Source organism: Arthrobacter sp. MDT2-34-1 (assembly GCF_059091365.1).
Window position 1 is genome coordinate 167,888 of record NZ_JBNHGO010000004.1, and the last position, 46,816, is coordinate 214,703.

The following is a 46,816-nucleotide window of genomic DNA, read 5'->3' on the forward strand; positions in this document are numbered from 1 at the left end:
TGAGCGGCGCCCGGACCGCCCCCGCGGCCCAGTCGTCCCAGGCCTGGATGTGCAGGTCGGTGCCGCAAATGCCCGTGGTGTGGACCTTGATCTTGACCTCGCCGGTGCCGGGTTCCGGTTCCGGACGGTCGACCAGCTCGAAGCCGGCCTGTGGGCCGGGCTTGTAGAGCGCCTTCACGCGGTGTCCTTTCGCTAAGCGGGGCCGGCGCGTCCGGCCGCCCGGGCTGTGGCCCGGATCACTAGGCCAACTCTACGTAACTGTCTTGGCGAAGTGGAGCACGTCACCGTATCCGTCGCGTCAGGGGCAGGGTAGCTTTGCTCGCAACCGGCGGCCGCAGGGCATCCTCAAGTCACCGAATGCGAACCGGGCAGGCCGACCCCATAGGAAACAGGAAACCGGCCGGGAACCGCGTGCCGTGAAAGCCGGTGGAAAGGCCGCGGAAGCGCAGGCTAGACTGTGACCCCGGCCACAGGTGCGTGGCTGCGATCCGGTAAAAGGGGTTCTCCAGTGCCGCACCCAGCCCAGCCAGCGTCCCGGCCCGTGCAGGACCAGGCCTACGCCGCGCACGAGCGGCTGGACCCGATTCAGCTGTCCGCCGGGACCGGGAGCATCAGGGGGCTGCGCGCAGTGGTCCGCGACTCCTGGCAACGGTCCTTGCGGCACGCGGCCGATCCGGATCGGGCGCTGGCTCCACTGGTCATGGCCGCCGACGCGCTGGACGAGTTCCGCCGGAACCATCCCTTGTCCGCCATCATGCCGGTCTTTGGCCGGCTGCTGGTGGAGCCCAGCCGCGACGCGGGGATGCTGGTGGCCGTGGGAGACCGGCACGGGCGGCTGCTATGGGTGGACGGAGAGGCCCGCCTGAAAGACCGCGCCGAAGGCATGATGTTCATGCCCGGCACCGACTGGTCGGAGGCGACCGTGGGCACCAGCGCGCCCGGCACGTCGCTCGCGTTGGGCCGTGGAGTCCAAATCGCCGGTGCCGAGCACTTCAGCCGGGCGGTCCATTCATGGAACTGCACCGCCGTCCCCATCAAAGATCCCGAAACCGGCGCCGTCCTCGGCGTCGTGGATCTGACCGGCGGGGAGGAAGCGGCCGCGCCCCACACGCTGTCCTTGGTCCGGGCGGCGGTAGCGGCGGCCGAGGCAGAGCTGCGCATTCTCCGCCTCCAGGCAGCCGCCCGGCACGACCCGGGGACGCGGAGCCGGTCAGCACCTGCCGGCCCGATCACGAGGCGTCGGGGGACGCCGGCCCGTCCGGAGGGCGAATCCGGAACCCGCCCGAAGGCCGGTCTGCGCATCATGGGACGCGATCAGGGACTGTTGGAACTGGCCGGCCAGCGGATCGAGTTGTCGCAGCGGCACACGGAGATCCTCACCCTGCTGGCCCTGCATCCCGCCGGCCTGACGGCCGGGGAACTGGCGGACCAGCTCAACCCGCGGGCCCAGGGCGCTACTTTGCGCGCCGAGATGGTGCGGTTGCGCAAGCTGCTGGCCGGCATCAGCCCTGCCGCCGTGCCCACATCCCGGCCCTACTGCCTCCCCCAGGAAGTGGCCGTCGACGCGCAGCAGGTCCTCCGGTGCCTGGCCCGCGGGGCACACCGGCAGGCGCTTGGCCTGTACCGCGGGCAGGTCGTTCCGCGGTCGGAGGCGCCGGGCGTCGTCAGTTTCCGCCGGCACGTCAGCGCCACCCTGCGCGAGGCAGTGCTGAGCAGTGCATCGCCGGATGAAGTCCTGCGGTACCTGCAGCTTCCCGAGGCAAAGTACGACGGCGAGGCCTGGCGCGCGGCGCTGCGCCTCCTGCCGCCGCGCTCACCCAAGCGGGCCGCGGTCGTCGCGGTGCTGGAACAGTTGGAAGCCGGGGACTGACGGGACTTTCGGAACGCTGCCGGTGGTGCAGGCGGAGCCGGTGGTCCGGCGGCCCCTTCTGAACCGTGCCGCGGCCGGAGCCGCAGCATGGGCAACCCCTGCAACCTGATTGCAACGTTGCCCTCCGTAGGCTCTGGGGACACAGACAGTGCCGTCTGCCGGACCGTGGGGGTCCGGACACCGAAGCCAGAGGAGTCGACCATGACTGTTTACGCCCAGCCCGGAACCGAGGGATCACCCGTCAGCTTCAAGCAGCGCTACGAGAACTGGATCGGCGGCGAATGGGTCGCCCCGGTGAAGAACCAATACTTCGAGAACCCCTCCCCCGTGACCGGCAAGACGTTCTGCGAAGTGGCACGCGGGACCGCCGAGGACATCGAACTGGCCTTGGACGCCGCCCACAAGGCGGCACCGTCGTGGGGCAAGACCTCGGTAGCGGACCGGGCCGCAGTGCTGAACCGGATCGCGGACCGGATCGAGGAGAACCTGGAACTGCTGGCCGTGGCCGAGACCTGGGACAACGGCAAGGCCGTGCGCGAGACCCTGGCCGCCGACATCCCGCTGGCCGCCGACCACTTCCGCTACTTCGCCTCGGCCATCCGGGCCCAGGAGGGCCGGCTGTCCCAACTGGACGACGACACCACCGCCTACCATTACCACGAGCCACTGGGTGTGGTCGGGCAGATCATCCCCTGGAACTTCCCCATCCTGATGGCCACGTGGAAGCTGGCTCCCGCGCTTGCGGCGGGCAACGCCGTCGTTCTTAAGCCTGCGGAGCAGACACCGGCGTCCATCCTGGTGCTGATGGAACTGATCGCGGACATCCTGCCGGCTGGCGTGGTCAACGTGGTCAACGGTTTCGGCGTGGAAGCCGGCAAGCCGCTGGCGTCCAGTCCGCGGATCCGCAAGATCGCGTTCACCGGCGAGACCACTACCGGCCGGCTGATCAGCCAGTACGCGTCGCAGAACCTGATTCCCGTCACGCTGGAGCTGGGCGGGAAGAGCCCGAACATCTTCTTCTCCGACGTCGCCGCCGAGAACGACGCGTTCTACGACAAGGCGCTGGAGGGCTTCACCCTGTTCGCGTTCAACCAGGGCGAAGTCTGCACCTGCCCGTCGCGGGCGCTGGTGCAGGAGTCGATCTACGACTCGTTCATGGCCGATGCCCTGGCCCGGACCGAGTCGATCATCCAGGGCAACCCGCTCGACACGGACACCCAGGTCGGCGCCCAGGCCTCCAACGACCAACTGGAGAAGATCCTGTCCTACATGGACATCGGCCAGCAGGAGGGCGCGAAAGTCCTGACCGGCGGCGGCCGGAACCTCCTGGACGGGGACCTCGCCGACGGCTACTACGTGAAACCCACCATCTTCGAGGGCGACAACAGCATGCGGATCTTCCAGGAAGAGATCTTCGGGCCGGTCGTCTCGGTTACCCGGTTCGGGAACTATCAGGAAGCCCTGCAGATTGCGAACGACACGCTCTACGGGCTGGGAGCCGGCGTATGGAGCCGCAACGGGAACGTGGCCTACCGGGCAGGGCGCGAAATCCAGGCGGGCCGGGTGTGGGTGAACAACTACCACGCCTACCCGGCGGGGGCGGCGTTCGGCGGCTACAAGTCCTCGGGCATCGGCCGCGAGAACCACGCGATGATGCTGGACCACTACCAGCAGACCAAGAACCTGCTGGTCAGCTACAACGAGAACAAGCTCGGCTTCTTCTAAAGACAGGTCACGTCATGGCGTCTGCTTCACCGCAGGGGCAGGGTGCACCCACCCCGCCCGCGAAACACGAGGCGGCGCTCGAGGCCGCGGTGGCGCTGCCCGGGGAGGATTTTTCCCGGGTGGCGCTCACTGGACCGGCGGTCGGGCTGCTGCAAAAACTATGGGAGTCCCACGGGCCGCTGATGTTCCATCAGTCCGGCGGCTGCTGCGACGGTTCCTCCCCCATGTGCTATCCGGCCGGCGAATTCCTCACCGGCGATGCGGACGTGCTGCTGGGCACGTTCGACCTTCCCGGCCGCGGGGGCCTGGACTTCTGGATGTCGCGGGAGCAGTTCGCGTACTGGAAACACACGCATCTGACCGTGGACGTGGTGGACGGGCGCGGCAGCGGGTTCTCGGTGGAGGCGCCGGAGGGCAAACGCTTCCTGATCCGCTCCCGGCTGTTCGACGGCGCAGCACAGCCGGGCTGAGGGGGCGGTCCGGGCCGGGCTGCCGATCTCACTGGGCGACGCTCCGGTTTGGGCCCCTGCTCCGCTTAGCAGGCGGAGCAGGGGCCCGAACCGGAGCAGGAGCGGGGACCAAACCCGGGGGCGCGAACCGGAGCAGGAGCGGAAACCTTGACTGCCCGCGCGGCTAGCGTTCGAAGAGGCAGAACGGGTGCCCGGCCGGATCGAAGTACACCCGGACGTCGTCCTGCGGTTGGTATCCGGCACGTTCAGCCCCTACCGACTCGGCATGAGAGCAGGCGGCGGCCAGGTTCTCGACGAGGATGTCCAAATGCATCAGCATTTGCTGTTCGCCGGGTTCTTCGGGCCAGACCGGCCGGCGGTAGTCCTCCTCCAGCTGGAAGGACAGCCCCGGCCCACCGCCCGGATGGGCCAGCGTCACCCAGTCTGGCTCGTTGGTGCGGATGTCCCAGCCCAGCAGCCGACCGTAAAACTGAGCCAAGGCCAACGGATCCGGCGCTCCCAGCACCGTTGCATGCAGCTGCAGTCCTGTGGGGCCGGGCATCGCCGCTCCTCCCGTGGACGCACTTCCTGGGCAGTAGTCCGGCCATGCTACTGCGGCGGCGGCGCGGCGGCTAGCTCCCGGACAGGACTTCGGCCAGCGCCCGCTCCGCCACGCCGCGCAACAACCGGTTGTCATCCGAGGAGGTCAGCAGCACCGTCGCGATGTTCAACGCCCAGCCGCGGGCGCGCTGCCAGGTGTCCGGGGAAACGTCGGTGCGCGCTTCGACGGCCGCAATAAACTCCCGGCGCCCCGGGGCGTCAAACACCAGCCAGGCGGCGGCCAGGTCGGTGGCCGGATCGCCCGCGGTGATGTCGCCGAAGTCGATGACGGCCGCCAACCGGTTTCCGTCCACCACCAGGTTCCCCGGGTGGAGGTCGCCGTGCAGCCACAGTGCCGGTCCCTCCCACGCGGGCACGGCGGACAGCTGGCGCCACAGCGCCATGACACGTTCTGCCTCCGGAATGGCCCCGGAAGCCAGGCGCTGCGCCATGGCTGCGTTGCGGGAGGACAGCGGCACGCCGCGCACCGGATTCACCGGGGCGTTGGACGGGGCGGGCACGTGCAGCGCGGCCACGAACGCCGCCAGCCCCGGGGCCAGCGATCGCCGTTCCTCCGGCCGGAGGCGCCAGGCAGCCCGGCCCTCCAGCCACGGCACTACCGACCAGGACCAGGGATAGTACGACGTCGGGCTGCCGCGGCGCGTCGGGGCCGGCACGGCGAGGGGCAGCTCCCGGGCCAGGGACGGGAGCCACTGCTGTTCATGCAGCACCAGATCCCCTGCCGCGGTCCGGCGCGGCAGCCGGACGGCCAAATCGGCTCCGAGTTTGAACGTCACGTTGTCCCACCCGTTGGCCACCCGCACCAGCGGCAGCCGGGCGAGGTCCGGGAACTGGTCCGAGAGCAACCGCTGCACCAGGTCGTTACTGATGTCGATTTCGGCAGCGGGCATCGAAGCCATCTGTTTCCGTACTCCCTTTAATCGGCGGGCGTGGCCCCGCCGGCGGCGAAGGCTGTCGCACCGGGTCCGTAAGGCCAGCGGAACCGGCCCGATGTCGGCCGGGTCCGCTAGGCCAGCGGAACCGGCCCGATGTCGGCGCCGGCGGACGCGCGCGTACCCGGGCGGGCCGGGCGGGCCGGGCGGGCCGGGCGCCGCGGAACCGGGCCGATATCGGCCCCGGCACGGCGCGACCCATCACCGCTCATCGTCCGCTCCACCGGCTAACCCTGAACGCCGAGACGCTCAAAGATCAGCTCGCGGACCCGGCCGGCGTCGGCCTGCCCGCGGGTGGCCTTCATGACCCCTCCCACGATGGCGCCGGCGGCCTGGACCTTGCCGCCCCGGATCTTCTCGGCCACCTCGGGCTGGGCTGCCAGCGCAGCATCGATGGCTTCCAGCAGGGCGGAATCGTCCGACACCACGGCCAGGCCGCGCTTCTCCACGACCTCCTCGGGCGTGCCCTCCCCGGCGAGCACGCCGTCGAGCACTTGGCGGGCCAGCTTGTCGTTGATCTTGCCGGCCTGCACCAGGCGGTCCAGCTCGACCACGGTCAGCGGGCTTACGCCCAGTTCCGAAGGTTCGAGTTCGGCTTCCTTGGCCCGGCGGGAGATTTCGCCCATCCACCACTTGCGGGCCACGGCAGCGGAGGCTCCGGCGGCTATGGTTTCCTCGATCGACTCCATCACGCCGGCGTTGACCACGTCGCGGAATTCGGCGTCGGAATAGCCCCATTCGGCCTTCAGCCGCTTGTGCCGTTCGGCCGGCGGTTCGGGCAGCCGCGAACGCAGTTCTTCGATCCACTCTTCGGTGGTGACCACGGGGACCAGGTCCGGTTCCGGGAAGTAGCGGTAGTCATCGGCGTCGGACTTGGGCCGGCCCGCGGTCGTGGAGCGGGTGTCCTCGTGCCAGTGGCGGGTTTCCTGGACCACCTTCCGGCCGGCGTCCAGGACCGCGGCGTGGCGCTGGATTTCGAAGCGGACGGCACGTTCCACCGCACGCAGCGAGTTCACGTTCTTGGTCTCGGAGCGGGTGCCGAACTGCTCCGAGCCCTTGGGCATCAGGGACACGTTCGCGTCGCAGCGGACGTTGCCGCGTTCCATCCGCGCGTCGGAGACGCCCAGGTTCTTGACGATCTCGCGGACGGCGGCCACGTAGGCGCGGGCCAGTTCCGGAGCACGGGAGCCGGCTCCGACGATCGGCTTGGTGACGATCTCCACCAGCGGAACGCCGGCTCGGTTGTAGTCCACCAGCGAGTACTCGGCGCCTTGGATCCGGCCGGTGGCGCCGCCCATGTGCGTGAGCTTGCCCGCGTCCTCCTCCATGTGCGCACGTTCAATCTCCACCCGGAACACTTCGCCGTCTTCCAGTTCGATGTCCAGGTAGCCGTCGTAGCAGATCGGGTCTTCGTACTGGGAAGTCTGGAAATTCTTCGGGGTGTCCGGGTAGAAGTAATTCTTCCGGGCGAAGAAGCAGGATTCGGCGATCTTGCAGTTGAGCGCGAGCCCAATCAGGATCGAGTACTCCACCGCCGACTTGTTCACCACCGGCAGGACGCCGGGCAGGCCCAGGTCCACCGGCGACACGTTCGTATTCGGCACATCGCCGAACGCGTTCGGAGCGGCGGAGAACATTTTGGTCTTCGTGTTCAGCTCAACGTGGACCTCAAACCCGAGGACCGGGTCGTACTTCGCCATCGCCTCTTCGAAGGAGACCAACTCTTCTGTTGCAGCCATTTACTTCACACCTCCGAGGACAGGAGCCTGAGCCAGCAGCGGGCCGCCCCACTGGGCTTCCAGCAGGTTTTCAAGACCGGCGCCGGCGCGGTACAAGCGGGCATCTTCACGGGCGGGGGCCAGGAACTGGATCCCCACCGGCAGCCCGTCGGTCAGGCCGCCCGGCACCGATATGCCAGGCACTCCGGCGAGGTTGGCCGGAATGGTGGCCACGTCGTTGAGGTACATGGCCATTGGGTCGTCCAGCTTCTCGCCCAGCTTGAACGCGGCCGTCGGCGCCGTGGGAGAGACCAGCACGTCGACGGTCTCAAACGCCGCGGCAAAGTCGCGCTGGACCAGCGTGCGGACCTTCTGCGCCGAACCGTAGTAGGCGTCGTAGTAGCCCGCAGACAGGGCGTAGGTGCCCAGGATGATGCGGCGCTTGACCTCGTCGCCGAAGCCGGCGGCACGGGTGGCACCCATCACGCGTTCGATCGTCATCGGGCCCTCGGCCGGCAGCACGCGATGTCCGTAGCGGACGCCGTCGAACTTGGCCAGGTTGGAGGAAACCTCCGAGGGCATGATCAGGTAGTAGGCGCCCAGCGCGTACTTGAAGTTCGGGCAGGAGACCTCCAGCACCTCGGCGCCGGCCCCGCGCAGCAGTTCCAGAGCCTCGTCGAAGCGGGCCTGCACGCCGGCCGCGTAGCCTTCGCCCTGCAGTTCCTTGATCACGCCGATGCGCATGCCCCGCACGTCGGCGTTCCGGGCGGCCTCGACCAGCGCGCCCACCGGGTCGGTCAGCGAGGTGGAGTCGGCCGGGTCGTGTCCGCCGATGACCTCATGCAGCAGCGCGGCGTCCAGGACCGTGCGCGTCACCGGACCGATCTGGTCCAACGAAGACGCCATCGCAATGGCGCCGTAGCGGGAAACTCCGCCATAGGTCGGCTTGACGCCCACCGAACCGGTCACTGCGGCCGGCTGGCGGATGGAACCGCCGGTGTCGGTGCCCAGCGCCAGCGGTGCTTCGAAGGCGGACACGGCTGCCGCAGAGCCGCCGCCGGAGCCGCCGGGGATCCGGTCCAGGTCCCAAGGGTTGCGGGTGGGACCGTAGGCGGAGTGCTCGCTGGAGGAACCCATGGCGAATTCGTCCAGGTTGGTCTTGCCCAGCATCGGCATGCGCGCCGCCCGGATCTTCTTGACCACGGTGGCGTCGTATGGGCTCATCCAGCCCTCAAGGATCTTCGAGCCGGCCGTGGTGGGCTGGCCCACGGTGACGATCAGGTCCTTGATCGCTATCGGGACGCCCGCCAGGGCGTGCAGTTCTTCGCCGGCGGCGCGGGCTTTGTCCACGTCCGCCGCCACCGCGAGCGCCTCGTCGGTGTTCACGTGCAGGAACGCGTTGAGGTCGCCGTCGACCTCGGCGATGCGGTCCAGGTGCGCCTGGGTGACCTCCACCGAGGACACCTCAGAAGCGGTCAGCATCTCGGCCAGCTTGGCCGCGCTGTGGGTAATCAGTTCGCTCATGGGTGTGTCTTACTCCTCGTCCAGGATCGCCGGAACTTTGAACCGGCCGTCGGCCTGGTCCGGTGCGTTCGCCAGGGCAAGTTCCTGGCTCAGCGTCTCCCCCACCACGTCCTCGCGGAACACATTGTTCAGCGGGATCGGGTGCGAGGTCGCCGGAACGTCGGGGCTGGCAACTTCCTGGACGGACTTGATCGAATCGACAATGACGTCGAGTTCGCCGGCCATCTTGTCCAGTTCTTCGGCGGTCATCTCAATGTGGGCCAGCCGCGCCAAATGCGCCACCGCCGCACGATTGATCTCAGACATGAGTCTCCTACGCGGATGGAATGCTTTTCCTTTTCAGTCTACCGGCGCAGAAGGGTCGGGATTCGCCAGGGAATGCCGAGGGACCATCCCACGGCGACAGCCTCCGGCTTCCCGGCGTCCGGTCTTGGGCTTGTGATCCGCAGGCACAGCGAGGGGACCACGGCCTTGAGCGTTTCGGCTCACTTCCCGTGCCGCTTGATCGTTGACCGCTTGGCGCCGGGCACCTAGAATATGGCACCCGCGACGCCAGGCCGGGCCGCCAGGCTTCCGGCCGGCTGCCGAAGTCCTTCGCGGCGAGGAGGTCCCCATGCGTCCGGCTCGGCTGGCTGCCATCGCCCTCACCGCCCTGCTGCTGCCCTGCTGCAGCAGTCCGGGGCAAGGCTCTCCCGCCCCGGCGCCGCACGCCTCGGCGGGCCCTACTTCCTTGACCTCTCGCGCGCCGGCCGCACCGCCGGTTGCGTCCCCACCTGCCTCCGACCCGGCCGCCGCCGCGCCCCGGACAGCCGGCAACTCCGGGGAAAGCGTGAAATTCGCGGCGGCCGGGGACTTCGGCTTCGACGAAGGTGCCGCGCAGGTGCTGGAAACAATGTCGGAAAGCGGCTCCCGGTTCGGCCTGGCACTCGGCGACCTGTCCTACGGCCTTCCCGGCACGGAATCGGGGTGGTGCAGTTTCGTCACCAACCACCTGGGGCCGGATATTCCCCTGCAGCTGGTCGCCGGAAACCACGAAAGCGACGGCCGGAACGGTTCGATCGACGAATTCGCCCGCTGCCTGCCTCCCCGCCTACCCGGTATCCACGGCGCCTATGGGCGCCAATGGTTCGTGGACGTCCCCCAGCGGGACCCCCTGCTGCGGCTGATACTGATTTCGCCGGGCCTGGAGTTTCCGGAATCCGGCCGCTGGGACTACCTACCCGGCACCGACCATTACCGGTGGACGGCCGCCGCCATAGACTCGGCCCGCGCAGCGCACATCCCGTGGGTTGTGGTCGGTTCCCACAAGCCCTGCCACTCGGCGGGCGCCTACGAGTGCGATCCCGGTTCCGCCGTGACGGATCTGCTGCTGGACAAAAAAGTGGACCTGGTGCTGCACGGCCACGAACACCTCTACCAGCGGACACACCAACTCGCCCTGGGGCCGGACTGCCCGTCGCTGCTGCCCGCGCACAGCGATAATGCCTGCATCTCCGACACCGACGCGGACTTCGAGTCCGGTGCCGGCACGGTCTTCGCGACGGTCGGCACCGGCGGGCAACCGCTGCGCGACATCAACGGCTCCGACGCCGAGGCGCCCTACTTCGCCGCCTACTCCGGCGCAAACGCCGAGCCCGCGCACGGGTTCGTGGAGATCGAGGTGACCGAGGACTCCCTGCTGGCCACGTTTATGGGCGCCGGGGGCGCAAAATTCACCGATTCGTTCACGTTCAGGAAACCCTGAGCACGCGCTGCCTGCAGCGTAAGTTCCTGCGGCTGCTAGAGGCGTTTGACGAAGACCAGCAGCCGGATGTCGGTCCCGGGTACCGGCCAGTCGCGCTCCGGCGCCCGGTCGAATCCCAGCGACTCATACAGCCGGTGCGCCGCGGTCCAGTCGCTGCCGGTGGTCAGGCTCACGGCGTTGATGCCCGGCAGCGTGCGCGCGTACTCCACGATGGCGTCCACGAGGGCCCGGCCAACGCCCGAGCGCTGCAGCCCCGGATCCACGGCCAGCATCCGAAACTCCAGTTCGCCCTCCCGGGCGATGTCCGCATACTCTCCGCCGGCCTGGGTCAGCGTGACCGCCCCGGCCACCTTTCCGCCCCGCTCGGCCACCCAGATCTCGGCATGCCGAGCCCGGTGCGCCACGTCGGAAACGTGCACCAGATACGGGTGGTCGGCCGCCGGGAAGTGTCCCGCGGCCAGGTACGCCTCGCGCGTCAGGCGCTCCACGTCGTCGAAATCGGTAGCGGTGGCAGGGCGGATGGTGATCTGCATGTGCTTGGGCGGTGTCCTTGCGGGTAGTAAACGTACGACGGCGGGGCTTGCCTGACCAGTTTCCCGCACCACGGGCGGTGCGCGCCAATACGGTTCAGGCCGGGCCGCCGGCCGGCCGTCCCGCCGACGGCCCAGCCGCCGGACGGGGCACGGGCGGAAGCAATTCCGGATTGACCCGCCGCTGCAGGGCGGCGACCGCCTCGGCCGGCAGCGCCAACAGACCGTCGAGCTCCTTGCGGGCGCGCGCGTAGGCCAGCTGCCGCTCGGCGGGCGTTGCCGCCCTATCCACCGCGATGGTCAGCAGCCGGCGCGCGGTGTTCAGCCGCAGCCGTTCGGGGCCGCTGAAGTGCTGGTCCTGAATGCGGCGGGCCTCGCGTTCGGCGATGTCGAAGGCGACCTCGTAGGCCCGCACGGCCTCGCGGTATTCGCGCAGCCGCTCGTCGGTGGCAACTTCCGCAGCGGTGACCGGCCGGAGCCCGTCGGCGGTGCGCTTGGCGCGCAGGAACGCCACCGTGAGCGGCTCGCGGACATCGGACATCATGGGAAAATCGATCAGCTTGGCCACGTCCAGCTCATAGTCCAGCCAGCGCGCGTTCACCGCATCATGGTCGGCCATTACCGCCGCGGTGTCGCGGAGCCGCTGCTGCTCGGCGGCTGCGGCGGCACGCAGCCGGTCGGCCTCGCGCCGCGCGCCCTCCGAGCGTGCGCTTTCGTGGCGCCGGCCGCCGCGGTTCCAGCCCTGGCCGCGCCGGGTGCGCCTGGCACGCTGTCCAATACCGGAGACCACGGCGAAACCGACCCAGATGAACCACCAGGGGAAACCGTCGGCAAAGAATTCGTTCATGGCTCACCTCGCACATCCATCGTCCCATGGCGGGTGATGCCAGTCACGATAGTTTCACGAGGCCGCGGGAGAATGGTTGGGCCCGCGTAGTGCTGCCAGTATCCATCTTCCCGCTGAGAGCGGCCTATAACGTCGAGAACGCTGTATATCGTCGAAACCGGCCGATAATGCCGCACGCCGGGACGATAAAGGCCGCTCTCGCGACGCCCGTGCAACTACCCGCTGGGCGCCCCGGCGTCGGCTCGGTTAATCCGCGTCGGGGCTGGGGGCCCCGGCGTCGGCTCGGTTATGCCGCGTCGGCACACGTTCCGCCCCTCGCGCGGCTACGGCTGCCCGGGGCTGTTGGCGCGGCGGTGGCCGACCCGGTAGTCGCTGCCGTCCGGCTCGCGGTCGAGGAAGCCGTCATCGACCAGGGCACGGCGGAGCATCGGCACATCGGAGGTGTACGCGGCCAGCCGGGCGTTCAGTTCCTTTTCGGCGATGACCTCGCCTCCGGCGATGACGCGGTCGCGGATGTAGCCCAGCAGTTCCAGCCGGTCCGAGGCGCGGGACGGCAGCACCACCAGCCCGCCGGTGAGGAACCTTTCCGGCCCGGCCGGACCGGGTTTCCGGGCCGCGGCCAGCGCGGCCTTGAAGACGCCCGGCTCGACGGCGAGGGCACCGCCGTCGTCCGTCACCAGGCCGGAGGCAACCAGCTTCTGCCGTTCCTTGGGGGTCATCTCCGGCTGTTGGCCCAGCACCAGGGCGGCATAGAGCCCGCGCAGCCGCTCGCTGGCCAGGGCGGAGAGCAACTGCTGCCAGCTGGCGGCGGGCCCTGGCCGCTCCCCCGTCATGCCGTGCCGGTTTCCAGCAGCCGGCGGAAACCGTCCTCATCCAGCACTGTCAGGCCCAGGGACTCGGCCTTGTCCAGCTTGGTCCCCGCGTTCTCGCCGGCCACCACATAGCTGGTGTTCTTCGAGACGGAGCCCGAGGCCTTACCGCCGCGGATGATGATCGCTTCCTTGGCCTCGTCACGGCTGAAGTTCGGCAGCGTACCCGTCACCACCACGGTCAGCCCTTCCAGCGTGCGGGGCATGCTCTCGTCCACCTCGTCGGCCATCCGCACGCCGGCTGCCGCCCAGGCATCGACAATCCCGGCATGCCAGTCCTCGGCGAACCACTCTTTCAGCGCCGCCGCGATGGTGGGACCGACGCCGTCGACGTGGGCCAACTGGTCTTCGCTGGCGGCCCGGATGGCGTCCATAGAGCCGAAGGCCGTGGCCAGGGCCCGGGAAGCGGTGGGACCCACGTGCCGGATGGACAAAGCCACCAGGACGCGCCAGAGCGGCTGGGTCTTGGCCTTCTCCAGCTCCTCGAAGAGCTTCCTGGTGTTGGCCGTGGGAACCGAGGGCTTCTTGGCGGTGCCCTTGGTGTAGAAGTAGGGCACCAGCTCGGTCTCGCCGGTGGGCACCCCCTTATCCTTTTTCTCGCGCCGGATCCGCACGTCGGCCAGGTCCTCAGGCCTGAGGCTGAAAATCCCGGCCTCGTTGGTGAGCGGAGGCTGTTCGGGTTCGGCCGGCCGGGTCAGCGCGAACGCCGCCTCGTAGCCGAGCGCTTCGATGTCGAAGGCGCCGCGGCCGGCCAGATGGGCCACCCGCTCGGTCAGCTGCGCCGGGCAGGACTTGGCATTCGGGCAGCGCAGGTCGACGTCGCCCTCCTTGCCGGGAGCCAGCGGGGTGCCGCAGGAGGGGCAGTCGGTGGGCATCACGAACTCGCGCACCGGCGGATCCTGCGCATCCCGCAGCGCCAGCACCGGGCCCACGATCTCCGGGATGACGTCGCCGGCCTTACGCAGCACCACCACGTCGCCGATCTTCACGCCCTTGGCCTTGACCACGTCCTGGTTGTGCAGCGTGGCCATCTCCACGGTGGAACCGGCCACCTTCACCGGCTCCATCACCCCGTACGGCGTCACCCGGCCGGTGCGGCCCACGTTCACCCGGATGTCCAGGAGCTTGGTGTGGACCTCTTCCGGCGGATACTTATAGGCCACGGACCAGCGTGGCACCCGCGAGGTGTGGCCCAGCGCGCGCTGCAGGCCGAAGTCGTCCACTTTGATTACGATGCCGTCGATTTCGTGCAGCAGGTCGTGGCGGTGCTCGCCGTAGTGCTCGATGAACTCCAGGATCTCTTCGTAGCTGTCCACGACCTTGAAGTAGGGGCTGGTGGGCAGCCCCCATTCCTGCAGCAGGGCGTAGGTCTCCGATTGGCTCTCGGCGTCGAGCCCTTCACGGGCGCCGATCCCGTGGACGAACATATGCAGCGGCCGCTCGGCCGTCACCTTCGGGTCCTTCTGCCGCAGCGAGCCGGCCGCCGAGTTCCGCGGGTTCGCGAACGGCGCCTTGCCGGCCTCCACCATCCGCTCGTTCAGGGCCAGGAAGTCCTTGGTGGGGATGAAGATTTCGCCGCGGATCTCCACCTCGGCCGGGATGTTGCTGCCGGAGAGCCGGCGCGGGATGTCCGCGATGGTCAGGGCGTTGTGGGTGATGTCCTCGCCGGTCGTGCCGTCCCCGCGGGTTGCGGCGCGGATGAGTTCACCGTTGCGGTAGAGCAGGTTGACGGCCAGGCCGTCGATCTTCACCTCACTGAGCCAGCGCAGCTTCCTGCCGTTGCCCAGGTTGGCCACCGACGCCGTGGCGCGGTCCACCCAGGCCTTCAGTTCGTCCAGCGAAAAGACGTCCTCCAGCGAGTACATCCGCTGCAGGTGTTCCACCGGGGCGAAGGCGGCCGAGACCTCGCCGCCGACTTCCTGCGTGGGCGAGTCGTTGGCCACCAACTCCGGGTGCAGGGCCTCGATTTCCTCCAGCCGCCGGTACAGCGCGTCGAACTCGGCGTCGGAGACCAGCGGGGCGTCCTCGTTGTAGTACGCGTAGCGGTACTTGCGGACGTCCTCGGTCAACTGCTCGTATTCTTCCCGGATCTCGTCGCTCGGGATTTCGCTGGCAGGTGTTTCGACTGTGCTCACCTGACTATCTTGCCCGAGAAGCGCGGTTCAGGCGACGACGGCGGTGCCCGCGTGCCCCCGGCGGACCGGCGGCCACTCAGTCTTCGGCGTCCGGCCGTTCGTCGAGCAGCGGCAGGTCGGCCGCGGTGACCAGATGGGAGGTGACGGCGTGTTCGACCAGCCGCGCGCGCCGGTTGGTGGCGAGCTTTCCGCCGCCGCCGCGCAGTCCGGCGACGCCCACCCGGTCCAGTTTGTCGCAGACGTTGTCCAGCTTGCGGTTGAACTTGGTCAGGGGCCAGCCCAGCCTGGCCGCCGCCTGCGAGGACGACGGAATCGAGCTGAGCCCGGTCCCGTCACGCCTGAGCATCGGCTCGGCCAGGGCCAGGATCAGGGCCTTTTGCGATGCGGTGAACACCACCGGGCCGATGGTGGTCTCGCCCACCGCATCCGTGTCCCGGTGTTCCTGGCGGAAGGACGGTGTCTTAACGTGGACCGACAGCTCATAGGTTGTGGGGCCGGCCGTGAAAACGATGTTCGTCTGGCTGAAGACCATCGGGATCCGCGCTCCCGGCGCCAGCCATGCCTGCATGCCCCCGGTGGAGTCGGCGATGGTCGCGGAGATGAGGGAACCGACGTTGGCCAGCCACCAGATGCCGTCATAGTGGGCGATCTGGAGGAACTTGCGGTGCAGGTAGGGGTTGTCGTCGATCTCCAGGTCGCCTTCGCGCCCAATGGTGAACACGTCGTCGTTCGTGGCTTCGTACCATTCGCCGCAGAACTCAATGCTCACATCCGCCACCGCTAGCCCCCTTGTCTGCGCCGGCCAGGGGTCGGCGCGTGATTCATCGTTCCAAACCTACCCGCAAAAGCCACGCAGTCCGGGCAACTACTGATCCGCGCAACCGCGGACCGGATCCGAGGCCCGGCCGTTGGCCCGCACCACCACCACTTCGATGCAGGTGCGGTCGTTCTGCGCCAGCGGCACGGTCGCCTCGGGCTCGCCGGTGCGCTCGGGCTCGCCCCGGCCCAACGCGGTAACGGGCGTCCAGATGAACAGGTCGCCGTCCCGCGGGTCCGGGTTGGTCCAGCTGAAGACCGCCTCGCCGCCCTCGACCCGGCCGGCCAGGTCCTCGGGCGGCACCACGTTGCCGGACAGGCCCTCCAGGGCATTCGCCGGCGGCCGGCTGACGGGGGCCTCGGCCACCGCAGCCTCCGGTGCGGGCCGGTTGAGCACGACGGCGGCGCCGGCGAGCACCGCCGCCACTGCGACCGCCCCCGCCACCCAGGCCCAGGGGCGGCGCCGCGCAGCGCCGTCTGGTTCCGTCGCTGCATCCCGTTCGGAGTCCCGCAGCACGGTGGAGCCGTCCGGGGCCGGCTCAGGGGGCCGTCCCTCGGCGCCGGGCAGCCACGGCCCGGGAGCGCTGCCTGCTGCCGGCGCGTCCACGGGCAGCCGCCCGGTGCGTTCGGGAAAGGCGAAACCGGGCGCCGTCGGCACAGTGCCGGCGGCCGGGTCGATGGAGACAATCCCGCGGACGCGCGTCGCCTCGCCGTCGTCACCGCCGTCCGCTTCAGCCGGCCGTGCTTCCTCCAGCACCTCGAACGGCGTCACCGAGAGGTTCAATTCCGCCTGGACCCGCTGCAGGGACAGCGCGAAGGCATAGGCGGAGGTGAACCGCGACCCCGGCGACTTGGCCATCGCCGTCGCCAGGGCCAGTTGCAATGATGCGGGCACGTCGGCACGGCGCAGCGGCGGCAGCGGCGCATGGGCAATCCGGTCCATCAGGTCCCGCTGGGAGTTGTTTCCGCCGGGCTGGATGAACGGGGACCGGCCGGCCAGCAGCGTGTAGATCGTGGCGCCCAGGGACCAGATGTCGCTGCGGGTGCCGTTGCCGGCATTGCCCCGGAAGGCTTCCGGCGGCGACCACGGTATGGACATGCCGGTGTCGCCATCTCCGCCGTCGGTGCTCGAGGAAATGCCGAAGTCGGTCAGGGCCGGCCGGTTGTAATCGGTGACCAGGATGTTGGCGGGTTTGATGTCGCGGTGCGCGATACCCGCCCGGTGCGCGGTTTCCACGGCCGAGGCCACCTGGATGCCGAGGGCCAGCACTTCGTCCACCCCCAGCGGACCGTTGCGGTACCGGACGTCCAGGCTGGGACGTGAACAATACTCCATCGCCAGGTAGGAATGTCCGTCGGCGGTGAGATTGGCCTCGTAGATCGTGACGATGAACGGATGCGTGGACAGTTGCGCCATGAGGTTTGCTTCGGATTCGAAGCGGCGTCGGGCGTCCTCGGTCTTCAGCCCGGACAGCAGTACCTTGACCGCAACCCGGCGCCTGGGCCGATCCTGTTCGTACAAATAGACGTCGGAGAAACCGCCGGAGCCGAGCAGCCTGACGTAGCGGTACCCGTCGATGGCGGGGGGCGGTGCGGGCGGGCGCTTAACGCTCACGGCAGGTCCTCAAAGCGCAGGGAGATGCCGTCGCCCAGGTCCGCGATGTCGCCGTCCAGCAGCATGACCGCCTCGCCGTGGCCCAGACGCCGGGGCGCCTGCTGGCCCCGCAGGAGCAAGGTCCCGTTGGTCGACTTCAAGTCGGCAAGGATGACGTGCCACCCTTCCAACCGGACTTCCACGTGCGAGCGCGAAATGTCCCCGCTGGCGCTGTGCACCGGCACCAGCCGAGGCATCACCCTGCCCTGCACCCGGTTCGCGGAAGGCTGCCGTCCGACGATCACGGGCCTGTCCAGTTCCACCACTTCGCCGGTGGACAACCGCAGATGCCCCAGCGCCGGCCGCTGCACCTCCCGGGCCTCTCCGTCCAACGGCCCGCCGCACCCGGAACACGCCGAACTGGTCGGCGGATTGGCGTGGCCGAGGCCGCACACCCGGGCCAGCACCATGGGGGCGGTGCTCGGCGCCGGCGACGGCGCCGCCTCGGGTGCGGGTGCGGCCGGAACCTCGGGCAGGTCGCTGCGCATCAGCGTCTGCCCGTCGTGGTCGCCGCCGTCAGGGTCGCCGCCGTCGCGTTCTCCGCCGTCGTGGTCGCCGCCGTCGAATCCGGCCGGTGGGCTAGCGACGGCGGCAGGGCCGCGGTTGGCAGCCGCGGCCGGTTCGGCATCCCCCGCCGCTCCCGCGGCCGATGCCGAGGCGGCCGCGCGTGCGGACACAGAGGGCGTCAGCCAGGGAACGGCATCGATCAGGTCCAGCGGCTGGCCGGGCCGCCCGGTCGGGCCAGCCGCCGCGGGGCGTGGTGCGGCGGCGGCCCCGGCCGGGCCATCGCCGGCGGCGGCTGGGGGCGGCGGCGGGTGCAGGTTGGCACGTTGCGCGGCGGCGTGGACTACTGTCTGGTCCAGGCCATCGTCTGCCGCCGCGGGGTTCGGTTCCGAAGTGGCGCCGGCGGCCCGTCCTGCTTGGGCGCGCGGATCGTCTGCGGGCGCCCATTCGTCGGCGGCCGCGGCGCCCTCGGACTCGTCGTCGGGCACGTAGAGGCTGGTCAAATCCAGGCTTTCGGCCCAGCCGGCGCCGGCGGACATCGGTGCTGCCGGTTCGGGCTGCCCGGCCGGAACCGCGGCGGGTGCAGGAGCCGGTTCCGGCTGCCCGGCCGGAACCGGGGCGGGTGCAGGAGCCGGTGCGGGTACGGGTGCAGGGGCCGCCGATGCGGGTGCCGGTGCAGGTGCCGCAGGTGCGGGTGCCGGTGCAGGTGCAGAAACGCCGGCCGTCCGGTCCGTTCGGGCCGGATCGGCTGCGCCCTCTACTCGGGGCTCCCGTCCGGCCTCCAGTGCCGCGCCCATGCGCAGGGAACCCAACTGCACCGCCCCGGCGCGCAGCGGCAGCCACCGTCCCGGCCGGCCTTCGGCGGGGGAGCCGTCGGGCCCGGCCGCAATGGCCACGCTGCCGGCCCGCAGCCGTCCCTCGGTCCAGCTCGAGACGCCGCGTCCGCTCAGTTCCTGCCCGTCCGGGTCGGCGGACACCACCACGTCGCCGCGGAGCACCGCGTGGATGCCGCCGGAGCAGGAGACGATGCCGAACTGCGGCATGGCCGACAGGTTGGCGCCGTACCCGGAGACCACCGTTCCGAGCAACGTTTCCAGCGTGGCGCCGGACTCCAGCGCCTGCCACAACTGCTGCACCAGGTCCTCGGGAGCGCCGGGTTCGAGGAGCACCGCCGTGCCGCCACTGACCAGCCCCAGCCAAGGCCCCGGGCTGTACGTCATGCCCGCCATCAGGCGTCCTCCTCGGCGGCTGCCTGTTCCGGGGCGTCCAGCCGGGGCAGCGTCGTCGTATCCTCCTGCCGCGGGGCGGTCGAGGCGTCGTCGGCGTCGCCTGCGGGACCGGCTACATCAACGACGACCACGGTGATGTTGTCGCGCCCGCCGGAGCGCAGCGCGGCCTGGATCAGTGCATCGACTGCGTCCTGGGGACCGGATACGGAGGTGAGGATGGCGTAGATGTGGTCGTCGCTGACCTCCGAGGTCAGCCCGTCGGAGCAGATCATGATCCGGTCCCCCGGTTCCACGGGCACCATCCAAAAATCCGGCTGGTTGTCTTCGCCGGTGCCCAGCGCCCGGGTAATGACGTGCCGGCGGGGGTGCACCAGGGCCTCCTGGGCGGTGATTTGTCCGGCCTCGAGCAGTTCCTGCACTTCGGAGTGGTCGACGCTGATCTGGACAAGCTTGCCGTGGCTGAGCCGGTAGGTACGGGAATCGCCGACGTTGAACACGAGCCAATACGGCACCCCGCGTTCGGAGACCAGCGCCGCCCCGGACACCGTCGTGCCCGCCCGCGATGCAGCCGCCGCCCTGATCCGCGCGTCCGCCCGGCCGATCAGCTGCTCCAGCTCGTGCGCGCCTAGTTCGTGGCTGGCCACGTAGTCCCGCATCGTCTCCACGCAAATGCGGCTGGCCACTTCGCCCGCCTCGTGTCCGCCCATGCCGTCGGCCACCGCGAACAGCGTCCCGTCGGCCAGATACGCGTCCTCGTTCAGCTGCCGCCGCAACCCGCGGTCGGACCCGGCACCGACAGTGAGCCGGATGGGCTCCCCTCCCGACGCCGTGCTCATGCCCGTCCGATGGTAAAGCTGCGGTCGCCGAATTCGACGGTCGCGCCGGGTTGCGCCGCCACGGGATCCCCGGGGGCCAGCTGACGGCGGATGCCGTCGCCGCCGGTCACCGCGGTCCCGTTGGTGGAGTTGCGGTCCGTCACCCAGACGGTGCCGCCGTCGACCCGCAGCAGCAGATGCGTCTTGGAGACGGAACGTCCCATGTCCGCGAAATCGATCAGTTGGTCAATGTCCTCGCCGGCGCCTGCGGCCGGGTTGCGCCCGATCAGGGCCGTCGTTTCAAGTACCACATCGCGCCCGTCGTCGAAGGTAATGGTGAGGGGGCCCGACGGCGGGGCCACCGTGCGGACCCGGGTCGCCGCGAATTCTTCGTCCGGGTGGTGGTGCGGTTCGGCCTCCGCAGCTATCCGTGCCGGAGCCGGGGCCGGTGACGGCGGCTCACCCGGGGCGCCCAAGCGGTCAGCCGCCGGCGCCGGCGACACGTCGGAGCCGGGGCGGGCCGCCGGCAGCTTGGCCGCCGGTGCGCCCGTTGCCGGACGGAATCCCGGGATCGCGGCAATGACCCCGGAGGGCTGCAAAGCCGGCTCAGCGCCGGGCCGGCGCGGGTCTTGTCCGTCCGGTGCCACGCCGGCAAACCCGGCGCGGGCGTCCGTACCATCCGGGGCGAAGGCCGCCGGCCCGTAGAGCCCGCCGGTGGTCAGCGGATCGCGGCCCTGTGCCACGTCGAGCACCAGTGTCTTGGCCACCTTGTCGTGCCAGCCCTGCCGCCTGTGGTTGCGGTCCCAGACGTTGGAGACCACCACCACGACCGCGCCCACCGCCAAGACCAGTCCGCCCACGGCGATGATCAGCCCGCGCAGGAAGATGGCTCCCCAGCCGGCCGCGTGGCCGTCCTCATTCGCGGTCCGCAGGCCCAGCAGCACGTTGCCGGGAGTCTTGCCGGTGGCCGCTTCCCAGCCCCAGAGCCAGATGGTGTAGGCCAGCGACAGCACGGTCGCCAGCCCGATCCACAGGAACAGGCCGCCCAGCGACTCCGCGGCCGCGGAGGCGCTGCCCGAGGCCGCGGCTTCCATCACGGCCGGCACGCTGGCAGCGTAGGCGGCCAGCATCAGCACGGCCGGCGGAATCTTGTCGATCAGCCACGCCCCCAGCCGTTTGCCGACCGGGGCGCTGACCAGATTCAGTCTTGCTGCCACGTGCTGCTCCCGCCCTGTTCCGGCCGTCCGGCCTGTGAGTCTACTGTACGGATTCTAGTGGCGGCCGTTGTCCGCCGCCGCGCCAGCCGCCTCCTGGCGTCGGCAACCAGCGAGCGCGGCGTGTACTTTGCCCGCTGCCGCTGCCAGAAACCCAGCGAGTCCTTCATCTTCGCCAGCGAGTCGTCCACCTGGTCCCAGTACTGCTGCACCTGCACCTCCGTCGGTTCGGCGGCCCCGAAGATCGCCGCGTCGGCCCGGTGTGCCAGCAGGGTGGTGCCGTCGGCGGTGGCCGGGAACTGCCCTGCCAGCGCGGCCGCGTGCTCGCGCCGGGTGGCGTTGGCGGGGGCGCTCGCTCCCATGTCGGTGGCCAGGGACATCACCTCGCGCCAGCCGCCGCCCACGCGTTGGCTCGGCAGGCCTTCGCTGGCCCGCCGCTTGCGCCGGCGCAGCTTCAGCCAGGCGATCAGCAACAGCGGCAGCAGCAATACCGCCAGCGGGAGGGCGGCCAGGCCCACGGCCGCGAAGAGCCAGCCCCACTGTTCCCAGAACGATTTCTCCTGCTGCTCGGCGTCCTGCGGCTCCGGGGCGGTGTCCGGCGGCAGCTCCGCCGGTTCCTGCGGCGGAGGGGGCGGCTGCAGAACCTGCGGCTTGGGCGTGGACTTCGGCTCCTGCTGCGGCGGCGTCGGCTCGTTGTCCTCGTCCGGCGTCGGATCGAAGGCGACCCAGCCGGCATGCTCAAACGCCACCTCCACCCAGGCGTGCACGTCTTCGCCCTTGATCTGAACTGCTTCCCCGGCGGACGGGCCTTCCTTCGGATCCGGGTAGAAGCCCATCACCACCCGGGCCGGGATGCCCAGGTGCCGGGCCATCAACGCCATGGCGACGGCGTACTGCTCGTCGTCGCCAATCATCTGGTCGGCATCCAGCAACTGGATCATCCGCCCCGCATGGTGGCCGGAGAGGCTGCGCGCTTCGTCTTCCTTGCCGTTGCTGAAGAAGCCGTTCTCGTGCAGGTTCCGTTCCAGTTGGCGCACCTGTTCGATCGGCACCGTCGCTTCGCCGACAAATTCGTTCGCCTTGGCCGCGACGATGTCCGGCACCCTGGCCGGTTTCGGCAGCCGGACGGAGGCGAAGTCATACTGTGCCAGCTGGGCGTCCTCCAGCCGGCCGGCGAACGTGGTCTCCACCGAGTAGCTGTCTCCGGCCAGCAGGTACCGGGTGGTCAGCGCCGTCTGGGAGTCGTCGTTGTAGAACAGCGAGCCGCCCAGCTCGGCCGCCCGCTCGCCCTCGAACGCCAGCCCCTCGATGTGCCCGCCCGCGGGAAGCCAGACGCCGCTGTAGTCCCCGATCCGGATGTCGAGCCGCGCGGTGCCGCCGGACGCCGGGCCGAGCGAACCGGCGTCGCCGACGGGTTTGAAATTGCCCCCGCTTTCGGGGTTGACGTTGTAGACCGTGCCGTCGAAGGTATCCAGCGCCGCCAACCGCACCCGCTGGCCCTCGGGCAGCCCCGCGACGGTGAAGAGCGTCTCCTCGGCCCGGTCCTTCACGTAGCTCCGGAAATCCATCAGCGGGCTCGGATAGTCGTAGAGATTGACCGGGGGGACGACGACGTCGCGCAGCACGTCGCGATCGCCCCGCGCCGTGAGTGCCGGGCCGGCCAGCGCCGTGAGCGCCACCGCCGACGCCAGCATTCCGGCGCCCAGGCCGAGCCTTCGCCGCGGCCCTGCCCGGTGCGCGGCCGGATCGGCCGGCGCCGCGGTGGCCACACCGGCAGCGGCATCCCCCCGGGCCAGGTGGCGGTGCCACGCCAGCCAGGCCGCGGCCACGGCGACCAGCAGCACGCCGCGCAGCACCGGCAGCACCGGGACATCGGTGCCGAACGCGATGCCCAGCAGGAAGAACCCCAGTACCGGCAACAGCGGCCAGTACGGCCCGTGGAGCCGCCACGCCAACGTGCCGGCCAGCAGGGCGGCGGCCAGGGCGCCCAGGAACGGCACCACCAGCATCCCGCCGGAGATCCCTACCGGCGGGGCGACGGTGAGGATGTCCTTCCACGCGAACACGAAGCCGGTGAGCACGATCCGCAGCGAGTCCAGCGACGGCAGGACGCCGCCGATCGCTTCGCCGGGCGCGGCGAAGGTGCTGCCGAGCAGCAGGTACGCCGCGAGTCCCGCGGTGGCCGTGGACAGCAGGCCCAGCCGGTAGCGCGCGCCGGCCAGCGAGAGCAGGAGGCCGACGGCGATGCCGCCGAAGCCTGCAGTAAGGTAGCGGCCGTTTCCGCCGAAAACATGATGGAATCCGGCCAGTCCCAGTCCCAGCAGCAGCACCAGGACGGCCGCGTCGATGGCCACCTGTCCCGCGGGCCGCGGCAGCCGGGTCGATAATCCGCCGCCGGCCAGCAGGCGCCGCTTCCGCGGGGCGGCAGGGCCGGCGTCGTTCTGTGCTGCGGCGGCACGGCCGCGCACCCGCCCGGGTTGCTGCCCCGGAGACGGAGCGTTGGCGCTGCCGCTCATGCGGCGGCCTTCCGCAACGCGAGGGCCAGGTCGTCCAGGGTGGACAGGGACAGCACGGACAGGTCGCCGATGGTCGCCCGGGCGGCCTGGAGGCCGCCGCCGCAGCGGATGGCGAACGCACGGATGCCAACCGGAACGGCCGACGATGCCTGGCGCAGCTGCGTGGCGGACACGTGATCACCGACGACCAGGAACATGACGGACGCATTCGGAACCGCGTCGGCGGTACTGCGGGCCAGTTCCACCGCGGTGGAGCGCTGCGGTTTGCCCTCGATCCGGGTCATTTCATCGAGCAGGATGCGGCCGGTTTCGCTGCGCAGCGGGCCCCGCTGGGTCAGGACGCTCAGGTTGCGCTCCTCGCGGATCGCCTGCAGCCCGATCGAGGCGCCGACGGAGACCGCCAGTTCGAAGTCTTCCTCCGAACCGTACTCCTCGGTGTTCGTGGAGACCGCGACGGCGAGATGCGCGCGGCGGGTTTCCTCGAACTGGCGCACCATCAGCGTGTTGGTGCGCGCCGTGGTTTTCCAGTGGATGTAGCGGCGGTCGTCGCCGGGGACGTAATCGCGCAGCGCGTGGAAGGAGACGTCGGCGCTGGCCAGTTCCTTGGTGGGCAGGCCCTCGAGGTCGCGAATGAAGCCGGCGGCCGAGCTGCCCAGCGCCGTGGTGCGCGGATGGACGAACAGGTCGGTCGGTTCCGTCCACATCATCTGGCGGCGGAGCAGGCCCAGCGGATCCTGGCGCACCGAACGGACCGGGCCCACCACGATGACGGCGCGGCGCTGCGTCGGGATGGTGAACAGGTCCTCGTGCACTTGGCCGGCTTTCATGCGCGGCAACTGGAACACGGCGGTGGCCGCTCCGACCGGCAGCTCCAGCGCCGCCGGCAGCAGGGGTTTGTCCGCGGTATTCGTCACCGCTATGCTCCCCACGGCCTGGTCGCCGACCGCGACCCGGGTGCGGGCCAGGTCCAGTTCCACGCCATACGAGGAACGGCCCAACACAAAACCTATCGCCAGCAACAGCAGAAACAGTCCCGTGAGTGCCGCGATCTTGGCTTCCTGCCAGCCGAAGGCCATCCCGGGCACCAACAGCAGGACCGTGCCGCCGGCCACCACCCAGCCCAGCGGGCTCACCGTTTCCAGCACGGGCCGCAGGTAGCGCTCCGCGGCGCCCCGGACCCGCTGCCAGCCCGGCCGCACGTACTGCCCTGCCAGCGAACCGGTCCGGGCCGCCAGCGAGGCCGGATGCAGTGTGCTGCCTTCGTCCGGGGCCACCCGCCGGACGGTTTCGCCGAGGCCACCGAACCGCTTCGTCTGCTCCGTGGCCCGCTTCGTCGTCGTCTCGGTCATGCCGCCGCTTCCGGCCGGAAATCTTCCGTCGGCACGGCCCTAGACCGTCACCCGCTGCTGGGGCGCCGGCACGCCGGCCAGCACGCGCGACATCACGGCCTCCGGGGTGGCGCCGGCAAACTCCGCCTCGGGGTCCATCACGAACCGGTGGTTCCAGACCACCGGAGCCAGTTCCTTGATATCGTCCGGCAGCACGAAGTTGCGGCCCTGCGAGGCGGCCCAGACCTTGGCCGCACGGACCATGGCCAACGCGCCGCGGACGCTCACGCCGAGGCGAGACTCGGCCGCGTTGCGGGTTTCCTCGCACAGGGCGGAGACGTATTCCAGTACCGACAGGTCCACGTGGGTGGTGGCCGCGAGATCAGCCATGTCCCGCACGGCCTGCGGGGTGATGATCGGCGTCAGGGCCGCCGACCGGTCGCGGGTGCCGGCTCCCGCCAGCAATTCCACCGTGGACGCGCGGTCCGGGTAGCCGATCGACGTCTTGATCAGGAAGCGGTCCAGCTGGGCTTCCGGGAGGCGGTACGTGCCGGCCTGCTCGATCGGGTTCTGCGTGGCGATCACCATGAAGGGTCGCCCGGCGTCATAGGTCACGCCGTCCACCGTCACCCGGCCTTCTTCCATGACTTCCAGCAGCGCCGACTGCGTCTTCGGCGAGGCGCGGTTGATCTCGTCCGCCAGCACCACGGTGGCGAAGATCGGGCCCTTGTGGAACTCGAACTTCTGCGTCTTCTGGTCGTAAATGGTGATGCCGGTGACGTCCGAGGGCAGCAGGTCCGGCGTGAACTGGATGCGCGAGTTCGAGCCCTGCACGGTGGCGGCCAGCGACCGGGCCAGCATCGTCTTGCCGGTTCCCGGGGCGTCCTCCAGCAGCACGTGCCCCTCGGCCAGCATGGCGGTGAGCACCAAGCGCACCACTTGGTTTTTACCAAGCACGGCCTGGCCGACGTTGGCGGCCAGCTTCCCGAACGTCTCGGCGAACCACTCGGCCTGCTCGGAAGTCATCGTCATGCTGTTCCCGGTCTCTCTTCGTGTTGCTTCGGTGTCAAAACTTCTAGTTGCTTAAGGAGCGTGCGGTCATGGGGTCGGCCGCCCCTTCCGCTGGCGGCCTAACATCTGCCCATCCCTGCCGGGGCCGAGTTGGCAAGATGCCCGTTAGTCCCCGCCTCACGGATGTGCAGGCCCTTGACGACCATGTTGTGGTTCTGCGGCTGGCCGCTGCCGATCTGCTTGTACCACTTTCCGCTGCTCCACTGCACGTAGCACTGGACAACGATGTCACTGCCCCAAATGGCCCAGTGGTTGCCTGCGCAAGACCCGTTGTTGAAGTTGTCGCTGCTGCCGTCGGCATTTTCCATGCAGGTCCGGTGTCCATCATCGAGATCCGTATTGCCTCCGCCAACGGTCACCGTCCACTGCGTCTTCGGCGGCGGCGGCGGCGGTGGAGCGTCGCCGGAGCTGGCCGCGGTCGACGCTATCGCACCGGCCGTGCCCCGGGAATTGATCGACTGCGCTTCGAACGTCACGCGCTTGTTGTACGCGCGGGTGTTGACGGTCTTGCTTCCCGAGTTGGCCACATTCTGCCAGGCGCCCCCGTCGATCCGGATCCGGATTTGGGTGACGTCATGGCTGTTCGCCGCCGGTGCGCTCCAGCTGAACGTGACGTCCTGCTGTTCCCTGGCGCCGTTCTGTCCGGAAACGCTCGGCGTGCCCGGAGCCCCATACGGAGTCGCGTTGTTGGACTCGGCGCTCGGCGCACTCGAGTAGCTCGCGCCGTCGCTGTTGGCCACGGAGGTAATGCGCACGTTGACGGCCTTGCCGTTGGCGAAGCCTCCCACCTTCTGGCCGTTTGCGATGGCCATGGTCCGGCCGTCGCTGAAGTGGGCCCGGTAGCTGACTTCGCCGGCCTGGGCGCCGTTGCGCTGCGCGGCGGTCAGTTCGTTGAAGGACACCGTTACCGCGCGTCCGGCCCCGCCGGTCTCCGCTTCGCTCAGCGAGGCTCCGGTCGGGGCAGCAGGTGCGCCGACCGCCCGCCGCGCATTGGACTGCGGGCTGGCCTCGCCCGACCCGGCCTTGTTCCGGGCCGTGACGGTGTAGGTGTAGGCGGTCTCCGAGTTCGGTGCGGTCACGGTCTGCGACGTCGCGCTCACCGCCGGGAAGGTCCGGCTCAGGCCTCCTCCCTGGTATTCGCGCACGGTGTAGTCGAGAATCTCGCCGCCGTTGTTGGCCGGCGCGGCCCAGCTCACCTTCAGCTGGCTCTGGTCGCCCACGGATTTCACCCGTTCGGTGGCAGGAGCGGTGGGAGCGGCGGGCGGACCGGCCGGCACCTCTGCGGCGGAGTAAGCGCTGAAGTCGCTCGGTTCCGGGGCGCGGTTGTGCGCCTGCACCCGGACCTCGTAGGCCTGGCCGTTCTCCAGCCCCTCCCACCTGTAGCTGGTGCCGGTCAGGCCGTTCTTCTGCAGCTGGCCGCTCGGCGGCGCCGGCGAAATCTCCAGGGTGTAGCTCTCGATGGCCGAGCCTTCGTTGGCCGGGGCGGTCCAGCTGACGTCCAGTGACTTGTCGCCGAACTTCAGCTGCGGGGCGGCCGGGGTCGCCGGCCGGACGTCCGGCCGCGCCACCGCTGACTCCGCGGACGGGTCGGACGTGCCCACGCTGTTCTCCGCCGTCACGGTGAAGGTGTATTCGACGTCGTTCTGCAGGCCGGTCAGGGTGCAGGTAGTGGTCGCGCACTGCTGGCTGAAGCCTCCGCCGACCCCGTTCACCGTGTAGCCGGTGATCGGCGCGCCGTTGTCGCTGGGCGCCGTCCAGGACAGCACCACGGTCTGGTTGCGGACCGAGTCAACCAGCGGCGTGCCGGGCGTCTCCGGCCGGCCCTTGACGACGAGCGAGACGTTCGCCGTAGCCTGCCGGCTCCCCTCGCGGGTCTTGTCCTCCACCGTGTATGCGACGGTCATGGTGCCGGAGAAGTCCGCGCCGGGCGTCACGATGATCCGTTCCCCGTCGATCTCCGCGGTGCCCCCGTTGCCGGCCACGGCGCTGACGATCGTCAGCGGGGTTTCCGGGAACGGGTTCACGTCGTTGGCGAGCACGTCCACCGGCAGCGCTTCGCCCTGCACGGCGTCGGGCACCTCGTCGTCGTTGGCGACCGGCAGCGGGCGGGTGGAGGCGGTCGCCCGCACACCCACACGGCTAGTCACCTTATCGGAGCGCCCGTCTGTCACGGAGAAGTTAACCACGCCGGTGGCGCCGGTCTGGAGCGCGGCATCTGCCGCCACACGCAGCACGCTGCCCTCCAGGCTGACGTCGAATCCTTCCGGCGTCCCGCCTTCGACGGCGAACTGCAGCTTCTCCAGGTCCTCCGGGTTCGGGTCGCTGGCCAGCGGGCGCAGGTCGTAGCTGAGGGCGTCTTCGCCCTTGGCCACCTCCAGCGTGCCGGTGGTCAGCTCGGGCGGAAAGTTCCGGTCGGCGGCCGGGATCACGTTGGTCATGATGGTGAGCGTGGACTTGAGCCCTTCGGGGTCGTCGGGGCCCGATCCGTCGGTCACCTCGAACGTGATGGAGCCGCGGCCGGCGTAGTCGAGGTCCGCCTTGTAGCTGAGCGTGCTCGCGTCGGCCATCCATTGGTTGTCGCTGGTGCCGATCGCGCGGATGCTTTCGGCCACCGTGATCCGCGGGGTGCGGCCGGGCCGGACTTCCACCAGTTCGGTCAGGTCCAGCTGCAGTTCGTCGCCGGCCGTCACGTCCAGCGGGGTGTTGTCGCGCAGCACCGGATACTGCTCGCCCAGCGGCGGAACCCAGATGACCGCGGTGGCCTGCAGCCCGTCTCCGTCCCGGACGGTGTAGGGAATCAGCTGGACCGCGTCGGTCAGCTCCACGTTGACCTGGCCGTCGGCGACCGCCCGGGCGGTCGGGTAGTCACCATCGACCAGGACGTCCAGTTCCTTGGCCACGCCGTCCGGGTCCTCGTCGTTCTCCAGCACCGGCACGTCGACGGCGGTGCGCCCCTTGATGTCGGCCGATTCCACCCGATCATCGCGGGCCAGCGGCGCCTGCAGCGGGGCGTCCTCGCTCACCTGGACCGTCACGGTCCCGACGGCGGAGCCGCCGCGGCCGTCGCCCACCGTGTACCGGGCGTTGACCGTGCCTTCCTGGGCCGGGGGTGTCAGATGAACGCGGCCGTCTTCGGCCTTGGCCGCGATCGACTCGGGCGTGCCGACGATTTTGTCGGGGGCCAACTGGAGCGGGTCACCGTCCGGGTCCGAATCGTTTGTGAGCACGTCGACGGCCACCGTCCGGCCCGGCCGGATCTCGATCCCGTCGTCCAGCGCCACCGGGTTCTGATTGCTCTCCGGCGCGGGGGCGATGCCCACCAGGACCGTGGCCGTGTTGACGGCGCCCAGCCTGTCCTTGACTTGGTAGGTGAAGGTGTCGGTTCCCGCGCCCTGCGCCGATGCCGTGTAGTCGATGTAGTTGGGCCCGGCGACGGCCGCGCCCTGGGTGGGAGCCTTGCCGATGCCCGTCAGGTACACCGAGTCGCCGTCGGGATCGATGCCGTTCAGCGGGATGGGAATCCGGACGGTCGACCCCGCGATGGCCCGGGCCTCCTGGTTCTTCGGGGCGGGCTGGGAGTTGGACTCGTCGTCGCGCGGGAGGATGTTGATCCTCAGCTGGGCCGAATCCCGCTGTCCCGTGGGGTCGGTCACCTCGTAGACCGCGTAGACGGTTTTGGCCTGCTGCCCGGCGATAAAGCGCACGGTGTTCTCGGCCGTGAAGATGCGGCCGTCGGCAGGGTCCGGGGTCTCGGCGAGCTCTTCCACCAGCTCCAGCGTTTCGCCGTTCGGATCGGTGTCGTTGGCCAGCACCTCCACGGTCACGACGTCGCCGGCCCGCACGGTTGCGGTGTCGGCCTCGGCCTGCGGCGGCAGCAGCTTGTCCTGGCCGGCCACGGAGATCACGCTGACCTCGCCCGTGGCCGAGGCGAAGCCGTTCGATACGGTGTAGCGGATGGTGGTCTGCTGGTGCAGCCCCTTGACGTCGGAGAGGCGCAGGATGTTGTGGTCCAGCACCTCGACGGCGACCGGCGCACCGTCGGCGTCCACCGAGGTCACGACCAGGACCCCGCCGGCGGGGTCGGTGTCATTGGCCAGCACATCCACCAGCACCTGCCCGTTCTCCGGCAGCAGCGCAACGTCGCGCACGGCCACCGGCGCGCCGCCGCCGTCGTCCTCGGTCGCATCGATACGGATCAGGCCGGTGGTGCTGGAGGGCCCGTTGGTGACGAGGTAGGTGAAGTAGTGGGCGCCGGCGGCATCGGCCGTGAACTTGACCGTGCCGGCGTCGTAGTCGGGCACGATCGAGGTGTTCGCCGCGGAGCCCGTCTTGGCCAGCCGGAGTTCCCCGCCGTTGGGGTCCTGGTCGTTTTTCAGCGGCGCGATCTGAATTTCCTGGCCCACGGTCGCGGAAAAGTGGTCGGCGTTGGCCAAGGGCGGCAGCGCGCCGGGCGGGCGGACGTCGAACACCACCACGTCCTCGGTGGTTTCGGAACCATCGGACACCCGCACCGTGACGTCCTTCTTGCCGAACGTCTTCCCGACGTCCTGGAAGGTCAGCAGCCCGTCCGGCCGGGTCCGCACCAGGTCGCCGTCGGCGGTGTTGTCGGCGCCGACCAGGAACAGGTCGTCCCCGTCCGGGTCGATCCAGTCACTGAGGATGTTCTGGCTGATCTCCCGGCCCTGTTCCACCAGGATGGTGGTCTTCCGCTTCGCTTCCGGCGGCAGGTTGCTGCCCTCGGCGCGCACGTCAATCGCTACCCGCGCCGTGTCCGTGCCGCCCCGGCCGTCGTCCACCTCGTAATTGAAGGTGTGCCGGCCGGGCCCCGCGTCGCCGTTGACCACGATCTGCAGTCCGGTGCTGTCGTAGATGCCCTGCACCTCGCCGACGACCGGGCCGTCGCCGATCACGCGGGCGGTGAGCACATCGCCGTCTGGGTCGGAGTCATTGTCCAGGATGGTCAGCGTGGTGGTGCGGCCGGCACGCACGCCGAAGGTGTCGTCCTGGGCGACCGGCGGCTGGTTTTCCTCGGTGCGGTCGGGCAGGGTGTTGACCGGGTTCTCGTCCGCCGAGTCCTCTTCGTCCTCTTCGTTCTCCTGCTCCGGCGGGATCAGGTCGCTCCAGTTGTCCACCAGCTGCATGTTTTCGAGCACCAGCCAGACGTTGCCGGCGTTCACGTCGTTGAGGACCACGATGTCCCGGTTCACCCGGAAGACCAGCGACGCGTTCGCACCGATCCCCAGAATCGGCTGCGCGAGATCATCGTCGTCGTCGCTGCAGTCCCGCAGGTAGTGGTTGACGCCGGCCCAGGCCGCGTGCAGGCATCCGGCGAGCTGGACCGGTGCGGCCGGTGTTCCGGTGCCTTCCAGCGGCACGACGGTTGCGTCGGATCCATTCAGCGGCTGCTTAACCAGAGCCGATTCGGTTGCCACCGCCACGAACGGGCTCTCGTCCCCGCTGAGCTGAAGCGCGCCGCCGCGGGCGTCCGGCACGGTGACCTCGCGGCCGCCGGGGAGAACCAGCAGGCCCGACTCGGCGTCGAAGACCACCGCTTCTTCCCCCACGGCGGCTATCTGCAGATCCCCGGCTGTGGCCAGCGACTCCACCCGGTGCCCGCCGGTGCGTTCGGGCACGCCTTCGTCGTTGACTTCGAAGCGGGCGACCTCGCCGGCAGCCGGATCGGCAACGAAGATGGTGTCCTGCCCCGAGACCGTGGCCACGCTGCCCTTGGCATCGGTGAGCAGCGGCTCGGCCGTTTCCTCATTGAACGACCCCAACTCGTCGGCCGGGCTGATCCAGACCTGGCCCTTGGCCGTGTCGGTGATGGACAGCAGCGTGTTGCCGAAAGCCACGTCGGCGGTGCCGGGCAACTGCTGTTCGGACCCGCGCTCCATCTGCGCCACGTCCACCGGGCTGAGCATCGACTGGTCCTGGTTTTCCATGAACACCGTGCCGGCGTTCTGCAGGACATCGAAACCGTCGCTGTTGGCCCTGAAACCGCCGTCGAGCACCTGGGACTGATAGTTGAGGTGGCCGACCATCCCTTGGCTGTTGTTGGTGACCCACACCCCGCCGTCATTCAAATCCACGTCGGCGGTGGGGAACCCTTGGTAGTAGATGGCCCCGCCGACCACCAGCGCCGTCGCCACAGAGAAGGTCGTCGTCGATGCGAGCGTCTTGCGCCGCCGCGTCCGCCCGAACATTCTTCCCCGCAATGCCCTGATTCCTTTGTGATCCCGCGCCGATCCCCGTCGGCGCCCCGGGGAATTCCGGAGGAACACGCCGATAAGGCACCCAAAAACGGCCCTTGGTGCGCCAAGGGCCCTTATCGACTATTGCACGTATAACCACTGAGCGTAAACCCGAAGGCATGGGGAGGACTCCCCTGCCGGCCATTCGCCCGGGAACGACGACGGCGATGCCCTGCCCGGGCGTCGAGCGCCTCGTTGCGGTACCGTCCGGTGAGCCTGGACCTAGTCGACAACCAGCCCTTGGCCGGTGCCGTGGGCAACGGTGACCGGGTTGACCTCGCCGAATCCACGGACGGTGCGCACCTTCTGCGGGATCAACACGAATCTCTCATCCCCGGCGAGCGTGGACGCGGTGGACGCATCGACCAGGACGGTGCCGGGCTCCGCGAGCGTGGTCAGGCGGGCGGCGAGATTGACCGTGGGGCCGTAGATGTCGCCGAGCCGGGAAAGGACCCTGCCCCACACCATGGCCACCCGCGCCGAGGGCAGCAGGTCGTCGTCGCCTATGGCCTTCGCCAGGGCCAGCGAAATTTCGGCCCCGGCCTGCGGGGAGGGCGCGATGTAGAGGACTTCGTCGCCGATCGTCTTCACCAAGCGCCCGCCGCCCACGGAGATGATCTCGGCACAGCGGTTTTCGAAGCGCTGGACCAGCTGGGCGAGGGTCTTTTCGTTCATCTGGCGGGACAGGCTCGTGTAGGACACCAGGTCCGCGAAACCCACGGCCCGCAGCAGGGGCAGCGAATCGGCGTCGCCACCTGCCCCGGCTCCGGCTCGGAGGGCGGCCTCGGACCGGACGGTCAGGCGGGCAACCCCGGCGTTGAGCTGTCGCCGATAGGAGTAGAGCAACAGCTTTTCCAGGGAATCGATCAGGTTCGGCAGCTCATGGACCAGCCGCTGGCGGGCCTGGGCATCAGTGAGCCCCCGCTGGTGCACCATCTCCTCCACCAACGCCTCCACCTGCCAGACCACCATGCGGTCCGTCATCTGGCCGACCGACCGGGTGATCGAAATCGCCGCTTCTTCGGTCAGCCGCTCCTCGCGGACCAGGTCGATGATGGTGGTCAAGGCCTCCAGGTCGGCCTGGGTGAAGGCCAGGTCTTCGTCCCCGAGGTTCGCGAACCCCAGGGCACGCCAGATTTTGCGGGCCGACAGCAGCGACACTCCTGCCCCGGCAGCCACTTCACGGCGCTTCATGGTCCGTTCGGAACCCAACAGCCGGATCTCTAGATCCTTGATGGCCTGCCGGTCCACCTTTCCGTTGGACTCGGCGACCGGCGCGGGGGTGGGCAGCGGCACCCGGGGCATGGACAAGGTCAGCGGCTCGGGCTCCCCCGTCGCGTGGTCGCCGGGGGCCTGGTGCCCTTCCGGTGCCGGCTCGGGCTCCAGCACAGGTTCAGGGTCCTCCGGACGGGTTTCCTCCAGCCCTTCGTCCGGTTCGTCCGCGGGCGGCGGCGGCACTTCGCGGCGCAGCAGATGGGGCAGCTCGGGATCACGCGGAACCGGTGGCCGGCGCGGTTCATCCTGCCCGCTGCTGATGTCCATCCTGTGCTTTCCTCCCTGTCAGCTGTCCCAGCTGTTCCACTCTGTTTCCGTTTCCATGTCTACACCATCAAACATGGCGGTGCGTGGCAGCTCCTCAATGGCCTCCACCACCAACGATCTGAACCGGTGGACCTCCGGTACGTCAACCAGCGTGCTGGTCCGTCCGTGCCCCAGGTCGATCGTGAGATTGCCGCTGCGCAGGGTGCGCTGGATGATGGACTGCTCGCTGCGGACTTCGGCGATGGCCACCAGCAGCAGCTGGCGTTCATGCCGCCGCCCGACGCCCTCGCGGATGATGAGCCGCCGGCTGGTCAGCACATAGCGCGTGCTCACCCAGCGCAGCAGCGGCAGGAGGAACAGTCGCGACAGCAGCGCCGCCACCATCACGGCCAGTCCGGCGAGCAGCAAGGGGCGCGACTCGACCACCCAGTCCGGCGGGCCGGGACGGCTCAGGTTGCCCAGCAGGTAGGAGCCGACTCCCAGCACCAGCAGCGCTGCCGCCACCGGCCAGGAAAGCTTCCGTGCCTGCGGCCGGGTCACCACGATCACGCGCTCCCCCGGATCCAGTTTCAGCCGCAACGCGGCTCCCGGGTCCGGCAGGGCGTCCGGCGCAACTCAGGGACCTTCGTGCGGCCGGAGGTGCACCACGTCGCCGGCCGCCACGACGTGCTCTGTGCCTTCCGCGTCGCGGATTTTCACGGCACCGTAAGCGTCCAGGCCGAAGGCCTCGCCGATGATGTGTTTCCCGTCCGGAAGCTCGGCGCGCACCTGCTGTCCCAGGGTGACCATCACGTCCCGCATCCGGCCGATCAGGCTGGATCCGTCGTCCCATTCGGCCGCTGGGTCGCCGCTGACATCACAGAACTGCCGGTAGCGCTGTGAGAAGACCCGCAGGTAGGACATCAGCAGGATGTTCCTGTCGGTCGTCCGGCCCTTTTCCAGCGCGACGCTGGTGGCGGTGGGAACCGGCAGCTCATCCCTGGAGAGGGTCACGTTGAGGCCGGTGCCGAGGACGACGGCGGGGGGCGAGCCGTCGGGGTAGCTCACGATTTGGGCCAGGATGCCGGCGATCTTGCGGCCGGAGACCAGGACGTCGTTGGGCCATTTGACCTCGGCCTTCAGCTGCGCGTACTCGCCGAGCGCCTCCGCCAGCGAGGCGGCGGCCAGCAGTGAGAACCAGGCGTAGCTTTGGGTCGGCACGGGCCGGCCGGCGTGATTGAAGGGGCGCAGCAGGATGCTCACGATCACCGACGAGCGGGCCGGAGCGGTCCATTGCCGGTCCAGCCGGCCGCGGCCTGCGGTTTGCATCTCGGCGGCCAGGACGCTCAGGTCCGACCATCCCACCTTGTCCGCGACCGCCTTGGCCGCCAGGTCGCTGTTGGTGGAGCCGGTGGATTCCACCAGTTCGAGCCTCCGGTACGGGCCCAGGGGTGCGCAGAGAGCGTCGCTGAGGCCGTCGAAATCCAGGGCCGGTCGGTCAACGTCGGAAAAACTCGGGCTCATGTGTCCCATCCTACTGACCGCCGACCGCACGGGGGCTGCCGGCAGGCCGCGATCCGCGGGGTTCCCCGGGCAAAAGCACTTGCGGCGAAATTGTAGGGTTCCTACACGTGGCCTGACGCCCATGCTCACTAGACTTGGTTCAGCGGCGCGCCTGCGCCCTGCTGTTTTGTGCGAAACCTACTTAAGCAGCCTGCAGAGCGCCGCATCCGACACCCTCGGCAGAATCCGGAGAATTCATGAGCCTCGATCAAGACCTTGATCTGCAGACCACTGCAGGCAAGATTGCGGACTTCCGCCGCCGCCAGGCGCAGTCCCTGCAGCCTTCCGGCGCCGAGGCGATCGAGAAGCAACATGCCCGCGGCAAGAACACCGCGCGGGAACGGATCGAAATGCTGGTGGACGAAGGATCTTTCGTCGAGTTCGATGCCTTTGCCACGCACCGGTCGACCGCCTTCGGCATGGAGAAAAAGAAGCCGCTCGGCGACGGCGTCGTCTCCGGTTACGGCACCGTCGATGGGCGGCTGGTGGCGCTGTACAGCCAGGACTTCTCCGTCTACGGCGGCTCGCTCTCCCAGGTCAACGGCGAGAAGATCGTGAAGGTCCAGGAATTCGCCCTGCGCAACGGATGCCCCGTCATCGGCATCAACGACGGCGGCGGCGCCCGGATCCAGGAGGGCGTGGCGTCGCTGGCGATGTTCGCTGACATCTTCCGCAACAACGTTGCCGCCTCCGGCGTGGTGCCGCAGATCTCGCTGATCATGGGCCCGTGCGCCGGTGGGGCCGCCTACTCCCCCGCCCTAACGGACTTCGTGGTGATGGTGGACAAGACCAGCCACATGTTCATCACCGGACCGGACGTCATCAAGACGGTCACCGGCGAAGAAGTGGACATGGAAACGCTGGGCGGGGCGCGCCAGCACAACGCCACGACGGGCACCGCCACGTACCTGGCCGCCGATGAATCCGACGCCGTCGAATTCGTCCGTGAGCTGCTCGAGTTCCTCCCCTCGAACAACCTGGCCGAGGCTCCGCCGCTGGACTTCGAGGAGGAACTCGACCTCACCGCCGACGACCTGACCCTGGACGAACTGATTCCGGATTCGGCCAACCAGCCGTACGACATGCGGACGGTGATCGAGCACGTCGTCGACGACGGCAACTTCCTGGAAATGCAGTCGCTGTATGCGCCGAACGTGATCATCGGCTACGGCCGCGTCGAGGGGCACACCGTCGGCGTCGTGGCCAATCAGCCCATGCAGTTCGCAGGCACGCTGGACATCAACGCCTCCGAAAAGGCCGCCCGCTTTGTCCGTCACTGCGACGCCTTCAACATTCCCATCCTCACGCTGGTGGACGTGCCCGGCTTCCTGCCTGGCAAGGACCAGGAGTTCAACGGCATCATCCGCCGCGGGGCCAAACTGCTCTATGCCTACGCCGAGGCCACGGTGCCGAAGCTTACGGTCATCACCCGCAAGGCCTACGGGGGTGCCTACATTGTGATGGGCTCCAAGAAGCTCGGTGCCGACCTGAACCTCGCCTGGCCCACCGCCCAGATCGGCGTGATGGGCGCCCAGGGCGCGGTCAACATCCTCTACCGCCGCGACCTGGCCGCAGTGGCTGCCGAAGGCGGCGACGTCGAGGCCCGCCGGCAGGAGATCATTTCACAGTACGAGGAAGAGCTGCTCAACCCGTACCAGGCTGCCGAACTCGGTTATGTCGACGCCGTGATCGCACCGTCCGACACCCGCCTTCAAGTGGTGCGCGGCCTGCGGGCGCTGCGCGACAAGCGGGCGACGATGCCGCACAAGAAACACGGGAACATTCCGCTATGAGCCGGTGGTCAGACATGAATACAACACAGTCTTCGGGCACCGCCGCGGTGCCGCAGGCCGATGACGCCATGAGGCCCCATCCGCTGCTGACCGTGGCCAAGGGCAATCCCAATGCCGAGGAACTAGCCGCGCTGACCGCCGTTGTCGCCGCCCTGCAGTCATCCGGGGTGTCCGGCTCGCCGCAGAGCAAGCCCCGGCGAAACCGCCGGCCGCTGCTGCGCCCGTTCGTCTCGCACGGCCCCGGCGCTTGGCGGCACACCTTCCGGTAGCCGGCTCCCCAGAGGGCACGCCCTGCGGTAATGCCGCCGCGGCCCGGGGGTCACGGACTCCCGGCCGGCTTGGTACTGCTGCCGCTTCACTCCGGGGACGGGCGCGGTACGGGTCTCCGGGCGCTCAGCGCGGGTCCAGGACCGTGCCGAGGAAAAGCGGAAAACCTGTGGGCAGGTGGATGATCTGGTAGAGGAAGGGCCGATCGAACGAAAGCTCGATCTCGGGCTGCGGCGGCAACGAACCGGACAGCACATCCAGTTCGGTCACGGCGGCGGCGATGGTTCCCTTTTCGCCGACGGTGATGTTGGCCTGCTGGGCCGCGCCGGTCACCGAGGCGTCCGGCTGGATGGCCTCCAAATCGGGATTCGGGCCGAAGGTTTCGCCGAGTCCGAGCCCGCGCAGGATGGGCAGCAGATCCTGCCGGTGCGTGTGGTTCCAGCGGGGCAGCTCGAGAACGACCATGGCCTCGTCGGCACTGTCCATCACCGTCGCCACCTCCACCAGTCCGGCCTCGTCCATGACCGGTGCACCGTCGTCGGGCAAAACGAGGCGCATCACGAATCCGTCGCTGTACGGCAGGTCGAGGCCTTGCCAGCCGTTCCCGCGGGCGTACCAGGCCTGCACCAGATTGCCCATCATGGGTACCTCGACCGACTCGCCGGAAGCCGTGGTGAAACCGCCGTCCTCCGTGACCGACGGGTCGAACGGTTGGTCCCAGGCGGCCGCGAAGTAGACGGCGTTGAGCAAGGTCAGCGTGTTCCCCGGGTCGAAGGTGCCGGGCGCCTCGGTGATGCGGCCGCCGGTGTGGTGGTCCACCCACGCATCCATGGCCTGTTTGGTCGCTGGATCCGAATAGTCCACCGGGTAGACGCCGGAGCCGTAATGCCGGGCCAGGGTGCGCAGGTAGTCTTCGCCGGTGGGCGTCCCTTCGTCCACGAAGACGCCGTTGGCCAGGTGCGGCAGCGGCCGGGCCGGTGGCTCCTCCTCGTCGACCGAGTTGGGATCGCCGTCGAAGCCTTCCCACTCCGCCGACAGCCCGTTCATGGCGGCTTCGAGATGCTCGTCCGGCAGCCCCACCACGGCATCCATCTCGCGGGCCGTGGTGCTGCCGGCGCCCGCGCGGAGCATGGCGACGGCGTGGAGCAGGCTCACCGGACTGGTGACCTGGTTCTTCTCCGGCGCCGCCGCGAGCATGGCTGCTCCCAGCTTGTAGGCCGAACGCCGCAGCGCTTCGACCTCGGCCGGAAAGTCCCCCGCTGCCACGTCCGCCCGGGCCACTCCGTCCGCGGCCAGCAGTTCCGGAGGCGCCGCGCAGGCGCCGAGCATCATGGCGGGCGCCACCCCCAGTGCCGCCAGCGCCGCCGTCGTCCTCTTGCGCACTTTGCCCTCCTCGCCGTTGACCCCCCAACCTATGGGGCGGCAGGACCTCAGGGCCAGAGGCAGCACACTACGATTCTGTGACGATTGCCGCTGGGCCGGCCGCCCGGTGCCGGACGGCGGACAGGCGCGCTGGCGTGGCCGGGTCTGCGGGTTGCCGGTAGGCTCTCCCTGTGACTGAGCAGACATCTGAACTGACCAAGAGCCCGGAAACCTGGCGCATCCCGTCCGCCATCGATGCCGTCGCAGACGCCTACACGGCGGAGCTGCTGGAGTTGGATCCTTCGCTGGCAACCTCCCTGGGCATCCCCGGACATGAAACCGAGTACCCGGACTACTCCCCTGCCGGCGCCGAGGCCTTCGCCGAGGCCACCCGGGAGGCACTCCGGCGGCTGGAGGACCTGGAACCGACCGACGACGTGGACCGCGTCACCCTCGATGCGATGCACGAGCGGCTGGGCCTTGAGCTCGAAATCCACGAGACCGGCTGGGACCTGGCGGACCTGAACAACATCGCCTCGCCGGCGCAGGACATCCGCGCCATCTTCGACTTGATGCCCACCAACACCATCGAGGACTGGAACAACATCGCCGGCCGCATGGCGCACGTTCCGGACGCGATTGCCGGCTACGTGACGTCGCTGCGCGAGGCCAAGGACCGCGGGCTGGTCGCCGCCAAACGGCAGGTGCGGATCGTGATCGAGCAGACCCGTGCGTACGCGGCCAAGGACGGCTTCTTCCGCACGTTGGCGGGGCAGGCTGCCCCGGAAGAGGGCGAGCTGTCCCAGGACCTGCGCGACCGGCTGGCCGAAGCCGCCGGTGCCGCGGCGACCGCCTACGGCCGGCTGGCCTCGTTCCTCGAGGCCGAGCTGCTGCCGGCAGCACCGGAGAAGGACGCCGTCGGGCGCGAACGCTATGCCCTGATGTCGCGCCGTTTCCTAGGCTCCGCGGTGGACCTGGAAGCCACCTATGCCTGGGGGGTGGCGGAATTGGACCGCATCATCGCGGAGCAGGAGGCCGTGGCGGAGCAGATCCGGCCCGGGGCCAGCATCGAAGAAGCGATGGCTCTGCTGGATGCGGATCCCCAGCGGCAGCTGCACGGCACCGACGAGCTGCAGGCGTGGATGCAGCGTCTCTCGGACAAGGCCGTTGAGGAGCTAGCCGGCCACTTCGAGATCCACGAACCGATGCGCCGGCTGGAGTGCATGATTGCCCCGACGCATGAGGGAGGCATCTACTACACCGGCCCCAGCGACGACTTCGCCCGGCCGGGCCGCATGTGGTGGTCGGTGCCCGAAGGCGAAGACAGCTTCACCACGTGGAAGGAAACCACCACGGTCTACCACGAAGGCGTTCCGGGCCACCACCTCCAAATCGCGACGGCCACCTACCGGCGCGAGCTGCTGAACAACTGGCGGCGGAACATCTGCTGGGTTTCCGGCCACGGCGAAGGCTGGGCACTGTATGCCGAACGCCTGATGGATGATTTGGGCTACCTGGCCGATCCGGGCGACCGGATGGGCATGCTGGATGCGCAGCGCATGCGGGCCGCCCGGGTGGTGTTCGACATCGGCGTCCATTTGGAGCTGGAGATCCCGGAGCGCTGGGGATCGGGTGCCTGGACACCGGAGAAGGGCTACGAGTTCCTGCGCAAGAACATTGCCATCAGCAAGGGCCAGCTGGACTTTGAATTTGCCCGCTACCTGGGCTGGCCGGGACAGGCGCCGGCCTACAAGCTGGGCCAAAAGCTCTGGGAGGAAATCCGCGACGAGCGACGCCTGCGCGAGGGCGACGCATTCGACATTAAGGCCTTCCACAGCCAGGCGCTGAATATCGGCTCGGTCGGGCTGGACACCCTGCGGCGCGCGCTGCTGGGCGAGGACCCGGTGCCCGCCACCGGCTGACCCGGGCCGGTTCCGGCCGGACGTCGGACAAGGCGCGGACAAACAGGAGGGCCGATGCATCCCCCAACGGTGCACCGGCCCTCATCTGTGCCGGGTCCCTTCGGCCCTTAAAGGGGCGTACTCTCCGGCGGGAGAAGCTCCCGCCGGAATCGTACGGTCAGGCAACCGGGCCAGCGGCCAACCGCGGCGCTTCTTTACGCTCAGGTCACGGCGGGGAAACACCCTAAGCAGGGTTCGCTTTGCGGCGCCGGATAAGCTTGGTCGGATGACCGATCTTCGCCTGATACTCGCCTCAGCCTCCCCCGCCCGCACCAAGCTCCTGACCGAAGCCGGTATCGCGCACGAGGTCCTGGTCTCGGATGTCGACGAGGACGCGGTCACGGCGGGCTACGGCATCACCGACCCGCACGACACGGCGCTGTTGTTGGCGCGGGCCAAGGCCGAGGCTGTTGCGGCGCTCCCCGTGGCCGAAGGCGCCTTGGTGCTTGGCTGCGACTCCGTGTTCGAACTCGACGGCGCGCCGTACGGCAAGCCGCATGAGCCGGACGTCGCCCGGGAACGCCTGCACCGGATGAGCGGGCGGCACGGCGTGCTGCACACCGGCCATTGGCTGGTGGACTGCCGCCCCACCGCCTTCGAAGCCGGCGGGCAGGGAATCCCCGGGGCCGGATCGGGTGCCACCGTATGGGCGGTCGCCTCAGCCGCGGTGCATTTCGCCCAGCTCACCGACGCCGAAATCGACGCCTACGTGGCCAGCGGGGAACCGCTGCACGTTGCCGGTTCGTTCACCATCGACTCGCTGGGCGGCGCCTTCATTGAGCGGGTGGACGGCGACCCGCACGCCGTCGTCGGCCTCTCGGTTTCCACCCTGCGCCGGCTGCTGTCCAGCGCCGGCGTTCAGATCACCGACCTCTGGAGCTATTAGGCCCTTTCCGGTCCGGGCGCTGGCCTTTTTATGACGCGGCATTATCCAGTGTTTAACCGTTTCATCATTTTCTGCTTAATTCTGCAGCCCAAAAACTTATTTCGTTAAACAGCGGGAATTTCTCTCCTATATTCGTCCTTGTCTGACGTCATCAGACTGGGGGGAATCTAGTTTGGCGCCGTCAGCAAAGTGCCCCTCATCGCACACGAGTTGGGGTACTACATGTTTCGCAAACGGCCTCCACGCCGGCTTAGTCTCAGATACGTCCTTGCGGTCCTTCTGGCCGCTTTGCTCTCACTTGGGACGGTTCCAGCCATTGCCGGTGAAATCGCTTCGATCTCCGGGACCGTGACCGTCCCCGAAGGCCATTCGGCAGCATCGGTTACTGTGCGCGCGTTCGCCGCCGCAGACCACGAAGCCTCTGGAGAAGCGAAGGTGGCCGACGACGGCCGTTACCTCCTGGCGAACCTGGTCCCGGGTAACTACAAGCTTGAGTACGTGAGCGATGACGATGAAATCGCCTCAACCTGGCATGGAAATTCTTCTACATTCGATGACGCTGCTCTGATCGCGCTGGGTGCAGCGTCTTTGACGGACGTTAACGTCACCTTGCCTCTAAAGCCAACCGACGCTGGTGCTGAATCGAAAGACAGTATTAAAACAGCTGATTTAGAAGCCTCGGCTCCGTCCGCCCCGGAGACAGAACTGGACGAGCAAGCGGCCATCGAAGCCGAATCCTCGGCGCAAAACCAGACCGAACAAGCTAGGCCCGACACAACGCGCGAGGATGCTGCAAGCTCGGATAGAGCGACAGCGGTACCCTCACTCGGTGCATCGGCTACTGCCACTATCTCCGGGACCGTTGCACTACCAGAAGGCGTCGACCCTGCATGGATCAGCGCCACCGTTTATGGCACGGATTACCAATGGCTCAGCTCCGTCCAGCTTAACGAAGACGGGACCTACGCCCTCACTGGGCTGGCTGCCGGCGACTACAAACTGGAGTTCGATGGCGGTGGCTCCGGCGCGCTCTCGCAGTGGTATGACGGCGCCCAATCCTTCGAAGTGGCCGAAATCCTGACCCTGGCCGACGGCGAAGACCGCGACAACATCAACGTCGAACTCGCCAAGGCCGCAAGCATCTCCGGGACCATCGTGGTTCCCGACGGCGCCAACGTCAGTGATGTATACGTTTATGCCTACACCGACAATGAGTGGGACGACGTAGCCTCAAGCTGGGTGCAAGAAGACGGTACCTACAGGCTCACCGGACTGACAGCCGGCGAGTACAAACTAAAGTTCCACGGCGGCGGCTCCGGTGCGCTCTCACAGTGGTACGACGGCGCCCAATCCTTCAAAGTGGCCGAAATCCTGACCCTGGCCGACGGCGAAGACCGCGACAACATCAACGTCGAACTCGCCAAAGCCGCCAGCATCTCCGGGACCGTTGCACTACCGGAAGGCGTCGACCCTGCATGGATCAGCGCCACCGTTTATGACCCGGACTACCAACGGATCAGCTCCACCCAGCTTAACGAAGACGGGACCTACACCCTCACAGGGTTGGCTGCCGGCGACTACAAACTAAAGTTCCACGGCGGCGGCTCCGGTGCGCTCTCGCAGTGGTATGACGGCGCCCAATCCTTCAAAGTGGCCGAAATCCTGACCCTGGCCGACGGCGAAGACCGCGACAACATCAACGTCGAACTCGGCAAAGCCGCCAGCATCTCCGGGACCGTTGCACTACCGGAAGGCGTCGACCCTGCATGGATCAGCGCCACCGTTTATGACACCGACAATGACTGGGTCGGCTCCGAGCAACTCAACGGGGACGGCACCTACACGGTTTTGGGACTGGCCGCTGGACAGTACAAGGTCCATTTCTCCGCCGGCGGCTCTGGCGCGATCTCGCAGTGGTACGAAGGCGCCCACTCCTTTGGCGAGGCCAAAACCCTGACCCTGGCCGACGGCGAAGACCGCGACAACATCAACGCCGAACTCGGCAAAGCCGCCAGCATCTCCGGGACCGTTGCACTACCGGAAGGCGTCGACCCTGCATGGATCAGCGCCACCGTTTATGACAGCGACAACGACTGGGTCGGCTCCGAGCAACTCAACGGGGACGGCACCTACACGGTTATGGGACTGGCCGCTGGACAGTACAAGGTCCACTTCTCCGCCGGCGGCTCTGGCGCGCTCTCGCAGTGGTACGAAGGCGCCCAAACCTTCGAGGAGGCCAAAACCCTGACCCTGGCCGACGGCGAAGACCGCGACAACATCAACGCCGAACTCGGCAAAGCCGCCAGCATCTCCGGGACCATCGGGGTCCCCGACGGCGCCAACGCCAGCGCTGTACGCGTCCGCGCATACACCGACGACAACGAGTGGGACTATGCCGCCTCGGCTTGGGTGGAAGAAGACGGCACCTACACCCTGAAGGGGCTGGCCGCCGGCACCTACAAAATTCACTTTTCCGCCGGCCGCTCGGGTGCGATCTCGCAGTGGTACGAAGGCGCCCACTCCTTCGACGAGGCCGAAACCCTGACCCTCGAGGACGGACAGGACCGCACCAACATCAATGCTGAACTCGGCAAAGCCGCCAGCATCTCCGGCACGATCGTGGTTCCCGACGGCGCCAACGTCAGCAGAGTAGAGGTTCGGGCGTACATCGCCGATCAGCGGCACTACGACGAATGGGACTTCGTTGCCTCAGCCTCCGTGGAAGATGACGGCACCTACATCCTCAACGGACTTACAGCGGGCGACTACAAACTTGAGTTCGATGGTGGCGGCTCCGGCGCGCTCTCACAGTGGTACGAAGGCGCCCAAACCTTCGAGGAGGCCAAAACCCTGACCCTGGCCGACGGCGAAGACCGCGACAACATCAACGCCGAACTCGCCAAAGTCGCCAGCATCTCCGGGACCATCGGGGTCCCCGACGGCGCCAACGCCAGCGCTGTACGCGTCCGCGCATACACCGACGACAACGAGTGGGACTATGCCGCCTCGGCTTGGGTGGAAGAAGACGGCACCTACACCCTGAAGGGGCTGGCCGCCGGCACCTACAAAATTCACTTTTCCGCCGGCCGCTCGGGTGCGATCTCGCAGTGGTACGAAGGCGCCCACTCCTTCGACGAGGCCGAAACCCTGACCCTCGAGGACGGACAGGACCGCACCAACATCAACGCTGAACTCGGCAAAGCCGCCAGCATCTCCGGCACGATCGTGGTTCCCGACGGCGCCAACGTCAGCAGAGTAGAGGTTCGGGCTTACATCGACGATCAGCGGCACTACGACGAATGGGACTACGCTGCCTCAGCCTCCGTGGAAGATGACGGCACCTACATCCTCAACGGACTTACAGCGGGCGACTACAAACTAAAGTTCCACGGCGGTAGCTCCGGCGCGCTCTCGCAGTGGTTCGACGGCGCCAAAACCTTCGAAGACGCCCAAACCCTGCCCTTGGCCGACGGCCAAGACCGCGCCAACGTTAACGCTGAACTCGCCAAAGCCGCCAGCATCAGCGGCACGGTGGCCATGCCTGCGGGTGCCGATGCCGAATCTGTCCGGGTCCGTGTCTACCAGGTCGAGGACCCAGACGAATCGGTCGGCGGCACCTGGCTGGACGAAGACGGCAGCTACACAATTTCTGGACTAGCCGCTGGACAATACAAAATCCACTTCTCCGCCGGCGGCTCGGGCGCGCTCTCGCAGTGGTACGAAGGCGCCCAAACCTTCGGAGAGGCCGAAACCCTGACCCTCGAGGACGGACAGGACCGCACCAGCATCAACGCTGAACTCGCCAAAGCCGGGAGCATCTCGGGCGTAGTAACAGCCATGGCAGGTGGGACAACGGAGGGGGTTGAAATCAGGCTTTACTCAGCAGCCACTGGTGAATGGCTAGATGAGGAAACCCCGGACGAGTCCGGAGCCTTCATGTTCCACGGAGTGGCCGCAGGCGACTACAAGTTGTACGCCAGCACATGGGGAACAGGGCTCCTCTCGCAATGGTATTCAGGCGCCTCGACCAAGAACAGTGCGACGGTTGTGAAGGTTGCACCTAGCCTGGACGTGGACGGCATCAACTTCGACCTCAGCAAGGGCCTAACCATTTCGGGAACCATTTCCGTGCCGGAGGGCTATAGTCCGGAGGACATTGCAGTCACCATCTATGACTCCTTCGGCGACCAAACAGGTTGGGCCAACACGGATGCGGCGGGACGCTACTTCGTTTCCGGACTCGAAGACGGCAACTACAAGTTGAAAGTTCATGCCTGGGGTACGCGTCTCGTTCCCCAATGGTACAAAGACGCACGCTCCGGGGACGATGCGATTGGCCCGTTGGTTCTGGCCGGCGGGGATCTGACAGGAATCGACATCGAGCTGCAGCCGGGTGGCAGTATTCACGGCAAGATTACAGTCCCTGTCGGCCACCCTATCGAGGAGATGTACGTCTACGTCTACGATGCCGAGACTGGCGAATCCGAGAATAGCGGCGTCGTGAACCGAGATGGAAGCTACTCCGTCTTGGGCCTTGCCCCCGGTGGCTACAAGCTGCACTACGTCAGCTACGACGGCTTGAACGATCGATGGTATGGAAATGTTGCTTCGATGGCGGATGCCACAGTTGTGATCGTTTCTGGAACTGCTGATTCGTCCGATATCGATTTCGTTTTCGGAGAGAAAACATTCGCCACTGTCACTGCGCCGAAAATCAGCGGTGACGTAAAACTCGGTAATGTGCTTACCGCGGCACCCGGACCGACCGAGCCTGCGGCCTCGAAAGTCGAGTACCAATGGCTGCGCGAGGGGAAGGCTATCGAGGGTGCGGCTTCCGCCAGCTACAAGCTGGCTGCGGCTGACGCTGGAAAACAAATCAGCGTGCGGGCCAGTTACTTCTTGGCCGGCTACGCGACGGAATCGGCTGTGTCAGCAGCTGTTACGCCTGTCTTTTCCTTTACGGACGCACCGGTTCCCACACTCACCGGCGGCAACGATGTCGGCGCGACCCTGACCGCCGCCCCCGGCACAACCACACCGGCAGCCACCGTCACCTGGCAGTGGCTGCGCGACGGCAAGGCCATCGACGGGGCGACCAAGG

Annotated in this window: 32 protein-coding genes (1 of these 32 only partly in view); 9 read left to right on the forward strand and 23 right to left on the reverse strand. The window is 68.4% G+C overall.

What is annotated here, in order from left to right; all coding sequences use genetic code 11:
• Positions 1-178: the 5' portion of an L-threonine 3-dehydrogenase gene (gene tdh, locus AC5RVV_RS16665; protein WP_494002506.1), read on the reverse strand. It extends 869 nt beyond the left edge of the window; 178 of the gene's 1,047 nt are visible here — the first part of the coding sequence; it begins with the start codon at positions 176-178; the stop codon falls past the left edge of the window.
• A 330-nt stretch (positions 179-508) separates the two neighbouring features.
• On the opposite strand from tdh, the gene AC5RVV_RS16670 reads away from it, so the two are divergent.
• From AC5RVV_RS16670 to AC5RVV_RS16680, 3 genes are all read left to right on the forward strand, one after another.
• Positions 509-1,870, forward strand: a complete 1,362-nt coding sequence (locus tag AC5RVV_RS16670; RefSeq protein ID WP_494002507.1) for a GAF domain-containing protein — start codon at positions 509-511, stop codon at positions 1,868-1,870.
• A gap of 201 nt (positions 1,871-2,071) precedes the next feature.
• On the forward strand, positions 2,072-3,595 hold the full coding sequence (gene exaC, locus AC5RVV_RS16675; RefSeq protein ID WP_494002508.1) for an acetaldehyde dehydrogenase ExaC: 1,524 nt from the start codon (positions 2,072-2,074) through the stop codon (positions 3,593-3,595).
• Between the two features lie 14 nt (positions 3,596-3,609).
• Positions 3,610-4,065, forward strand: coding sequence for a DUF779 domain-containing protein (locus AC5RVV_RS16680; protein ID WP_494002509.1), 456 nt, complete (start codon positions 3,610-3,612; stop codon positions 4,063-4,065).
• 163 nt (positions 4,066-4,228) lie between these two features.
• On the opposite strand, the gene AC5RVV_RS16685 is transcribed toward AC5RVV_RS16680, so the two are convergent.
• The 5 genes from AC5RVV_RS16685 to gatC all read right to left on the reverse strand — a co-directional run bounded on the left by AC5RVV_RS16685 (position 4,229) and on the right by gatC (position 9,145).
• Positions 4,229-4,606: a VOC family protein gene (locus AC5RVV_RS16685; RefSeq protein WP_494002510.1), complete on the reverse strand. Its 378-nt coding sequence runs from the start codon at positions 4,604-4,606 to the stop codon at positions 4,229-4,231.
• Positions 4,607-4,676: 70 nt separating this feature from the next.
• A complete protein-coding gene (locus AC5RVV_RS16690) occupies positions 4,677-5,564 on the reverse strand; it encodes an aminoglycoside phosphotransferase family protein (RefSeq protein WP_494002511.1) in 888 nt (295 codons plus the stop codon).
• Positions 5,565-5,824: 260 nt separating this feature from the next.
• Positions 5,825-7,336 carry an Asp-tRNA(Asn)/Glu-tRNA(Gln) amidotransferase subunit GatB gene (gene gatB / locus AC5RVV_RS16695; protein ID WP_494002512.1) on the reverse strand — a complete coding sequence of 504 codons (1,512 nt, stop codon included), beginning with the start codon at positions 7,334-7,336 and terminating at the stop codon, positions 5,825-5,827.
• The gene (gene gatA, locus AC5RVV_RS16700) at positions 7,337-8,839 is read right to left on the reverse strand and encodes an Asp-tRNA(Asn)/Glu-tRNA(Gln) amidotransferase subunit GatA (RefSeq protein ID WP_494002513.1); all 1,503 of its coding nucleotides are present in this window, start codon (positions 8,837-8,839) and stop codon (positions 7,337-7,339) included.
• Between the two features lie 9 nt (positions 8,840-8,848).
• Positions 8,849-9,145, reverse strand: coding sequence for an Asp-tRNA(Asn)/Glu-tRNA(Gln) amidotransferase subunit GatC (gene gatC / locus AC5RVV_RS16705; RefSeq protein ID WP_493977642.1), 297 nt, complete (start codon positions 9,143-9,145; stop codon positions 8,849-8,851).
• Positions 9,146-9,668: 523 nt separating this feature from the next.
• Here gatC and AC5RVV_RS16710 point away from each other — a divergent pair.
• Positions 9,669-10,583 (forward strand): metallophosphoesterase, encoded by a 915-nt coding sequence (locus tag AC5RVV_RS16710; protein ID WP_494002514.1) that lies wholly within the window; start codon positions 9,669-9,671, stop codon positions 10,581-10,583.
• A gap of 35 nt (positions 10,584-10,618) precedes the next feature.
• Here AC5RVV_RS16710 and AC5RVV_RS16715 read toward each other — a convergent pair whose 3' ends face one another.
• The 16 genes from AC5RVV_RS16715 to AC5RVV_RS16790 all read right to left on the reverse strand — a co-directional run bounded on the left by AC5RVV_RS16715 (position 10,619) and on the right by AC5RVV_RS16790 (position 35,407).
• Positions 10,619-11,116, reverse strand: a complete 498-nt coding sequence (locus tag AC5RVV_RS16715) for a GNAT family N-acetyltransferase (RefSeq protein WP_494002515.1) — start codon at positions 11,114-11,116, stop codon at positions 10,619-10,621.
• Between the two features lie 94 nt (positions 11,117-11,210).
• A complete protein-coding gene (locus AC5RVV_RS16720) occupies positions 11,211-11,960 on the reverse strand; it encodes a hypothetical protein (protein WP_494002516.1) in 750 nt (249 codons plus the stop codon).
• 323 nt (positions 11,961-12,283) lie between these two features.
• Positions 12,284-12,793 (reverse strand): DUF2087 domain-containing protein, encoded by a 510-nt coding sequence (locus AC5RVV_RS16725; protein ID WP_494002517.1) that lies wholly within the window; start codon positions 12,791-12,793, stop codon positions 12,284-12,286.
• Positions 12,790-14,964 carry an NAD-dependent DNA ligase LigA gene (gene ligA / locus AC5RVV_RS16730; RefSeq protein WP_494002518.1) on the reverse strand — a complete coding sequence of 725 codons (2,175 nt, stop codon included), beginning with the start codon at positions 14,962-14,964 and terminating at the stop codon, positions 12,790-12,792. The genes AC5RVV_RS16725 and ligA overlap by 4 nt, the downstream gene beginning before the upstream one ends.
• Before the next feature lie 76 nt (positions 14,965-15,040).
• Positions 15,041-15,742: a hypothetical protein gene (locus AC5RVV_RS16735; RefSeq protein WP_493977633.1), complete on the reverse strand. Its 702-nt coding sequence runs from the start codon at positions 15,740-15,742 to the stop codon at positions 15,041-15,043.
• Between the two features lie 87 nt (positions 15,743-15,829).
• Entirely contained in the window at positions 15,830-17,395 is a 1,566-nt protein-coding gene (locus tag AC5RVV_RS16740) for a serine/threonine-protein kinase (protein ID WP_494002519.1), read from the reverse strand.
• Positions 17,392-19,167 carry an FHA domain-containing protein gene (locus AC5RVV_RS16745; protein WP_494002520.1) on the reverse strand — a complete coding sequence of 592 codons (1,776 nt, stop codon included), beginning with the start codon at positions 19,165-19,167 and terminating at the stop codon, positions 17,392-17,394. The genes AC5RVV_RS16740 and AC5RVV_RS16745 overlap by 4 nt, the downstream gene beginning before the upstream one ends.
• Positions 19,167-20,003, reverse strand: coding sequence for a PP2C family protein-serine/threonine phosphatase (locus tag AC5RVV_RS16750; RefSeq protein WP_494002521.1), 837 nt, complete (start codon positions 20,001-20,003; stop codon positions 19,167-19,169). The genes AC5RVV_RS16745 and AC5RVV_RS16750 overlap by 1 nt, the downstream gene beginning before the upstream one ends.
• Entirely contained in the window at positions 20,000-21,199 is a 1,200-nt protein-coding gene (locus tag AC5RVV_RS16755; protein ID WP_494002522.1) for an RDD family protein, read from the reverse strand. Before AC5RVV_RS16755 ends, AC5RVV_RS16750 begins: the two co-directional genes overlap by 4 nt.
• The gene (locus tag AC5RVV_RS16760) at positions 21,184-23,712 is read right to left on the reverse strand and encodes a DUF4129 domain-containing transglutaminase family protein (RefSeq protein WP_494002523.1); all 2,529 of its coding nucleotides are present in this window, start codon (positions 23,710-23,712) and stop codon (positions 21,184-21,186) included. Before AC5RVV_RS16760 ends, AC5RVV_RS16755 begins: the two co-directional genes overlap by 16 nt.
• Entirely contained in the window at positions 23,709-25,061 is a 1,353-nt protein-coding gene (locus AC5RVV_RS16765; RefSeq protein WP_494002524.1) for a DUF58 domain-containing protein, read from the reverse strand. The genes AC5RVV_RS16760 and AC5RVV_RS16765 overlap by 4 nt, the downstream gene beginning before the upstream one ends.
• 39 nt (positions 25,062-25,100) lie before the next feature.
• Positions 25,101-26,072, reverse strand: coding sequence for an AAA family ATPase (locus AC5RVV_RS16770; RefSeq protein ID WP_493977626.1), 972 nt, complete (start codon positions 26,070-26,072; stop codon positions 25,101-25,103).
• A 98-nt stretch (positions 26,073-26,170) separates the two neighbouring features.
• Positions 26,171-32,314: an Ig-like domain-containing protein gene (locus tag AC5RVV_RS16775; protein WP_494002525.1), complete on the reverse strand. Its 6,144-nt coding sequence runs from the start codon at positions 32,312-32,314 to the stop codon at positions 26,171-26,173.
• A gap of 270 nt (positions 32,315-32,584) precedes the next feature.
• A complete protein-coding gene (locus AC5RVV_RS16780) occupies positions 32,585-33,667 on the reverse strand; it encodes an adenylate/guanylate cyclase domain-containing protein (RefSeq protein ID WP_494002542.1) in 1,083 nt (360 codons plus the stop codon).
• Positions 33,668-33,922: 255 nt separating this feature from the next.
• Entirely contained in the window at positions 33,923-34,483 is a 561-nt protein-coding gene (locus AC5RVV_RS16785) for a PH domain-containing protein (protein WP_494002526.1), read from the reverse strand.
• 36 nt (positions 34,484-34,519) lie between these two features.
• Positions 34,520-35,407: a biotin--[acetyl-CoA-carboxylase] ligase gene (locus AC5RVV_RS16790; protein ID WP_494002527.1), complete on the reverse strand. Its 888-nt coding sequence runs from the start codon at positions 35,405-35,407 to the stop codon at positions 34,520-34,522.
• Positions 35,408-35,643: 236 nt separating this feature from the next.
• Between AC5RVV_RS16790 and AC5RVV_RS16795 the strand changes: the two genes are divergently transcribed.
• A complete protein-coding gene (locus AC5RVV_RS16795; protein ID WP_494002528.1) occupies positions 35,644-37,239 on the forward strand; it encodes an acyl-CoA carboxylase subunit beta in 1,596 nt (531 codons plus the stop codon).
• Positions 37,240-37,253: 14 nt separating this feature from the next.
• On the forward strand, positions 37,254-37,508 hold the full coding sequence (locus AC5RVV_RS16800) for an acyl-CoA carboxylase epsilon subunit (RefSeq protein WP_494002529.1): 255 nt from the start codon (positions 37,254-37,256) through the stop codon (positions 37,506-37,508).
• A gap of 124 nt (positions 37,509-37,632) precedes the next feature.
• Here AC5RVV_RS16800 and AC5RVV_RS16805 read toward each other — a convergent pair whose 3' ends face one another.
• Positions 37,633-38,889 carry a serpin family protein gene (locus AC5RVV_RS16805; protein WP_494002530.1) on the reverse strand — a complete coding sequence of 419 codons (1,257 nt, stop codon included), beginning with the start codon at positions 38,887-38,889 and terminating at the stop codon, positions 37,633-37,635.
• A 170-nt stretch (positions 38,890-39,059) separates the two neighbouring features.
• On the opposite strand from AC5RVV_RS16805, the gene AC5RVV_RS16810 reads away from it, so the two are divergent.
• The 3 genes from AC5RVV_RS16810 to AC5RVV_RS16820 form a co-directional block, all read left to right on the forward strand.
• Complete coding sequence (locus AC5RVV_RS16810; protein ID WP_494002531.1) at positions 39,060-40,790, forward strand: DUF885 domain-containing protein; 1,731 nt, start codon at positions 39,060-39,062, stop codon at positions 40,788-40,790.
• Positions 40,791-41,055: 265 nt separating this feature from the next.
• Complete coding sequence (locus tag AC5RVV_RS16815; protein ID WP_494002532.1) at positions 41,056-41,715, forward strand: Maf family protein; 660 nt, start codon at positions 41,056-41,058, stop codon at positions 41,713-41,715.
• Between the two features lie 348 nt (positions 41,716-42,063).
• Positions 42,064-46,816 (forward strand): MSCRAMM family protein (locus AC5RVV_RS16820; protein WP_494002533.1); only part of this gene is annotated, 4,753 nt, incomplete at its 3' end.

Coding starts and splice junctions, on each gene's coding strand:
- exaC (WP_494002508.1), top strand. CDS start 2,072: ATGACTGTTTACGCCCAGCCCGGAACCGAGGGATCACCCGTCAGCTTC.
- AC5RVV_RS16680 (WP_494002509.1), top strand. CDS start 3,610: ATGGCGTCTGCTTCACCGCAGGGGCAGGGTGCACCCACCCCGCCCGCG.
- AC5RVV_RS16685 (WP_494002510.1), bottom strand. CDS start 4,606: ATGCCCGGCCCCACAGGACTGCAGCTGCATGCAACGGTGCTGGGAGCG.
- AC5RVV_RS16690 (WP_494002511.1), bottom strand. CDS start 5,564: ATGGCTTCGATGCCCGCTGCCGAAATCGACATCAGTAACGACCTGGTG.
- gatB (WP_494002512.1), bottom strand. CDS start 7,336: ATGGCTGCAACAGAAGAGTTGGTCTCCTTCGAAGAGGCGATGGCGAAG.
- gatA (WP_494002513.1), bottom strand. CDS start 8,839: ATGAGCGAACTGATTACCCACAGCGCGGCCAAGCTGGCCGAGATGCTG.
- gatC (WP_493977642.1), bottom strand. CDS start 9,145: ATGTCTGAGATCAATCGTGCGGCGGTGGCGCATTTGGCGCGGCTGGCC.
- AC5RVV_RS16715 (WP_494002515.1), bottom strand. CDS start 11,116: ATGCAGATCACCATCCGCCCTGCCACCGCTACCGATTTCGACGACGTG.
- AC5RVV_RS16720 (WP_494002516.1), bottom strand. CDS start 11,960: ATGAACGAATTCTTTGCCGACGGTTTCCCCTGGTGGTTCATCTGGGTC.
- AC5RVV_RS16725 (WP_494002517.1), bottom strand. CDS start 12,793: ATGACGGGGGAGCGGCCAGGGCCCGCCGCCAGCTGGCAGCAGTTGCTC.
- AC5RVV_RS16745 (WP_494002520.1), bottom strand. CDS start 19,167: ATGGCGGGCATGACGTACAGCCCGGGGCCTTGGCTGGGGCTGGTCAGT.
- AC5RVV_RS16750 (WP_494002521.1), bottom strand. CDS start 20,003: ATGAGCACGGCGTCGGGAGGGGAGCCCATCCGGCTCACTGTCGGTGCC.
- AC5RVV_RS16760 (WP_494002523.1), bottom strand. CDS start 23,712: ATGAGCGGCAGCGCCAACGCTCCGTCTCCGGGGCAGCAACCCGGGCGG.
- AC5RVV_RS16765 (WP_494002524.1), bottom strand. CDS start 25,061: ATGACCGAGACGACGACGAAGCGGGCCACGGAGCAGACGAAGCGGTTC.
- AC5RVV_RS16770 (WP_493977626.1), bottom strand. CDS start 26,072: ATGACGATGACTTCCGAGCAGGCCGAGTGGTTCGCCGAGACGTTCGGG.
- AC5RVV_RS16775 (WP_494002525.1), bottom strand. CDS start 32,314: ATGTTCGGGCGGACGCGGCGGCGCAAGACGCTCGCATCGACGACGACC.
- AC5RVV_RS16780 (WP_494002542.1), bottom strand. CDS start 33,667: ATGCCCCGGGTGCCGCTGCCCACCCCCGCGCCGGTCGCCGAGTCCAAC.
- AC5RVV_RS16790 (WP_494002527.1), bottom strand. CDS start 35,407: ATGAGCCCGAGTTTTTCCGACGTTGACCGACCGGCCCTGGATTTCGAC.
- AC5RVV_RS16795 (WP_494002528.1), top strand. CDS start 35,644: ATGAGCCTCGATCAAGACCTTGATCTGCAGACCACTGCAGGCAAGATT.
- AC5RVV_RS16800 (WP_494002529.1), top strand. CDS start 37,254: ATGAATACAACACAGTCTTCGGGCACCGCCGCGGTGCCGCAGGCCGAT.
- AC5RVV_RS16815 (WP_494002532.1), top strand. CDS start 41,056: ATGACCGATCTTCGCCTGATACTCGCCTCAGCCTCCCCCGCCCGCACC.